The 56,267-nt window shown below is 68.4% G+C and carries 45 protein-coding genes and 13 pseudogenes (2 of these 58 only partly in view); 35 read left to right on the plus strand and 23 right to left on the minus strand.

From position 1 onward, the window contains the following. Nucleotides 1–748, minus strand: partial view of a hypothetical protein gene (locus tag ACFZCP_RS38510; protein WP_391438618.1) — the 5' portion only. It extends 50 nt beyond the left edge of the window; the window shows 748 of its 798 coding nt (coding positions 1–748); its start codon is at nucleotides 746–748; its stop codon lies beyond the left edge, outside the window. Between the two features lie 1,117 nt (nucleotides 749–1,865). On the opposite strand from ACFZCP_RS38510, the pseudogene ACFZCP_RS38515 reads away from it, so the two are divergent. From ACFZCP_RS38515 to ACFZCP_RS38525, 3 genes and pseudogenes are all read left to right on the plus strand, one after another. After that, nucleotides 1,866–2,011: pseudogene (locus ACFZCP_RS38515) on the plus strand (DNA helicase); the annotation flags it as partial. Nucleotides 2,012–2,394: 383 nt separating this feature from the next. After that, complete coding sequence (locus ACFZCP_RS38520) at nucleotides 2,395–3,714, plus strand: hypothetical protein (protein WP_391438620.1); 1,320 nt, start codon at nucleotides 2,395–2,397, stop codon at nucleotides 3,712–3,714. A 48-nt stretch (nucleotides 3,715–3,762) separates the two neighbouring features. Then, nucleotides 3,763–4,272: an NAD-dependent epimerase/dehydratase family protein gene (locus tag ACFZCP_RS38525; RefSeq protein ID WP_391438623.1), complete on the plus strand. Its 510-nt coding sequence runs from the start codon at nucleotides 3,763–3,765 to the stop codon at nucleotides 4,270–4,272. Between the two features lie 105 nt (nucleotides 4,273–4,377). On the opposite strand, the pseudogene ACFZCP_RS38530 reads toward ACFZCP_RS38525, so the two are convergent. Beyond that, a pseudogene (locus tag ACFZCP_RS38530) lies at nucleotides 4,378–4,653 on the minus strand (ATP-binding protein); the annotation flags it as partial. A 1,020-nt stretch (nucleotides 4,654–5,673) separates the two neighbouring features. Between ACFZCP_RS38530 and ACFZCP_RS38535 the strand changes: the two are divergent. Next, complete coding sequence (locus ACFZCP_RS38535) at nucleotides 5,674–6,150, plus strand: hypothetical protein (protein ID WP_391438625.1); 477 nt, start codon at nucleotides 5,674–5,676, stop codon at nucleotides 6,148–6,150. Between the two features lie 89 nt (nucleotides 6,151–6,239). On the opposite strand, the gene ACFZCP_RS38540 is transcribed toward ACFZCP_RS38535, so the two are convergent. Next, on the minus strand, nucleotides 6,240–11,117 hold the full coding sequence (locus tag ACFZCP_RS38540; RefSeq protein ID WP_391438627.1) for a trypsin-like peptidase domain-containing protein: 4,878 nt from the start codon (nucleotides 11,115–11,117) through the stop codon (nucleotides 6,240–6,242). Nucleotides 11,118–12,489: 1,372 nt separating this feature from the next. Here ACFZCP_RS38540 and ACFZCP_RS38545 point away from each other — a divergent pair. The 3 genes from ACFZCP_RS38545 (at nucleotide 12,490) to ACFZCP_RS38555 (ending at nucleotide 13,965) form a co-directional block, all read left to right on the plus strand. Continuing rightward, on the plus strand, nucleotides 12,490–13,041 hold the full coding sequence (locus ACFZCP_RS38545) for a hypothetical protein (protein WP_391438630.1): 552 nt from the start codon (nucleotides 12,490–12,492) through the stop codon (nucleotides 13,039–13,041). Continuing rightward, nucleotides 13,041–13,613: a DUF6529 family protein gene (locus ACFZCP_RS38550; protein ID WP_391438631.1), complete on the plus strand. Its 573-nt coding sequence runs from the start codon at nucleotides 13,041–13,043 to the stop codon at nucleotides 13,611–13,613. Before ACFZCP_RS38545 ends, ACFZCP_RS38550 begins: the two co-directional genes overlap by 1 nt. A gap of 118 nt (nucleotides 13,614–13,731) precedes the next feature. After that, entirely contained in the window at nucleotides 13,732–13,965 is a 234-nt protein-coding gene (locus ACFZCP_RS38555; RefSeq protein ID WP_391438633.1) for a hypothetical protein, read from the plus strand. A gap of 122 nt (nucleotides 13,966–14,087) precedes the next feature. Here the strand turns inward: ACFZCP_RS38555 and ACFZCP_RS38560 are convergent, their stop codons facing one another. The 4 genes from ACFZCP_RS38560 to ACFZCP_RS38575 form a co-directional block, all read right to left on the minus strand. Further along, nucleotides 14,088–14,408: a hypothetical protein gene (locus tag ACFZCP_RS38560; protein WP_391438636.1), complete on the minus strand. Its 321-nt coding sequence runs from the start codon at nucleotides 14,406–14,408 to the stop codon at nucleotides 14,088–14,090. A gap of 4 nt (nucleotides 14,409–14,412) precedes the next feature. Further along, the gene (locus tag ACFZCP_RS38565; protein WP_391438637.1) at nucleotides 14,413–14,688 is read right to left on the minus strand and encodes a hypothetical protein; all 276 of its coding nucleotides are present in this window, start codon (nucleotides 14,686–14,688) and stop codon (nucleotides 14,413–14,415) included. Nucleotides 14,689–15,239: 551 nt separating this feature from the next. Further along, on the minus strand, nucleotides 15,240–15,758 hold the full coding sequence (locus tag ACFZCP_RS38570; protein WP_391438640.1) for a hypothetical protein: 519 nt from the start codon (nucleotides 15,756–15,758) through the stop codon (nucleotides 15,240–15,242). A 469-nt stretch (nucleotides 15,759–16,227) separates the two neighbouring features. Next, nucleotides 16,228–16,758, minus strand: a complete 531-nt coding sequence (locus ACFZCP_RS38575; RefSeq protein WP_391438643.1) for a hypothetical protein — start codon at nucleotides 16,756–16,758, stop codon at nucleotides 16,228–16,230. A gap of 291 nt (nucleotides 16,759–17,049) precedes the next feature. Here ACFZCP_RS38575 and ACFZCP_RS38580 point away from each other — a divergent pair. Then, nucleotides 17,050–17,166 (plus strand): annotated as a pseudogene (locus ACFZCP_RS38580) (IS5/IS1182 family transposase); the annotation flags it as partial. Here ACFZCP_RS38580 and ACFZCP_RS38585 read toward each other — a convergent pair. Next, nucleotides 17,166–17,795 (minus strand): transposase, encoded by a 630-nt coding sequence (locus tag ACFZCP_RS38585; RefSeq protein WP_391438646.1) that lies wholly within the window; start codon nucleotides 17,793–17,795, stop codon nucleotides 17,166–17,168. The pseudogene ACFZCP_RS38580 and the gene ACFZCP_RS38585 overlap by 1 nt on opposite strands. A gap of 151 nt (nucleotides 17,796–17,946) precedes the next feature. Between ACFZCP_RS38585 and ACFZCP_RS38590 the strand changes: the two genes are divergently transcribed. Continuing rightward, on the plus strand, nucleotides 17,947–18,294 hold the full coding sequence (locus ACFZCP_RS38590; protein ID WP_391438648.1) for a hypothetical protein: 348 nt from the start codon (nucleotides 17,947–17,949) through the stop codon (nucleotides 18,292–18,294). A gap of 111 nt (nucleotides 18,295–18,405) precedes the next feature. Here ACFZCP_RS38590 and ACFZCP_RS38595 read toward each other — a convergent pair whose 3' ends face one another. Further along, the gene (locus tag ACFZCP_RS38595; RefSeq protein WP_391438650.1) at nucleotides 18,406–19,140 is read right to left on the minus strand and encodes a transposase family protein; all 735 of its coding nucleotides are present in this window, start codon (nucleotides 19,138–19,140) and stop codon (nucleotides 18,406–18,408) included. Between the two features lie 298 nt (nucleotides 19,141–19,438). Next, nucleotides 19,439–20,134: a CAP domain-containing protein gene (locus ACFZCP_RS38600; protein WP_391438653.1), complete on the minus strand. Its 696-nt coding sequence runs from the start codon at nucleotides 20,132–20,134 to the stop codon at nucleotides 19,439–19,441. Nucleotides 20,135–20,651: 517 nt separating this feature from the next. Here ACFZCP_RS38600 and ACFZCP_RS38605 point away from each other — a divergent pair. After that, the gene (locus tag ACFZCP_RS38605; RefSeq protein ID WP_391438656.1) at nucleotides 20,652–21,410 is read left to right on the plus strand and encodes a hypothetical protein; all 759 of its coding nucleotides are present in this window, start codon (nucleotides 20,652–20,654) and stop codon (nucleotides 21,408–21,410) included. Nucleotides 21,411–21,414: 4 nt separating this feature from the next. Here ACFZCP_RS38605 and ACFZCP_RS38610 read toward each other — a convergent pair. Then, a pseudogene (locus tag ACFZCP_RS38610) lies at nucleotides 21,415–21,837 on the minus strand (transposase); the annotation flags it as partial. 602 nt (nucleotides 21,838–22,439) lie between these two features. Here ACFZCP_RS38610 and ACFZCP_RS38615 point away from each other — a divergent pair. From ACFZCP_RS38615 to ACFZCP_RS38625, 3 genes are all read left to right on the plus strand, one after another. Beyond that, complete coding sequence (locus ACFZCP_RS38615) at nucleotides 22,440–22,871, plus strand: hypothetical protein (protein ID WP_391438658.1); 432 nt, start codon at nucleotides 22,440–22,442, stop codon at nucleotides 22,869–22,871. A 655-nt stretch (nucleotides 22,872–23,526) separates the two neighbouring features. Then, entirely contained in the window at nucleotides 23,527–24,018 is a 492-nt protein-coding gene (locus ACFZCP_RS38620; RefSeq protein ID WP_391438814.1) for a DUF2975 domain-containing protein, read from the plus strand. Continuing rightward, a complete protein-coding gene (locus tag ACFZCP_RS38625; protein WP_362699446.1) occupies nucleotides 24,018–24,236 on the plus strand; it encodes a helix-turn-helix transcriptional regulator in 219 nt (72 codons plus the stop codon). Before ACFZCP_RS38620 ends, ACFZCP_RS38625 begins: the two co-directional genes overlap by 1 nt. A gap of 141 nt (nucleotides 24,237–24,377) precedes the next feature. Here the strand turns inward: ACFZCP_RS38625 and ACFZCP_RS38630 are convergent, their stop codons facing one another. Then, complete coding sequence (locus ACFZCP_RS38630; RefSeq protein ID WP_391438661.1) at nucleotides 24,378–25,100, minus strand: SMI1/KNR4 family protein; 723 nt, start codon at nucleotides 25,098–25,100, stop codon at nucleotides 24,378–24,380. 561 nt (nucleotides 25,101–25,661) lie between these two features. Next, complete coding sequence (locus ACFZCP_RS38635) at nucleotides 25,662–25,853, minus strand: hypothetical protein (protein WP_391438664.1); 192 nt, start codon at nucleotides 25,851–25,853, stop codon at nucleotides 25,662–25,664. A gap of 436 nt (nucleotides 25,854–26,289) precedes the next feature. On the opposite strand from ACFZCP_RS38635, the gene ACFZCP_RS38640 reads away from it, so the two are divergent. The 3 genes and pseudogenes from ACFZCP_RS38640 to ACFZCP_RS38650 all read left to right on the plus strand — a co-directional run. After that, on the plus strand, nucleotides 26,290–27,057 hold the full coding sequence (locus tag ACFZCP_RS38640) for an SDR family oxidoreductase (protein WP_391438667.1): 768 nt from the start codon (nucleotides 26,290–26,292) through the stop codon (nucleotides 27,055–27,057). A 28-nt stretch (nucleotides 27,058–27,085) separates the two neighbouring features. Continuing rightward, a complete protein-coding gene (locus tag ACFZCP_RS38645) occupies nucleotides 27,086–30,016 on the plus strand; it encodes a BTAD domain-containing putative transcriptional regulator (RefSeq protein ID WP_391438672.1) in 2,931 nt (976 codons plus the stop codon). Nucleotides 30,017–30,031: 15 nt separating this feature from the next. Beyond that, nucleotides 30,032–30,590, plus strand: a pseudogene (locus tag ACFZCP_RS38650) (transposase); the annotation flags it as partial. Between the two features lie 253 nt (nucleotides 30,591–30,843). Here ACFZCP_RS38650 and ACFZCP_RS38655 read toward each other — a convergent pair. Continuing rightward, nucleotides 30,844–31,392 carry a TetR family transcriptional regulator gene (locus tag ACFZCP_RS38655; protein WP_391438675.1) on the minus strand — a complete coding sequence of 183 codons (549 nt, stop codon included), beginning with the start codon at nucleotides 31,390–31,392 and terminating at the stop codon, nucleotides 30,844–30,846. Nucleotides 31,393–31,713: 321 nt separating this feature from the next. Further along, a complete protein-coding gene (locus tag ACFZCP_RS38660; protein WP_391438678.1) occupies nucleotides 31,714–32,541 on the minus strand; it encodes a DUF1275 family protein in 828 nt (275 codons plus the stop codon). Between the two features lie 245 nt (nucleotides 32,542–32,786). Here ACFZCP_RS38660 and ACFZCP_RS38665 point away from each other — a divergent pair, with 245 nt between their 5' ends. The 4 genes and pseudogenes from ACFZCP_RS38665 to ACFZCP_RS38680 all read left to right on the plus strand — a co-directional run bounded on the left by ACFZCP_RS38665 (nucleotide 32,787) and on the right by ACFZCP_RS38680 (nucleotide 36,162). Continuing rightward, nucleotides 32,787–33,158 carry a VOC family protein gene (locus ACFZCP_RS38665; RefSeq protein WP_391438681.1) on the plus strand — a complete coding sequence of 124 codons (372 nt, stop codon included), beginning with the start codon at nucleotides 32,787–32,789 and terminating at the stop codon, nucleotides 33,156–33,158. 362 nt (nucleotides 33,159–33,520) lie between these two features. After that, nucleotides 33,521–33,856 (plus strand): DUF6896 domain-containing protein, encoded by a 336-nt coding sequence (locus ACFZCP_RS38670; protein ID WP_391438684.1) that lies wholly within the window; start codon nucleotides 33,521–33,523, stop codon nucleotides 33,854–33,856. A 5-nt stretch (nucleotides 33,857–33,861) separates the two neighbouring features. Then, nucleotides 33,862–34,442 (plus strand): annotated as a pseudogene (locus tag ACFZCP_RS38675) (transposase). 838 nt (nucleotides 34,443–35,280) lie between these two features. After that, nucleotides 35,281–36,162 carry an IS5 family transposase gene (locus ACFZCP_RS38680; RefSeq protein WP_391438687.1) on the plus strand — a complete coding sequence of 294 codons (882 nt, stop codon included), beginning with the start codon at nucleotides 35,281–35,283 and terminating at the stop codon, nucleotides 36,160–36,162. An 18-nt stretch (nucleotides 36,163–36,180) separates the two neighbouring features. Here ACFZCP_RS38680 and ACFZCP_RS38685 read toward each other — a convergent pair whose 3' ends face one another. Both ACFZCP_RS38685 and ACFZCP_RS38690 read right to left on the minus strand, forming a co-directional pair. Continuing rightward, nucleotides 36,181–36,462: a hypothetical protein gene (locus ACFZCP_RS38685; RefSeq protein ID WP_391438689.1), complete on the minus strand. Its 282-nt coding sequence runs from the start codon at nucleotides 36,460–36,462 to the stop codon at nucleotides 36,181–36,183. A gap of 155 nt (nucleotides 36,463–36,617) precedes the next feature. Further along, complete coding sequence (locus ACFZCP_RS38690; RefSeq protein WP_391438691.1) at nucleotides 36,618–37,220, minus strand: TetR family transcriptional regulator; 603 nt, start codon at nucleotides 37,218–37,220, stop codon at nucleotides 36,618–36,620. Between the two features lie 72 nt (nucleotides 37,221–37,292). Between ACFZCP_RS38690 and ACFZCP_RS38695 the strand changes: the two genes are divergently transcribed. The 5 genes and pseudogenes from ACFZCP_RS38695 to ACFZCP_RS38715 form a co-directional block, all read left to right on the plus strand. Continuing rightward, a complete protein-coding gene (locus tag ACFZCP_RS38695) occupies nucleotides 37,293–38,120 on the plus strand; it encodes a methyltransferase domain-containing protein (protein ID WP_391438693.1) in 828 nt (275 codons plus the stop codon). Nucleotides 38,121–38,710: 590 nt separating this feature from the next. Continuing rightward, entirely contained in the window at nucleotides 38,711–39,094 is a 384-nt protein-coding gene (locus ACFZCP_RS38700; RefSeq protein WP_391438696.1) for a hypothetical protein, read from the plus strand. 148 nt (nucleotides 39,095–39,242) lie between these two features. Beyond that, on the plus strand, nucleotides 39,243–40,055 hold the full coding sequence (locus ACFZCP_RS38705; protein WP_391438700.1) for a phytanoyl-CoA dioxygenase family protein: 813 nt from the start codon (nucleotides 39,243–39,245) through the stop codon (nucleotides 40,053–40,055). Nucleotides 40,056–40,117: 62 nt separating this feature from the next. Further along, a complete protein-coding gene (locus ACFZCP_RS38710; protein WP_391438703.1) occupies nucleotides 40,118–40,984 on the plus strand; it encodes a GyrI-like domain-containing protein in 867 nt (288 codons plus the stop codon). Nucleotides 40,985–41,356: 372 nt separating this feature from the next. Further along, nucleotides 41,357–41,536, plus strand: a pseudogene (locus ACFZCP_RS38715) (IS5/IS1182 family transposase); the annotation flags it as partial. A gap of 18 nt (nucleotides 41,537–41,554) precedes the next feature. Here the strand turns inward: ACFZCP_RS38715 and ACFZCP_RS38720 are convergent. Next, nucleotides 41,555–42,364 (minus strand): transposase family protein, encoded by an 810-nt coding sequence (locus ACFZCP_RS38720; protein ID WP_391438818.1) that lies wholly within the window; start codon nucleotides 42,362–42,364, stop codon nucleotides 41,555–41,557. Nucleotides 42,365–42,479: 115 nt separating this feature from the next. Continuing rightward, nucleotides 42,480–43,291: pseudogene (locus tag ACFZCP_RS38725) on the minus strand (class I SAM-dependent methyltransferase). 807 nt (nucleotides 43,292–44,098) lie between these two features. Between ACFZCP_RS38725 and ACFZCP_RS38730 the strand changes: the two are divergent. The 6 genes and pseudogenes from ACFZCP_RS38730 to ACFZCP_RS38755 all read left to right on the plus strand — a co-directional run. After that, a complete protein-coding gene (locus tag ACFZCP_RS38730) occupies nucleotides 44,099–44,473 on the plus strand; it encodes a hypothetical protein (RefSeq protein WP_362699486.1) in 375 nt (124 codons plus the stop codon). 196 nt (nucleotides 44,474–44,669) lie between these two features. Further along, entirely contained in the window at nucleotides 44,670–45,062 is a 393-nt protein-coding gene (locus tag ACFZCP_RS38735; RefSeq protein WP_362699488.1) for a metalloregulator ArsR/SmtB family transcription factor, read from the plus strand. Nucleotides 45,063–45,274: 212 nt separating this feature from the next. Next, a pseudogene (locus ACFZCP_RS38740) lies at nucleotides 45,275–45,627 on the plus strand (transposase); the annotation flags it as partial. Continuing rightward, nucleotides 45,627–45,944: pseudogene (locus ACFZCP_RS38745) on the plus strand (transposase); the annotation flags it as partial. The pseudogenes ACFZCP_RS38740 and ACFZCP_RS38745, both read left to right, overlap by 1 nt. 45 nt (nucleotides 45,945–45,989) lie before the next feature. Continuing rightward, nucleotides 45,990–46,528: pseudogene (locus ACFZCP_RS38750) on the plus strand (hypothetical protein). Between the two features lie 104 nt (nucleotides 46,529–46,632). Continuing rightward, a pseudogene (locus ACFZCP_RS38755) lies at nucleotides 46,633–46,998 on the plus strand (transposase); the annotation flags it as partial. 175 nt (nucleotides 46,999–47,173) lie between these two features. On the opposite strand, the pseudogene ACFZCP_RS38760 reads toward ACFZCP_RS38755, so the two are convergent. Continuing rightward, nucleotides 47,174–47,530, minus strand: a pseudogene (locus ACFZCP_RS38760) (NUDIX domain-containing protein); the annotation flags it as partial. Nucleotides 47,531–47,862: 332 nt separating this feature from the next. Here ACFZCP_RS38760 and ACFZCP_RS38765 point away from each other — a divergent pair. Continuing rightward, nucleotides 47,863–48,675, plus strand: a complete 813-nt coding sequence (locus ACFZCP_RS38765) for an SAM-dependent methyltransferase (protein ID WP_391438822.1) — start codon at nucleotides 47,863–47,865, stop codon at nucleotides 48,673–48,675. Between the two features lie 688 nt (nucleotides 48,676–49,363). Here the strand turns inward: ACFZCP_RS38765 and ACFZCP_RS38770 are convergent. After that, nucleotides 49,364–50,353: an MBL fold metallo-hydrolase gene (locus ACFZCP_RS38770; RefSeq protein WP_391438709.1), complete on the minus strand. Its 990-nt coding sequence runs from the start codon at nucleotides 50,351–50,353 to the stop codon at nucleotides 49,364–49,366. 192 nt (nucleotides 50,354–50,545) lie between these two features. Continuing rightward, on the minus strand, nucleotides 50,546–51,076 hold the full coding sequence (locus ACFZCP_RS38775) for a carbonic anhydrase (protein WP_391438711.1): 531 nt from the start codon (nucleotides 51,074–51,076) through the stop codon (nucleotides 50,546–50,548). Between the two features lie 539 nt (nucleotides 51,077–51,615). Here ACFZCP_RS38775 and ACFZCP_RS38780 point away from each other — a divergent pair. After that, nucleotides 51,616–53,067 (plus strand): amidase, encoded by a 1,452-nt coding sequence (locus tag ACFZCP_RS38780; RefSeq protein WP_391438714.1) that lies wholly within the window; start codon nucleotides 51,616–51,618, stop codon nucleotides 53,065–53,067. Nucleotides 53,068–53,799: 732 nt separating this feature from the next. Beyond that, on the plus strand, nucleotides 53,800–54,153 hold the full coding sequence (locus ACFZCP_RS38785) for a hypothetical protein (RefSeq protein WP_391438717.1): 354 nt from the start codon (nucleotides 53,800–53,802) through the stop codon (nucleotides 54,151–54,153). A gap of 687 nt (nucleotides 54,154–54,840) precedes the next feature. Here the strand turns inward: ACFZCP_RS38785 and ACFZCP_RS38790 are convergent. Continuing rightward, the gene (locus ACFZCP_RS38790; protein WP_391438719.1) at nucleotides 54,841–55,194 is read right to left on the minus strand and encodes a hypothetical protein; all 354 of its coding nucleotides are present in this window, start codon (nucleotides 55,192–55,194) and stop codon (nucleotides 54,841–54,843) included. An 873-nt stretch (nucleotides 55,195–56,067) separates the two neighbouring features. Here ACFZCP_RS38790 and ACFZCP_RS38795 point away from each other — a divergent pair. After that, nucleotides 56,068–56,267: the 5' portion of a hypothetical protein gene (locus ACFZCP_RS38795; protein ID WP_391438721.1), read on the plus strand. It continues 70 nt past the right edge of the window; 200 of the gene's 270 nt are visible here — the first part of the coding sequence; it begins with the start codon at nucleotides 56,068–56,070; its stop codon lies off the right edge, out of view.

Consider the following 56,267-nt stretch of genomic DNA (forward strand, 5'->3'; position numbering starts at 1 on the left):
CCAGCGGATGCCCGCTCACGATGAACGGTCCGTTCCACGGTGCGCTCAGTGCGAAGAGCAGTGCCAGGCTGAGTCCGACCACGCTCCCGACGCCTGTGATGAGCAGTGACGTTCGCAGGCTGCTGCGGAAGGTCAGTGCGCCCGCGTTCACGATCAGGGCCAGTCCGCTCACCACAAGCGTGACGACGTAGAGCGTGGGAACGTCCCGCGAGGCGGCCGCAACACGAGCGCGCCGACTACTGGTGACGCCGTCCAGGGAGACCAGCAGCTCCGTACTCGCCGGCGACCCCAGCTCGGGCCGCGCCGCCTCGGTGCGTACGCTCCGCTCCAGCCGTGCGATGGCGCGAGCGGTGGCCGGATCCTCACCGGACGCCGCTGCCGCGCCCTTCCACTCCCTGGCTCGCGTGGTCTGCAGGTAGTCCCGCAGCGCCCCATGAATCGGCTCCGACTGGACTTGCGGACTGGTCGCCGCCCACGCGAGACGAGACGCTGAGGCCGCCTCGTCGCTCACCAAGCCCTCCGCAGCGCGCAGATAGCCGGCCTCGCTGGCCAGCGAGAGGGCCGCAAAGATCGCGAAGGCTGCGCCGAGTGTGGGCATCAAGGGCATGGCGATCTGCGGTACCCGCTCCTGTTCCCCGGCCGGTACCAGCGCCCGGACCCCGACCCGCGCCAGGGCCGCGACCAGCAAAGCGAGCAGGAGCCAGCTCACGACCAGCACCAGGGCCGGCAGCGAGGTCAACCAGTTCACCACATCACCTACAACGCGTTAGGGCGAGCGCCGCTCGGCGGGTCCATACATCCCGCGGGCTGGAACTCCTCGTCGATCACCTGCAGCCAGAGCCGCATGATCACAGGCCGAAGCCTTCCCCGCGCGCGACACCCGGCACGTCACCTTGTTGCTTCGGCCGAACAGCCGAACAGCCGAACAGCCGAACAGCCGAACAGCCGAACAGCCGAACAGTCGGACTGCGGGACTGCGGGACTGCGGGACTGCGGGACTGCGGGACTGCGGGACTGCGGGGCAGCCGGACGGCGGGACAGTCGGACACGTCGCTGCGAGCGAGTCCGACCGGCATCGGCGACGGCCGTCCGATGCCACCCGCACTGCTTGGGCATCCCGGCGGTTGCGAAGCGGTCACTCTGATCGGCCGCGGTGACTCTCGGCGAAGCCTGCGACGGCCAAGGCGGCATCGCGCCGACGGGCGCCGTCGTCCCGCGCGACACGCGCCAGGGGGCGGCCGGCTCCCGTCACGCCGTGTGGCCCGACCGACGCGGTGGAGGCGGGGCGGTGCGGACGGCTTGGCGGACCACGGCGCCGCCGTCGGCTCGGTGCCGGCGGGGACGGCGCCGTGGATCGCGGCCAGGGCGCGGGCGACGTACAGGGCGGGGCATTGCCCTGACTGAAGTGAGGGACGGCTTCGCGGAAGGCGCGGGCCTCCTGGGGGCGTGAGATGTCCGCACGGCGTTCAGGGGAACCAGGACCGCTTCCCCCCAGGAGGGAGGAGGCGTGGGGTTCCGGGAGGCGTGTGCAGTCCGTCATGCCAGGCACCTCGTATCCGGTCGTGCCGCATCGGCGAGGAAGACGGTGCCACCGCCAAGGCTGGGCTCAACATTCGATCGCTGACGCTGGATGGAGGGGTGTTCCTCCAGATCCTCACCGCCAAGGCAGCATGGGCCGGGCGGGAAGTGATGGCTGTCAACCCCCGTGACCCCTCACGCCGGTGCCCCGCTTCGGCCACACCGCCGAGGACAACGGGCCCACACAGGAGAAGTTCCACGGCCTCTCGTGCGGCCACAACGTGCACGCTGACACCGTGGGTGCCCTGAACGTTCTACGGGCCGGGCTGGCCCGTTGCGAATCGCCCCGCGATCTCAAAGAAGACCGCCGAACCCACCACCCCGAACTGGTCCTCTTCCCCAACTGGGCGGCCTGCAGGACCACTCCGCCCATGACCCCGCCGGCCGAGACCTTCAGCCACCGGTCAACCCGGTCGCCCCCCCCGGCGTCGACTGGCACTGTCGGAGGAGCCCTTGAGGGCTTGGCCCCGGTGGCCCGACGCCGGGGACAAGTCCCCTGTGGTGCAGTCAAGGTCAGGTACCTGGTCCGGTGCCGTTGGCCTCGTCCACAACGGCTGTGGCGAAGGGGCGTTCGGCGGCGGAGCGGTGAAGTGCTGGGCGAGGGAGCGGCAGGCGCAGTGTCCGGCACTGGTGAGGGCAATGCACACTCGCCCCCCACGGACATGTGTTCATGGGATCAAGGACATCGGTAAAGTCTCGACGTCGTATGGGCTTTACGGGGGCAACAGTCGATCGACCAGGCCTGCCGTGTGACTGAGAGGCTGATCGTCAGTGAGACGTACAAGGGCATCGTTGGCTGTGGCAGGGCTGGCGGGGATGCTGGCGCTGACGGCCTGCGCCGCGAGCGGGGGCGGCGGCGGAGGCAAGGGTGTGGGCCCGAAGGCGACGAGCCCCGGCGAAGGTCAGCAGGCGTTGAAGGTGAACGTGCCGGTCCCGCGGGCGTTCGACAGCACCAAGGGCTGGCAGGAGGCTCTGCCGTGGGTCCCGGAGGATGCCACAGGCCGGCCCTATGCCGCGGCGCCCGGGGCCGGGGTCGTCGCTCTCCTCAAGAAGCAGGGGCGTTCGTACATCCTGGAGGCCCGCGACGAGGCAACTGGTGCGCTGCGGTTCGGTAGCAAGCCCTGGCAGCCGCCGAAGTCGCAGGAGATCACGGGCAAAGCCATCGAGGAGACCCCAGGGGTGGAGGCCGTCAGACAGGACGGCCGGGAGTACTTGGCGGTCTGGGCGCAGGGCACGGACAGCGGCGACGCGCTCAACAAGCCCCAGCAAGTGGTCGAGGTCGACATCTACCCCGTCGGCACTTCCGGTGCCACTGCTGCCCCCGCTCACGTGGTAAAGGTGCCGATCGGCGAATACTCGGGCGTGGCGCGGGCGCGTGACGGGGGAGCGGGGCTGCTGATCAGCGCGGACAACGGAGACGAGTCCGTCTCCGTGGACATGAGGACCGGGCAGTTGAAGCACTACCCCAGCACCACAAAACTCGGCGAGCCCACGTGCGGAGCGATCGGCTGCGTCACCAGTGAGGTCAAGGCGCTTACACCGCACGGTCCGGTGTTGGCCAACTCTGTCGGCGGGTTCGGTGTGCCTGGTGTCTGGAATTCGAGCAGAGTCGTTCCGCCCGGTGCCGAGACGCACGACTATGCGCAGTACAAGAGCACGGCCCACTTCGCCGTCTCCGGCCATCTCATCGCTTCATGGACCGCTGCGGACAACGGGGACGACATATGGGCCGTGCACAACGCCGAGACGGGCAAGGTCGAGGCTTCGACCAGGTGCTCAGCAACCGATCTGTCGGAATGGGACACCCCCAGCGCCTTGTCGATGAACGGCCGATACCTGCTGGCCGGACCGCTCGCGTTCGACCTCACATCGGGCAAGGGCTACTGCTTTGCGAGTAGCGGCACCAGTCGTCAGATCCAGATGCTGGCGGTTGACGACGACGGTCAGGCGTACGGCATCGCCCAGGGCGACGACACCGCGGCCGGTGCGTCCGTGTCGGTGCCGATGAGCACAGGGCATCCGGCGCCGTTGCCGCACGGACAGCAACCGCCCTTCCTTTCCCTGCATGCGGTCGGCGCTTTCTCCCCGTCGGCGGATGGCCCCGGCGTATTGTTCGTCTTCCTTCGGCGCCGCTGACATACGACCGGGAAGGGGAGGTGCATCGGTTGCGTGGCGGGGCCGCGTGTGTTGTCTCTGCGTTACTTCAACCCGGTCGGGGCCGACCCAGAGCTGCGTACTGGGCTCCAGCTCAAGCAGCCCAGTCATGCCCTGGGCGTGCTCATCCAGGCACACGAGGAAGGCCGTCCGTTCCCGGTCACGGGGACGGACTACCCGACACGCGATGGCTCGGGCATCCGGGACTACGTGCACGTCTGGGACCTTGCCGCGGCGCACATCGCGGCGATCGAGCGTTTCGACTCCATCCTCGTGGGGCCCAAGCGCTCGATCGCGATCAACCTGGGCTCCGGTTCGGGAACCACGGTTCGGGAGCTGTGCGCCGCGTTCAACAACGTCGTCAGCACGCCCCTGGTCGCCATCGACACCGATCGGCGGCCCGGTGACGTCGCCGGGAGCTACACGAAGAGCGACCGGGCGGCCGAGCTGCTGGGGTGGACACCGAAGCTGTCCCTGGAGGACGGCATCCGGTCCGCCCTGGACTGGATGCCGGTGCGCGATGAGCTGTTGAAGGACTGAAAGCCGGCACGGGGGGGGCGTTGAAGCCTGGGCTGCCGCTTCTCTGGTGGACCGGCTGTTGGGGCCGCATGCCTGGAGCCTGTCCGGATATCAGCTGGCCGCGGCCTACTCGGCCAGCGCCTTGCTGTGGGTGACACGGTATGACTCGGTGCCGGTCTGGATGATTGCGCCATTGAAGGTGAGCCGCTCGACAATGGCTGCGCAGAGCCGGGGATCGGTGAAGGTCTTCGTCCAGCCGGAGAACGACTCGTTGGAGGCGATGGCGACGCCGTTCTTCTCCTTGAGTTCGGTCAGGACCTGGAACAGCACCTCGGCGCCGCGCCGATCGAGTTCCATGTAGCCGAGTTCATCAATGCATAGAAGATCGACATGCGAACGGCGAGTCGGTCGATCAGATCGAGCAGATCCAGCCCGACCTGATCATCTCCACCGGCAAACGCAGGGGCCAGGCCCCAGCGTCGCGAGCATCCACCGCCACGCTGCACGCTCCCACGCGAACGAATTAGCGCCTACCGGCGTCGGTCTATTGTGAAGACTCACATACTTGAACGTCGTGTTGTGGCAGTGACCGTTGCGGCCTTGGCCGTGCTGACGGGATGTGCGGGATCGGGAGCCGCCGGGTCGAAAACCGTCACGAGGAACGAGGCGATCACTCGACCGGTCACGGTGAGCGGCGACGATCGCACCCTCACCGTCATGGCGGAGTCGGGTGGGTGCGACGGCCCTCCTCGCCTTCGGGTGTCCGAGACCTCCAAGGCAGTCTTCCTCACCGTGCGGGTCATCTCCCGGTCGGGACCGGACGTCGCTTGCCCGGCTGACGCCCGCATCGGCGCGGCACGCGCGACTCTGCACACGGTCCTCGGATCGAGGACCGTGATCGATGAGGCGACCGGCCGTCGGTTGGTGGTCCGAAAGGAGTGACCACGTCGGGATGACTCTTGCGTCACGAGGTCAGTGGTCGTGGGCCCGCGTGTGTGACGCCGGTGTGGCGTGCTCAGCACCGTTGTCGATACCCGGATCGGGAACGAAGGCCGCTTGCCCCGGACGATCCCGACGCGATCGAGGGCACCGGCGGGCAGCAGGGTGAAGGGCTCGGGGGCCGTACCGACCGTACACGGGACGGAGGGTGGAATGAGGGGAGCTTCGCGATCTGCTCACGCAAGTGCTGCCGAGCACGCTGGACCTGCGCGTGCGTGCCGAGGGCGCCGAAGACCTCCGTGGAACTCCTCCAGCCGCGTGAATCACTCCCTCCACCTCAGATAGCTTTGAACCATGCACCAAGCTGAAGTACCGTCAAATCTGGGGTAGTTGATGACAGACGGGGCGCAGCAGAGCGGGCAGCAGGGCAACAGCGGGGGTCCCCACGGGGGCGGGACACTCCGCTATGTGTTCGGTTCCGTCATGGTGTCCGTGGTCACCGGGCTGGTCTATCAGGTGCACGGCTGCAGCCCGGACACGCCGGACCCGGTTCCGGCATCCACGGTGACGGAGACGATGCCCGCGGAGACGTCGGCGCCCGACGACGGTGCGTCCTCGTCCCCGAGAGTGTCCGCGGATATCACCCGCATCCTGAACAGGGGGAGGAACGCCGGGAACCCTGCCTACTCGGACATCGAGGTCGACGTCGCCATCAGAGGGTTGCGAGGCCAGGAGTGCCTCATCAAGTGGTCCTCCTACTATCCGGGCAGCAACGGCCGGAGCGACACAAACACTGGCCTCAGCGGGCAGATCTCAACCGGTCTCATCGCTCGGGACAACGAGTCGCACTGGAACGTCTTCGCCGTTCGCAATGCTCAGTACTCCGGCTGGTTGGTTCACATCTTCGTTTATGCACCCGATGGCGAACTCCTGGATCAGGACGACGGCCCCACAGGGTGAACCGCCCCAGGGCGCCGCCGGTCGGTGTGCGAGGGCGACGGTCGGACGGCGCCGGGGGACAGGACCTTCGGCCGAAACTGCTGCGCCCGTCACCTCGGGCGGGGCACTCGGTCGCTTCTCCGCAGCAGCGCACAGGCCTCGGCGACCGCGTCGGGACGACGGGCCGCCACCAGGGGCAGCACCGTCGTCCACCGCTCGCCGGCCAGCGCCTGCCGCAGCGCCCACTCGGCGGCCTGACGGGTCAGAGGGTCCGCGTCAAGCCGGTCGGCGTCGGCCGCCAATCCGCTTGCGAGCCGGGCCCATGCGACGTCACGCTGCCAGGGGCTGGGCACCTGTTCCAGAAGGGCCTGGGCGCCGGGCCGGTCGTCCAGTGCGGCGAGCGCCCTCGCGGTCACGGTCAGGCTGTCGAGAACGGGATCCGTGCGGATGAACTCCTGGCGGCCCAGGGCCGGATGGGCGCCGAGCGGGCCTCGATAGTCCCCCAACAGGGCGGCCGCCGCATCGGCTTGAGCCGCCGCCCAGTCGGGGAGTGCGGTGACCGCGCCCGCGGCGGCTCCGGCGAGCAGCACCGGCAGGACGTCGCCGCGATCGTGCGGAACCCGGGACTCGGGTGCTGTCAGCGCGCTCGACAGATCGCCGACGCGGCACAGCAGGGCGGTGGCGTCGGCGACGGCCGAAGCCGGGGCCTCGCCGGGCCTCACCGGGTCGAGGGCTGCCGCAGCTTCCAGTGCCACGGCGGCGAAGCGGGCGGACGCCTCCTGATCCAGGTGCTCCAACGCCACGGCCGCACGCGTGGCGAGCGGGAGCACACGGGCGGGCGCCAGCCCGGAGTCGAGCAGGCCGGCCATGCCGCGGACCGCTGCGGAGACGGTTGCCCGGTCCGTGGCCGGGCAGTGCCGCAGTACCGCGGTGAGGGACTCCACCGTGTCCAGCGCGCCGAGCCGCGTGGCGGCCCAGCCCACGGCCTGCTGCCGTAGCTCGTCGGCCACGTCGGGACTGTGGAGGCCTGCCGTCGCGACGAGGGCCAGGCACTCGGGGACCGCGGTCGTGTCCTGTGATGCGAGTACGGCTGTCGCCAGGCGCCGGACCTCGTCCTGCTGCCCCGCCGCCACGGCGGCGGCGGTCAGCGCCACCCAGGTCCGGCACCGCCAACGACGGTCGTCGAGCTGCTTCAGCATGGCATCGGCGGCCGCGCCGTCGCCCGCGCGGGCCAGCACCACCGCACAGCGCCCCAGTGTCTCGTCCGCGTCCGCGAGGGCCCGGGCGGCGTGCGCCGCTTGTGCCGCATCGTCCGGCCGACAGGGTGCCAGCGCTTCGGCGAAGTCGATCAGGGCCCGCTCCGTGCCGACGCCGGCCTCGTACCGGCCGGGGTGCGCGATCGGCGGCGTACGCTCGGCCTCGTCCGCCAGGAGGGCCGCGTACCGGGGTTCCCGTTCGACGAGGGTGTCGGCCACTCGGGTCAGTGCCGTGCGCCGGGCAAGGGGTTCTGCGATGTTTCTGGCGATCGACGCGGCCGTGCGCCACTGGCCCTGCCGGGCGCAGGCCTGTGCCAGGGCCGAGCACCATACGTCGGCTCCGAAGACAGGGCGGAGCGCGCTCAGTGCCTCCGTCCTCCGTGCCGGCTGCCGGGCCAGCAGCTCGGCGACGGCCTCGGCGATGCCGGCGCCGTCGAGGGCCAGGTGCCGCAGTGATTCCGTCCAGGTGGAACAGTAGGCCGCCAGTGCCTGCCAGCGACCGGCTCCTGCGAGCACGGGGAGAGCCAGTGATTCCAGCCGGGCCATTTCTGTGCCGCTCAGCGGTTCCGGTGGCGCGGCCAGCAGCTCCTCCGCCAGTTCTGTGGCCTCGGGCCGACCGGCGTGGGAGCCTGCGTACACCATGGAGACCGCAGCGCCGATCCAGCCGTCCGGCTCGTCCTCGCTCCGATAGCGTGCCAGCAGCTCCAGGGCCTCTTGCCAGTCTCCGCGCAGGGCCAGCACGGTGAGGGCCTGACGGCGTACCTCCCGGCGGAACGGCGCGGGATGCGGCAGGGTGGCCAGCGCGAGCGCCTCCTCCCACCGGTCCAGGGTGCCCAGCGCCCGTAGGCGCATGGCTCCGCACGCCCCGCCACACGGCCAGTCGGCAGGGGCCGTGCCGGCGTCGTGGCCGTGCGGGCAGGCCTCTTCGATCAGGCGCAGCCCCTCCCGCGCGTCCGGTGCACGCACCGCAAGGTCCAGCAACGCCCGCCGTCGGGCCCCGGGTCCGGTGACAGAGCGCGCGGCGCGCAGGGCCTGGGCGAGATCTCCGGCCTCGCCGAAGGCCTCGCTCAGCGCACCGAGCGCCGGATCACGGTTCCCCGGTGAAACCCCGTCCACCGCATGCCAGGCCTCCGCTTCGGCGCCGGCCGCGGCAAGAGCGGTGGGCCATGCGGCGCGTGCGGTGGCCGTCCAATCGGGTGCGTCGGGCGTATGGTCCGAGGCGGCGTCCGGCAGACGGTCCAGTGCGAAGCGATGGCCGTGCCGCGCGTAGGCAGTGAGGGCGTGACGCCAGATCGCCTGCTGACAGCCCGGGTGACCGGCGGCGGACCAGACGGCCCGTACGCCGTCCAGATCGCCGGCGGCGCCGAAGGATTCGGCGGCCGAGACGAGAATCTCGTCCGTCCAACGGGAGCGCACGGAGCTCCGGGACCGCTTAGAACTGCGAGAGTCGTCGGAGCTTGTCTTCGGCTCCCACGGGCGGGAGGTGTGTTCCGCGGCGACCATGGCAAGCGCCGCGTGCACGACCGGTGGGCCTTCAGGGCTGCCCAGCCGCATCAGAACGCCGCCGGCGCGTACGGCGGCGAAGGCGGGAACCGACCGGTACGAGGATGGTGGTGCACCGTGCACGAGCGCCGCTGCCTTCTCCGCCAGGACGAGCGCACGTCGTGGTTCGGACTCGGCGAGCAGGTCGGCCAGACGGATCAGGGCGAAGCACCTCGCGCCGTCCTCGGGTATCGCCTCCACAAGTGCCTGCGCCCGCTCGGTCTGCCCGAGCCGAGCCCGCAGCAGCGCCAGCCCGCCGTCCTCCACGTCGACCGTATGACGTGCCGTCACCCGGGCGTGTGCCGCGGCCAGCAGGACGGCGGACCGCAGCCCGTCGTCGGTGTCGCCCTGTGCGACCGCGCCTCGGGCGGCTTGCAGTTCCGCCAGTGCGGGGCCGTCGCCGAGCAGCCGGGACGCCATCCGGTCGTGGCGTGCGGGGTCGGCGATCACGTGTGCGATGCGCCCCTGGTCTCCCGACGTCACGACCATGCGTCCGTAGCCGGTGAGCAGGAAGTGGGGGGTGTCCGTCGGCCAGCCCCGCTCCCGGAAGGTGTCGGCCCAGCGGTGAACGCGATCCTGGAACGAGGACAGTTCGTCACCGAGCAGCCGCAGTGCGGTGGCCGGCAGGGTGTCGTGCGCGAAGACGAGCGCGGTGCGGGCCCGGTCGCTGAAGTCGTGGAAGACGGGAAACCTGCGCTCGGCCAGACTGCGGCCGAGAGTACCGCCGGTCAGCGCGTCGATGCTGCTGAGCGGCATGCCGGTCAGCGCGCCCAGTTCGTCACGGCTCAGCCCCTCTCCCGCTGCGGCGAGCAGTCCGATGACCTGTCGCTCGGGCGAGTCCTCACAGACCAGCCCCTTGAGCTCGTACTCCGCCTCGTAGCGCAGGCGTGTGGCGTTCGGCGAGGCAGTGAGCACGAGTGGTTCGCAGTCCCGCAGCGGGTGGTCACCCGGAAGATCCGCAGGCAGTCCCGGCAGTGGGCGGCTGGTGACGAGGACGGAAACGCCGTCCGGGAGGTGACGGGGCAACAGTGACGCGATGCTGGGCCGGGGCGGGGACGCGGCCTGCGACACATCCTCGTCCAGGCCGTCCACGACGACCAGCAGCGGCCCGCGCTGCCGTTGTCGGCCGGCGGCGGCTTCGAGCAGTCGGAGCCACTCCCGGAGGTGTACGTCGGGTGCGGCTCCGTGCACGATGGGCTCCCCGGCCAGAGCCGCCAGTTGGGCGGCCATGGCCTGTGCGAAGGCGTCGCTGTCGCACTGGGTCGCATTGCGCCGTGTCACGAAGAACGAGGCCACGGCCACCCCGGCGGGGGGATGCGCGGCCAGCCAGGCGGTGAACGCGGTCTTGCCGTGCCAGGGCGGCGCCTGCCACCACTGATAGCCGGACGGGCCCGCGCAGAATCGGAGCACCGTGTCGCATTCCTCCTGGCGGCCGAGGAGTTCCGGTGGGGCGATGGAGCGGGCCTGCGCCCGGTAGCCCTCGGCCACCCGGATGTCTCCGGCCGCGGGCCCGATCCGCTGCGGAGGGATGTCGAGCCCGGCCCGCCGCAGCAGTTCGACGCCGGCGCCGTCGGACGTCCCGGTCCAGCGGTCGGCGCGGCTGACCGTGAGGGTCCCGGGTCCCTCTGTGTGGTGGTGCTCCACGACGATCCCGATGACCCGGCCTTCGGCCCACACAGCCGCCCCGGACATGCCCTCCCAGGGCGATCCCTGCGCGGTGGCCTCGGGAGGCGGAACCCTGAACTCCAGAGTGTCGCTGCGGAAGTTGGACAGCACGGGAAGATGCCCCCACGCGTGACAGGCGTCCCGGGCGAGCGACCCGTCGGGGCGCCGTCGCATCTTGAACAGCGGGAAGCCCAGCGCGCTGCAGGTCAGTACGGCGTTGTCGTTTCCCGGCGCGCCGAAGCGGACCGTATCCACCTGCCGGGAGAACGGGCCCGCCGCGGAATCGAGTTCCAGCAGGGCGGCATCAGTCCGGTCCGGGCCGAACCAGCCCGCCCGTGCCGGAGCACTCCACTCGTCGGCCCGGTCCGGGTTGAAGCGGACGGTGACCGTCTCCGCGGTCCTGACCACGTGCGCGGCCGTGAGTACCAGGCCGGTCGCCACCAGATAGCCAGACCCCCGCAACCGGGTGCCGTCAGGACACATGACGGCGACTTCGGCGACTCGGTCCCTCTCCAGGTCCGGCATCGGCGTGTCAGCGTTCCTCGGTAGCGCCCGCGTCGGAGGTCAACTCCCACGACTGCGCGTCGCCGTTCAGCACGGACGGCTCGGCAAGAACTGGCGGATCAACACGGACGACTCCACCACTGCTGTATCCCCCCTGCGACAGCGACCCCACCCGTGTCCACAGGCTAACACTCCGTCATATATAGGGCCCGGGCGCGAGGATGGGTTCTGCCCCAGGCGTCCGTCCTGCAGTGCGGCGGTCTGAGGCAGAGGCGCGGCAGACACGAGGCCCGAGCAGCTTCGAGGGGGGCACTGCGGTGTGTCAGCGCTCGAAGCGGCTTTGTGAGAGTGGCGGGCGGCGGCGCGACCTGCACCGGACGTGGGCTCACTCGAACGCGCGTACGTGTCGGTGGGGCATCGGTGGTAGGGCGTGGTGAGGTGATGCGGGTGGCGGGAACTGGGCCGGGACCGCTGGCTCGCCGTCCGCCTGTTCCTTCGTCTGTTCCTTGCCGAGATGGGGAGCGTTCATGTACGGCGTACGCAGATCCGTTGCCGTGGCGGCCGGCGCCTCCAGCGCGTTGCTGGGGCCGGCCATGGCCCCGGCCGACTCCGGGGCCGCGGCGATGGTCGCGCCTCACCCCGCGCGGGCGGCCGAGGGCGTACGAGGCGGGGGAGACGGCACCCTCATCACCCACCTGCACACACCCCCTACCGGCACGTCGATCGCCTCACCCGCGCGACACCCTCTTCGCCTGCAAAGGGAGAGCCTCACCCGGCCCGACCGCCCGTGGATCGACGCGCACGGTGTGATCGACGTACTCAAGCGCCCGTTCGTGTCGGGGACCATGAACTGGCACAAGGACCTGAAGGTGACGACGACCGCGACCGAGAGGCGCTTCAGGGGCAACGGGCTCCCGGACCATCCCACCGGGCGCCCTCCCGTTCAGAAGGGCACCCCGGCCTACAAGTACTACGCGGAGATTCCCGCGCACGGGTACCCCAGGACCCGGGGCAGGTGGGTGCCGCCGAGGACGGTGACCGTCGGTTCTTCGCCGCCGAGGGCCGAGACCGCGAGCCGCAGGGAGCCTGCCGTCCACGTCGTCTACTCCTCCGGCCAGACCGTGCGGTCGCCCTCGAAGACGGCCCCGTCCAGCATGTGCCGTTCGCGCGGTGTCTCGTCCTTTCGCAACAGGCCCAAGCCCTCGACGGCTCGATGTCACCCCGGCGAGCCGAAGTCAGGTGAACAGGGAGCTCACCAATGGAGCAGCGACTGCTCAAGCGGACCATTTGGAATGGACAGGACCCCTGCACCCGGAGCCCACTGGGAGAAGGGGTCCGCCGGGGTCGTTTCCCGCGGCCGTCTGGATGCGCCGTCCGACGTCATGGAGAACTCATGAAAGGAATGGCCGCGGCGACAGTGCCGGCGGCTTCCGCCGTGCCGCTTGCTGCTGCAAGCGGCTGCCCCAGTCGGAGGATCTCGTCCTTCTGCGCCAGGCCCGGATCCGGAGCGCTGCCGGCGGGCGTCGCCGTATGCATCCGCTCGACCGCCCGCGGCAGCAGCGCGGCGGTCGCCACTGGCACGGCCACGGTGCACCTCAGCAAGCTCGGCCTCATCCTGGACAACGCCAAGGGGCGGACGCACTGCCTCCCCGAGGCCGCCCAGTCGACTGCGCCGACCGGCGGCGGAGCATGCGCGTTCGCCTGGCCGCCGCTCACCTCCGGCACGCCCCAAGCGGCCCCGTTTGCCAGGAGCGAGGCGATCGGCACCTCGAAATGCTCCAACGGCACCCCTCAAGTGACCTTCACCGGGCACCGCCTGCACCGCTTCGCGGGTGACACGTCGGCCAGTGGCGCCAACGGCGAAAAGATCAGAGCGCCCGGCGCCACAGTGGCACGTCGCAGACGCATCGGGCAGCAAGGTCGAACCGGATCGATTGGGGACTGATGACTGGACACACGGGCGCGCGGATGCGGCGTCCCACACGAACGGTGGCGGGCCTTCTGGCTGTTCTGTTGCCGGTCGCGGTCGCGGTGGGGGTGTATGCGTTCGGCCGCATGCACACACCCGACTACACCAGTGGCCTGTTCGGGCTGCACGGCGTCCGCGTCATCGATCTCAAGGCGCGCCTGGGCAGCGCTATGATGGCCCTCGCGGTCGTCCAACTGCTGCTCGGGCTGTGGATGTACCGGCGCCTGCCGGGAGCGGGGGCCGCGCCGCACCGCGTGCACCCGGCACACCGGATCATCGGCCTCCTTGCCTTTCTGCTGTCGCTGCCCATCGCCTACCAGTGCATCAATGCCTACGGAGTTGATCTCACGAACAGCCGAAAGGCGGTGCACTCCATCACGGGCTGCGTCCTGTACGGCGTGTTCGTCGCCAAGGTGCTGGTGGTACGTAGCCGCCAACTGCCTGGGTGGGCGCTCCCGGCCGCTGGCGGTGCCCTGGTCGCTGCCATCGCACTCATGTGGTACACAGCCGCCTTGTGGTTCTTCGCCGGCTCCGCCCCCGGCTTCTGACCGTGCCATCTCCGCCGCCCGCCAAAGCCTGCACGGCAGCCCTGTTGCCGATGCGAGCGTGCGGATGTGGGCGAAGCGGCTGGCGGCGTCGGACTCGGATACCCCGGTGTGTTCGAAGATGGCGATCGACCGGCTGATCGCTCGCCGTGATGTCCGCCTGCGGGAGATGACGGTGTGGCAGATGCCCCACGAGACCTGCGCCTGCTCCGAGCCGGTCCTGGACATCAACATCGAGGACCTGGACCTGGCCGGCCGCCGCCCGGCGGACTCCAAGGGCGTCCAGCGCAAGGTCCGCCGCTGCGGCGGGGCCCGTGAAGAGCTTCGTTCCGCCACTGGATTGCCGCAGCCTTGAACTGCTGCACCTGACCGAGTCCTCCTTGCTGACACCGGTGTGCCGGGCCCGGTCTCCTCGGTCCGTGAGCATCCTCTTGGTGTGCCGGGCCAGGCGGGACACCGACCACCTCTGAAACGCGCTCACATCCTGTGAGGGGCGCCCGGGGGCGCAGTAGCCGGTGGGCCCGGCACGGTGTCCAGCACGGCCAGGCGTGCCAGCTCGTGCCGGAAGGCAATCGCCGACCCGTCGGCGTGCAGCATGTCCCCTGCTACGGCCTCCTCAAGCGCGGCATCCGCCTTCGGCATCACGGCGCCGACCAGCCGCAGGGGCGCGGGCGGGCCGATCACCGCCACCGCCTCAACCGCCTTCCGCGCCGGGGCCGACAGCCGGGCCAGCCGGGCCAGCCGGCCGAGTACGGCCTCGCGGACCGTGGCCGGGAGGCCCCCGGCCGGTGCCGTCAACGCCTCAGTTCACGAAGAACGAGTTGCCGCCAGTGACGCGATGCAGTTCCTCGGCATCCACCGGGCGGCCCGTCGCCAGAGCAGCCACGCCGGCCAGGCTCAGCGGGGCGACCTCGCATCGGTGCACCACCGGGCAGCCCGCCAGGTCTCCCAGCATCACCCGCAGCGGGTGTGCCTTGCCGATCTCATCGTCGCGGTAGGTGGCTATCAACAGCGCAGAGGCGGTCTCCATCCGCCGGCCGAGGTAGCCACAAGGGTGCGGCGGGATGACCGCGCCCATCGTAGGCGGCGCTTCAATGCCGAGATGAGGGAGGAGTCTCAGCCGACTGGTGACACGTCGGTGTCTGCGTCAGCGAGGTCACCGGCCGAGGCAACATGCGCGGCACGGTGGGGGGCCCGGCTCGCCCAGCCGTAGTCCGCGTTCACGTCGTCGCAGCTCCGGCCCGCTGCGCGAGTGGCCGGCATCTGGACAGCCTGCCGATCGTCATCGCGCACTCCCGCGTTCGGTGCCGTCGCCCCGCCCGTTCGATTCGAATGCCCGGCTGGGGTGTTCATGGGAGCGCTTGAGCTCGGGCACCACGACGCAGCGTCCCGGGGACGGAACTGCCTGATCTGGGGCCAGCGCCAGCTCCAGCTCCAGTACTGCCAGAGACCAGCTGCGGCCTTTGCGCCGTCAGTGCTGTAGAACCGGAGGCGACGGGGAAGCCGTTGATCTTGCGCCAGGGCGAGCCAGAGCGTGACTCACCGAGAAGCTGTCACTCATGCCACGAACCTGCCGGCAGGTTCGACCTGCATCGCCAAGAGACCATCAGGCCGCCAGAGAGAGCCGCCTCAAGATTCGAGTTCTGCAGGGACGCCGGCACCGAGGGCAGTCAGCAACGCCGCGACGTAGCCGTCCAGTTCAGGACCCACCCCGGTGATCTCGGGGTCCCTCCGTGACGCGAACAGGGTGCTGGGCTGGTCGAGTTCGAAGCGTGCGCTGCCCGTTCGGTCCTCATGGATCACGACCCGCAGCGGTGCATAGAGCATCGCCACCGGATCGCGGCGGTACATGCGCTCGGCGATCACGTGATTCCCCATGAGATAGGAGGTGCACTTCCAGGCGGAGCCGGACCCCGTCATCGCGGCCGTGACGTCGCCCTCCCAGTACCGCATGAAGTGGTGCGGCGCGTTGATCCGTACCTGTTCGACGACTGCTTCCCCGGATTTGAGTTGCTCGAAGCGAGCTTGGTCGAGGACGGGCACGAGTTCATTGAAATGGGCACGCGCCTGGTTGTACGGCTGGTGGAGCGGAACTGATAGGTGCCGCACCTCGAAATTGGCGGCGAGCGACGACGGCAGGGTACTCATGGAGGCAACACCCTTCGAGCGACAGGAAGATATCCGGAACGTGCGAGGTCCTCTGCGAGCAGTGGCTCCTGCCTGTAAGGACCCCTGGCCGTAAGAAGAAGTACACATCACGGAGATCGATACGGACTATAAGGTGTTCGTGGAGGGGATGCCCGTCGGAATCGCGTCGGCAGCCGATTAGTTTGGTGGGGAACTTGATCCCGCACGCTTCGCTGATGTCGTACACGTACCGGGCGGTCGGGAACGCGTCACCGAGGAGGGGGTCGGCTCCGAAGTGGAAACTGTCCCTTCTCAAATGGTCCGGCCCCAAGCCGTGTTCGTGATCTGCGGCGACCAGAACAGCTGAGAAGCCGTCTCTCAACCGATCTTGGAACGTGCAGGTCGAACAGGGGTGCTGGTTGAGTGATCTTCCGGCGGTGAGCAAGGCCGTCCTCACCCTGGAGAACCACCGATGAAGAGACTCATTGTGCTATTCAGCCTCGCCGGCGCCGTCGCCTTGGTCCACGAAGGCGACGCCACGCCAGGGCGACGGACCGCCGAGTGTCTGGGTGAGACGTTCCTGCGAGGGATGGAGTGAGCGTCGGGCCGCATTGACGAACTTCAAGTGCCCCTGGTCCAAGGCGGTGTGGATCGGTCGGAGCTCCTCAAGATCCGCTGGCTGACGATCGTGGAAGAGGATGGTGAAATCCTCGATGACATCGCAGAGCTGGAGAGCTGCTGCGGCCGCCTCGGGATTCGCCACCAAGCTCAGCGACTGGATCGAGGCATTGAACGGTCCCCATGCGACTGCAGGTCTGCGCCGTTCGAGGAACGCCTCACGCAGCTCCATCTCGACGGCGCCGAAAGCCTGCAGGAACCTCTCGTAGGCGGACGTCTGTGTCTCCTGAAGCCACTTTCGATTCTCGCTGCGCCGCCCAACGGCCCCGCCTGCAACGACGCCCACGATGGTGGCGGCGACACCGCCTACGGTGGATATCAAGAGCTCCCATGGAACAGCCATTTCAAACCCCCTGGGTGGTTGTCAGAAGCCGTCTCAACCGGCCTTGGAACGTGTGGGTCGAACAGGGTCTTGGTTGAGTGAACCTCCGCCGGTAGGTGCATGGAGGCAGGGCCTCCTGGTAGCTCGGGGGTGCGACCCCGTTCCGAGCGGTTCCCGGAGGCCCTGTTGTCGTTGTTGTACGCGCCCGATCCCGTCCGCTTCAACTCGCCTGCCGTGTCGTGCGATTGTCTCGCGCACCGGTACGGCAACGCGGCAGATCACCCCGATCGGGTGCGCCGGAATCCGTCGGACATGACGGATGCGGAGTGGGCGGCCATCCGGCCGTTGCTGCCGGTGCCGGCATGGCTCCAGGGGCGGGGCGAACAGCCCGAGGGCTACTGCCACCGCCGGATGCTGGACGCGATCCGCTACCTGGTCGCGGGCGGGATCTCCTGGCGGGCGATGCCCGCGGACTTCCCCGATTGGAGCCGGCCGGGCACCAGCCAGTCGGCAAGGGCGAGACCGATCGCGGCGAGAGCCGAACGCAACCGCCGGTCCATCTGCTGTGCCTCCGGGGCAGCCCCGGCATCTGCTCGGCAAACGTCTGCCGTTCGCTCGAAGCAGCGGGCCGTGTCCTCGGTCCACGAACGCGGGACATACAGCTCCCGGTCCATCGCCGCGTGTCCGAGTGGAGTCGAGTAGGCAAGGGAGGCGGCGACCTGGGAGTTCGCGATGTGCCCGGCAGTGCCGGTGTACTGGCGCTGTACCCCCACCGTCCCCGTACCCTTCTTCAGGTCGCCGGTTGCATCCACGACCAGTACCGCATCCTCGTGGTACAGGTGCTCGACGACGAAGCCGCGGATGTCATCGCGTACCCCGTCGGTATCCCACCTGGCCCTCGACAGCAGGTGTTGCAGACCGTACGGGTTCGCGTCCCCTGCCTGCTCGGCGAGTGTCCAGCAGTTGTTGCGCGGCAGGTCCGAAAGCAATCCGAGCACGAACGCCCGTGCCCGGCGCCGGGGCTCCATCCGGACGAACCGTCCCGCGATACGGCCCATCAGGACCTAGAACGCTTCCTGCCAGTGGGCAGGATCTATGCTCTGACCTGCGGCCATCGTCTGATCTCCTGCCTTCACACACCGATGATCACCGGTGGCTGTACCCGTTCCCGGGCCGGACCCGACCGACACGATCAGGATCTGGGCCCGAGTGCCAGCTCTGGAGTTGAATCGGCTGATGGACATGTGCTCCCGCGAGATCCGCATGCCCCTCAATGAGGTCGTCGCAGTACTGCAGGACCTGAACGAGTTCGTCGTTTCCCTCGACCGACTCGGATCCCGCCAGGCATCCGGAACCGCCGACGAGTTCACCGTCGGCAAGTTCATCGCCGACTGGGATGTCGCTCGGCGATTGGCCCGTGCCCGACGCGTCATCAGCGTGGCACTGGATGCACAACTGAGTGAGGAGGACAACGCCGAGATCGATGCCCTGTGCGACAAGGGCCGCTTCTACGGCGCGGACAGCGCCATCGGCCCCTCGACTGACCAGTCCCGCTGAGACAGCATGCGCATCGGACCGGTCAATTGAGACGGGTATCAGTACTGCTGGAGACCTGGTACCCGACCAGCAAGATCACGACCTACAACTGGAGTACTACAGTGAGCGTTTTCAGTGTTGCCTCTCCAGAGTGAGGACCGCTTTGGTGATGACGGTCATGCGGTTGGGGCTGATGCGGGATCTGCGGAAGATCTGCCGGGACTTCAGCCGTGCCATGGCGCGCTCGACCGGAGCCCGGGCGGGGGCCCGGTTGACTGCGCGCTGGGTCGGGGTGAGCTCTCCGCCTGGCGGCCGCTTGAGGCCGGTGGTGACCCAGGTGCCGGCGCCCGTGTAGGCGCGGTCGGCGAGGACGGGGACACCCTGACGTTCGCAGATCCGGATGATCCGGTGTGCGCGGGCCGCGGTGAGGTCGTGGGTGCGGCCCGGCAGGGCGGGCGAGATCCACAGCAGCTCGCCGGTTGGATCGGTGAGGACCTGGACGTTCACGCCGTGCTGGCGGTGCTTGGCCGAGTAGTTCGCGGAACCCTCGCCGACGCGGTCGCACTCAGTGAGGGTTCCGTCGAGGAGGACGAAGTCCGGGTCATTCTCGCGCAGGGTCTTGAGCAGACCCGGGTCCTGGGCGGCGAGCAGGTTCGTCACGGTGGTGACGTAGGCGTGCGCAGTGCCGACGGATATGCCGAAGCCGGCCGCGATCCTCGCGAGGCCGTCGTGGCGGCGCAGGTACACCGGAGCGACGAGTGCGCGCTGGTGCGGCGGGAGCTTGCACCTCCGGTCACCCTCGCGGGTGACGATGAGCATGGTGACCCACTCGACCAGAGCATGCGGGAGGTCGAGTGCGGGGTACATGCGGCCCACTGTCACTCTTTCGGTGGTATTGGAGCCTCGCCAGCTTTATTCGTTCGAACCCGAACGCACGGTTTCACAGCTTCTCAGCAACCAATCCATGGCGACCTCTGGGGTCGCCATGGTCAATCTGGTTTCGTGTACTGGGGTCAACGCGCTCCGAACATCAAGGTGAATGTCGCAGCGGGGTTGCCGTAGTGATCTGTGTAGTGACCGGCACCCGGACCCGCATCCTTGAATTGAGAGTTGAGAATGGCGGCGCGGTGCCCGTTGCTGGCGTAGTTGTTCTCGGGGTTATGGTTCATCCACCAATAGACTGCGGCCTTAGGGGTACCCCAGGTCCATCCAGCGGCACGACATTCGTGCCGTCGCTCAGTCCGCCACCATTCTGAGTGTTCTCCACCGGCACGGTGGGACCGTAGCCCGACTTGGTGAAGCGATCCTCCGGCCAGGAGTATCCCGCTCGGGAGTCCCAGTGGGCGCATACTAGCGGGGGGTTGTGCTGTGGACAGGTTCGATCCGGGTTGGTCGCCCAGTCTTTGGAGTGCGCCCGCGCCTCGGGGGCGAGCTGACCGTTGTAGCAGAGCGCTGCCAGACCACGCTGGGTACGCTCCACGTTCACGAGGTAGAGCAGCGCGTGCTCGGCGTTGACGACGTCGGCGTCCGTCTGGGGAACCGTGTCGACATAGCCAGAGTATGGCTCTTCCGCTTTCTGGCAATCCCCAGCTGGTGTGCCACTGTTGTTCCAGGATGCGGCGATGTCGGTCTTTCCGTCGCCGTTGAAGTCCCCGGAGACCCACTTCGCTGAGTCAATCCAGCCGCCATCGCGGTCGCTCCACTGGGACCACCCCGGGAACTGAGAGCCATCGGACAGGTAGACCGCGGTGGACAGGAGGTCGCCTGGAGCGGCCAGCGTACGGCCTGAAACGGGAGTCAAAGCGATTGCCACTGCCAAGAGCAAGCGCCCGGCGGTGTCCCATGTCCGGCTCCTGGACATAAGCCCTCCTTCAGCGGTCGCTAGCGAGCTGCTGTGCAGTAGTGCGCGAGCTGAGCCATCTGGTGGTCGCTGGAATAGCCGATGTGATTACGGAGCTGGAGCAGCTAGGATCAGGTCGTCGGTGGAGTTGCTTGTTCGCTCGGGCTCGAACCGTCGGATGCGCCTTCCGTGCAGGTCAGTTGATTGACCAGCGCGCTGGCTTAGCGCTGGCAATTGCCTGTACGTCTACAAGGAAAAGACAGGCCAGTCCACCCTGCAACCGCTGTGACAGGGAAGCATCTGCGCCCAAGGCGATCAAGCCTCTACCCCCCGGCGTCAGGGCTGATACGTTCTCAAGCCGCAAGACCGAGTAGCGCGGCTGCGCGGTCGGGATGTGACCGACAGTGGTCGACTGTGGCGGCGATTTTGGTCCAGCCGACCTGGCGCATCAGGCCGATGGCGAGTACTACCTATGAACTCGTAACACGATCTTGGTGGCGAGATTCCTGAGACGGATGCGGCTGGGATGATTGTGGGCATGACCCTGGACTGGTCCCGTCTGAAGCACGCCTACGGATCCGCATCCGACCTACCACGGCTCTTTGACGAGGTTAGTGATCCTGAGCTGGCTGACGTGGCGTGGGAGGAGCTGTGGGCTTCTCTCTACCACCAGGGCTCGGTGTACACGGCCAGCTTTGCCGCCCTGCCCGTTTTGGCAGACATCGCCACCGGTCGCAAGCCGGGCGGTCGTTGGCAGGCCCTTGGGCTGGCCGGCCGCATCGTCGTCGAGGAGCAGCAGCTTCACGAGCCCGGTTACGTCCAGGGTCGCTACCCGTCTGCGATCAACGAGCTGCACCAGCTGACACAGAACCAGGTGATGGCAAGGCCCTTCGAGGGCGATGAAGACGACTTTCTGTACTGGCTGGAGCACCTTCTGGCTTTCGAGGGGGTGCCCATATGGAGGCGCAACTTGCGCCGCGATGCGTACCCCGTGGTGTGCCCCTTCTGCGCAGGGAGCTTGGAGATCGACCTCTCCTACAAGCTCCGAGGCACTTGCCGTCGGGACCCGAACGCGCGTTTTCGGGTTGTCGGCCGCGAGGGACCCATACTCACCGGGGTCCGCCCGGCGGCCCCCGCGAACCTGCCGCCGACGGCGTCCCGGCTGCACGGTCTGGCCGTCAGGGCCGGGCAGTCAGCCGCCGCAGACCATCTGACCCATCTGTTCGGCCGCACGACGTGTCCGGACTGTGCTTCAGAATTCTCGGTACCGGACCAGATCGCGGCCTTCCAGGCATAACAGCTCATGGGCGAACTGGACAAGACCTCTTGAAGCGTCTCCAGCAGATGAGGCTGCAGGCAAGGGATAGGAGGGCGTCATGCAGGTCGAGGCGTCGCTCCCAGCGGACGGCCAGCCGTTTGAAGTGATGCAGGAGCGAGAAGGTCTGCTCAACGACGTAACGGAGCTTTCCGAGGTCCTTGATGTTCGGGGCACCCTTGCGGGAGATCACCGGAAGGATCCGACGTCTGCGCAGCTCGCGGCGGTTGGGGTTGCTGTCGTAGCCTTTGTCGCCGAGTAGGGCATCGGGCCGATGGCGTGGACGGCCAGGCTTGCCAGCCACGGGCGGGATGCCGTCGACCAGGGCCTGGGTCTGGGTAACGTCGTTGACGTTGGCGGCGGTAGTGATGACCTTGAACGGGGTGCCCTTCCCATCGCAGATCAGATGGTGCTTACTGCCTGTCTTCCCGCGGTCGACCGGTGACGGACCGGTGCCTTCGCCCCCTTTTTTTTAGCGCGGATGTGGGAGGCGTCCACGCAGGCCCGCGACCAGTCCAGCTCGCCCGCCGCGTGCAGTTCGGCGAGCAGAAGGCGGTGCAACCTGTCGAAGACACCGGTCTCATGCCACCGGCCGAGTCGGCGCCAGCAGGTCTGACCGGAGCCGAACCCCAACTCCAGCGGCAGCCTCGCTGATGCAAGAGGCCAGTCGGGAGGCGGACCGCAGGCCGGCCGTGCCTGTACACCGTCGAAGCCACCCACGTCCAGGTCAACGCCTACAAGGTCAGTGTTCTGAACGCCCTCGGCACACCGGACTAAGGCGTCGGCATCGCAGCCCGGCTCGACATCGACCACATGCAGACGGCCACATGCAGACCCCAAGGACGGCGCGAAGGTGGACGCCGGCACCCCCATCGACGGTATCGCCCTCAGCGCCGAGACCGTCGAGCTCGCGGAGGGATCCACACGGCTCGGCTCCGTCCCGGTGATCGGCGACAGGTGGACGTTCACCCCCAAGGACGGCTGGACGGTGGGAAGTCACAGCGTCCAGCCGTGGCGGTCAAGGGAGCGCAGAAGTCCCAGGAGGCCAAGGTCGGCTTCACGGTGGAGAAGAAGAACCTGACCGTCACCTACGAGCTCGTCCAGGACCCTTGGCAGGACTGGGAGACCATGGGGTGGATCTACCCCTACGACATCACCCTGAAGGCCGGGGCGACCGATGTGACGCGGTGGCGCGTCGGCTTCGGCCAGTTGCCCGCCGGGACGGCGCCGTTCAAGGAGTTCGCCACGAACTTCTGGGGCGTGATCATCGAGGACGGCTCCAACGGAAGGTTCCGACTCGGCTCGCCTCCGCCCGAGAAAGGCAAGCACATCGTGCCCAAGGGGGAGACCCTGACCATTCGGGTCCAGGTGCTGTACCCGGCCAAGGAGGACGCGTACAAGAAGCTCTACGGGCTGTACGCCGAGGACTGGAGCAGCAAGTAGGCGGCATTTCTCGCACCGCTGTACGTCCGCACGTCCGGGCCGTCGACTCCCGCTCCCCGATCCGTGGCTGCACCCCTGCAGGGGGACGGCCGGCAGCACCCTGGAATGCCACTCTGCAGGCCCTTCGGAGTGGAAGACGGCAGGTGGGGGCAGCTGTCGGTCATGGTTCACACGCCGGACGCAGGGTGTCGCTGACCAGCAGATCCATGCTCCTGGTCCGCAGGACCGAGGTCCACGCCTGGCCCGCACGCGCTGAACCACGACGTGACGCGGCCGGTTCAAGATGAGACAGGCTCCACGTAGAAGGGGTGCCCCTCCATGAGGGGGCCCCTTCTGGCCTGCGAGGCTCATAAGTGTGTACCCACCTCTTGGTGCAGACGAGCCGCTCCACCCGGGGGATAGCAGCTGACCAGCGGATACGTCACTTCAAGGTGAGGCAGCCCTGCGCAGGGCTTCGGTGTAGTTGGCGTCCGAGTCGTGCTCCAACGAGGCTGACTTCGACAAGATCGAGATGGTTCGCGCGAACGCCACGGCAGGGGAGGGGGCCGGTGCGCGCCCCGTCACCGTGCGATGCCGCCCTTGCCTCTGTCTCGACCCTTGCGTCATCTATCGACATTCGATAGATTTCCATCGCTATTCGATGGAAGGGTGGGTCATGGGAAAGCTGACAGTGCGTGCGCTGCGCTCCGTGCTCGTGGTGGTGTTCGCCGGCACCGTGTTCGTGCAAGTGTTGATGGTGTGGGTGCTGGTCAGCGGGAGGGACCCGGAGGGCGGGTCACTTCCGCTGACCCCGCTGCGTGTGATCACGACCCTGGGCATGGTGGCGGCCCAGGTTGCCCTGGTCTGCGTATGGCGGCTCGTGGCGATGGTGCGCCGCGGAACCGTTTTCTCCCATGCAGCCTTCCGGTACGTGGACGGGGTGATCGGCGCGATCGTGGCGGCCGCCCTTCTGTGGTTCGCGGTCACAGCCCTCAACGCGCCGGGCCAGCGGGACGACCCGGGGGTCACCGTGATCATGGGCGGGGTTGGCGTGGCCATCCTTGGGGTTGCCCTCATCGTGCTCGTGCTGCGGATGCTGCTCGCCCAGGCCGTCGCGCGCGACGTCGAAGCAGCGCAGATGCAGGCCGAGTTGGACGAGGTGATCTGATGCCGATCGCCGTCGACATCGACGTGATGCTGGCCAGGCGGAAGATGTCCGTGGGCGAGCTCGCGGACCGGGTAGGGATCACTCCCGCCAATCTGGCGGTACTCAAGAACGGCCGTGCCAAGGCGGTGCGCTTCGCGACGCTCGCCGCGCTCTGCGAGGTGCTCGAGTGCCAGCCGGGCGACCTGCTGCGCTGGGAGGCCGAGGGCGCGGGCGGATGACCTGCCCCCGGGCGGGCGTGAACACGCTCGGCACCACCGGACTGACACAGCACGTGGACCGCATGCACGTGGATCGCCGATCACCCGCAGCACCGTCCCGACCCCGTTCGGCAGTCAGGCCGGCAGGAGTCTGGAACGTGATCATCGATGGTCGTTGAGCCAGTCGCCCGGGATCAGGTCACGAACGCGATCGAGGTCATCTGCTGTCCGGCCGCGGGCCAGGATGGCCGCGCCGTCGTCATCGCGCAGAAGGACGTCGTGGCCCAGGAACCACCGGGTCTCCTCGCCGACGGGGTACACCGGGAAGGGCAGTCTGACGGAGTGCGTCTCCAGCAGTTCAAGACTGTCGCCATCCGGGTCGAGGTAGTCGCAGAGCTCTTCATCGGCCTGAAGGGACTCCGACAAGATGATCTCGACGAAGCAAAGGGAAAGACGCTCCAGCCAGTCCTCCCACCGCTCGGCGCTCTTGTCGGCAAGGTCGAGCCGGATGAACACCGCAGGATCTTCACCCTGGAGGGTGTCGAGGAGGATGCCCCAGGATGTGGCTCCCTGGTTCTCGTGACGGAAGACCAGGGCCTCCTTGGCATCGTCGACATACAGCTCTGCAGGACCGAGCAGCACATCGTGGTTGCTGGTGAGATCCTGTCGGCGCCCGAACAGCAGATACGCCTCGCGCAGCGCCGTCGGCAGCCGAAGGCCCAGTCGCTCCTCGGCAGCGTCGAGTTCGGCTTCGGCCCATCCGTCATTGCTTCCCAGGGCGGCACCGACCCAGTGGGCGGCGAAGCCCTGGATGAAGGTCCATGCACCACTGCGGTCTTCGACGCCTCTGGCAAGCGACGCGGAAAGATCGAACCCTTGTGTCATGCCAGGACGATATCCGTCCCGCTCATCAGGCGTCTGCGCACCCCGACACGCCGACCAGGTGTTCCTGGAGTCCAGCGACATTCCGGACCGGCTTGAGCAACATCCGTTGCCCGAAGCCGGCGTCAGCCGCTCTCATCTCACACCGACGAAGCCAGCCGCCCTGTGCACACCCGGGCACGGCGCACCGAGGGCATCCGATACGCATCCCTCCCGCCACCGGCCAGGTGCACGTTGCGTATCGCCTCCAGGCTGTCGGCAGGTTCCGCGTGGTCGGGGTCCGGGATGACGTTCACCGTGAACCGAATGATGCTGCGTGCGATGCCCGAGAACTTCGATGCTCATAAACGGGCTGGCTCCGAGGCCACGTCATGGCGGGACAGACCGGACCCGCGGCCGGCGCGGTCGCGGCCGTCGCCACCGCGGTGGGCCTGTTCGCCCGGCTGGAGGACTGCCGCAGCGCGCCGGCGGCCGCATCTACGGTGTTTTCGGAGTCCCGATCCAGACGGTATGGGCCTCCCTGCCGGCACGGTGCCTTCTGATCGCCGACGAGGAACGGAGGCCTCAGCGAGCGCGGAGCCAGACGCCGCCGTACGCGACGATGGCACCGCCGACGGCGCTCGCCGCGCCCCGGAGCAGACACAGGCCGACCTCGTTGCGCATGCGCCATGCTCGCCGGGCCCATTGAGCTCTCGTCGATGACGGGCCGTGGGGTTCCGGGATCGCCGCGTTGCCCTTGCTTTCGGCCTTGGACATGAGTCCCTCCCCGGCAGGGGACGGTCTGGATCTCTGCGGACGGCTCCCGGCCCACCGGAGGCCGCCGCCGTTGACCGTGGCATCCGCGCCGATGGCCGCACATGGAGAACGTAAGACATCTCGCGGGGCACGATCTCTGACGTTGTCAACGGCAAGTTCTTGCCCGCCGAGGACGCGCTCAAGGGCATCCTCGTCGGCCCCCACATGGCCAACGGTGCCCCCGAGGACCACCAATGGCTCGTAGCCGGCCGCGTTCGGTGATCTACGGGATCCGGCATCGCACCGCTTGCGCACTGCTGCCACACCACGCCGGGCCGGCCGCGGGACCGTGCGACGTACCCCGGTGAGTCCGCGGTGAGCTTCCGGTGAGCCCTTGCCGCGACGGTTGGGTCATCGCCGGATCCGCCACGGACCGGCCACCCAACAGGGAGCGACGATGAACGTTCTGACTGGCAAGACGGCACTGGTGACCGGCGGCTCGCGGGGAATCGGCCGGGCGGTCGCGCTGCGGCTGGCGGCCGAGGGCGCGCTGGTCGCCGTCCACTACGGCGCCGACGACCAGGCGGCCAAGGAGGTTGTGGCGCGGATTGAGGCAGCGGGCGGCCGAGCGTTCGTGATTCGGGCCCGGTTCGGCGAGGACGGCGCGGTGGACCGGCTGTTCGAGGAGCTGACCGTGGGGCTGGCGGGGGCCGGGCTGGACATCCTGGTCAACAATGCGGGCATCGGCTCGGGCAACCCGATCTCGCAGGTCTCCGAGGAGGAGTTCGGCAGGCTGATGGAGATCAACGTCGCCACCCCGTTCTTCGTGATCCAGCGGGCGATGGCGCTGCTGAACGACGGCGGACGCATCGTCAACATGGGTTCCACGGCCAGCCGTTTCGCGGTCTCCACCCAGATCGGCTACACGATCAGCAAGGCGGCGCTGGAGTCGATGGCACCGTCGCTGGCCAACGAGCTCGGCCGCCGCGGCATCACGGTGAACACGGTCGCGCCGGGCGCTGTGCGGACCGACATGACCGCGGGCTACACCTCCATCCCCGAGGTGGTGGCCGGGCTGGAGTCGATCACCGCGCTGGGGCGGTTGGGCGAGCCCGAAGACATCGCGGACGTCGTCGCGTTCCTGGCCGGCCCACAGGGTCGCTGGGTGACCGGTCAGACCGTCGACGTCTCGGGCGGGACCTTCCTCGGCCCGATCGCCCCATGATCTTTTGCGTCGATGAATAATCGCCTGCATGCAGTTTGGAATCCTCGGCGAGACCCGAGCATGGCACGGTGACGGCAACAAGGTCCCGTTGGGCGGACCGGCCCGGCGGGCGCTGCTGGCCCTGCTGCTGGTGCGCCCCGGAGAGGTCGTCTCGACGGACCGGCTGGCTGACGAGATCGACCCCGCCGGGGCGCTGTCGGCACATTCGCTGCAGTCCCAGGTGTCCAGGCTCCGTAGCGCACTGGGCGCCGGGGCCGCGATCGAACGGGTCGGCGCGGGGTACCGGATCGTGGTCGATTCGGACGACGTGGACACCTCCCGGTTCGAGCGCTTGGCCGGGGAGGGCCGTGCGGCGCTCGCCGACGGCGACGCCGGACGGGCGGCCGTGCTGCTGCGCGAGGCGCTGGAGCTGTGGCGGGGACCTGCGCTGGCCGACCTGCCCGAGAGCGAGATGGCCCGGGCCGCCGCCGTGCGGCTGGAGGAACGCCGACTCGGGGCACTCGAAGACCGCATAGAAGCGGGGCTGAGGCTTGGCGAGCACAGGGCGGTCGTACCTGAGCTGCGCGAACTGGTCGGCTCCTATCCACTCCGGGAACGGCTGGCGGGGCTGCTGATGCGGGCGCTGTTCGCCGAGGGCGGGCAGGCCGAGGCGCTGGTGGTGTTCGAGGAGACCCGGCGGCACCTGGCCGACGAGCTGGGCGCCGATCCCTCGGCCGAACTGACGGCGCTGCACCGGGAACTGCTGAGCACCGATCCGATGCCGTCGCCCGCCGCGCCGCCCGCCCAGCTGACGAGCTTCGTGGGCCGCGCCGATGAGGTGACCGAGGTCGCCGAGGTGTTGCGGGTGGCCCGGTTGGTCACCCTCATCGGGCCCGGTGGCGTCGGCAAGACCCGGCTGTCGGTCGAGGTCGCGGGCGTCGGGGGCGCCGCGGACCAGGTGTGCTTCGTGGAGCTGGCCCCGCTGCGCGACGGCGGCGGCCTGCCGCATGCCCTGCTGGGCGCGCTCGGCCTGCGCGAGAACGGGCTCCAGATGGACGGCGGCGCGAAGACGCCGGTCGATCGTCTGATCGCGGCGCTGTCCGACCAAGTGCTGCTGCTCGTCCTGGACAACTGCGAGCACCTTGTCGACGAGGTCGCCAGGCTGGCGGCGCGGCTGCTGGCGACCTGCCCGCGGCTGCGTGTGCTGGCGACGAGCCGGGAGCCGCTCGGCATCATCGGCGAGCACCTCTTCCCCGTGCGGCCGCTCGACGAGGACGCGGCAGTACGGCTGTTCACCGAGCGGGCCGGTGCCGTACAGCGTGGCTTCACCGCCGACCCCGAGGTCGTGCGGCGGATCTGCGCGGCACTCGACGACCTGCCGCTGGCGATCGAGCTCGCGGCGGCGCGGTCGCGCACCCTGGACATCGACGACCTGGCGGGGCGGCTGGACGACCTGCTCGCTGTCGGCGCCCGCGGCAACCGCACGGCGGACGAGCGGCACCGCACGCTGCGTTCGGTGGTCGCGTGGAGCTGGGACCTGCTCAGCGAGCCCGAGCAGCGGGCCGCGCGGCGGTTCACGGTCTTCGCCGGGGGCGCGACGGCTCCCTCCGCGCTTCGGGTGTGCGGCACCGACGGTGAGACGCTGGAGGCTCTGGCCGACAAGTCGCTGCTGGAGATGGCGGGCGGCCGCTACCGGATGCTGGAGACGATCCGCGCGTACGGTGCCGAACGGCTCGATGCGGCGGGCGAAGGCGAGTCCGTTCGGCGCGCCCACGCCGAGCGCCTGCTGGAGCTGGTGCGCACGGCCGACCCGCATCTGCGGCGGGCCGAGCAGGTGGAGTGGCTGCCCGTGGTCGCCGCCGAGCACGGTGACCTCCTGGCCGCTCTGCGCTGGGCCGTCGAGGAGCGGGCAGTGGAGACGGCTTTCGAGCTGCTTGCCGCGGCGTTCAACTACCTGTGGATCCGGGGCGCTTCCGCGTCGGTTGCGCCCCTGGCGATCGCGCTGCTCGCAGCGGTGGGCGAGGCGGTCCCCGACGGGCTCGGCGAGGAGTACGCGACGTGCGTGCTGATCGCCGGCGCGGCGTCGGCGACGGGCGAAGCCGGGGCGCAGGCCTGGCAGCGGCACCGTGCGACGGCCGGAAAGGCGCTGGCGGACGCATGGCCCGGCGACCGGTCGGGCCGGTACCCGGTCGTCCTGCTGCTGTGGATGATGCGGAACGCGGGCGGGCCGGACCCGCAGGGCGCATTCGCGCTCGTCTCGTCCCAGCGCGACTGCCCCGAGCCGTGGGCGCGGGCCGCCGCCCACTATGTGTCGGGATTCGGGCACCTCGGTCGGCGGGATCCCGCGGCGGCCGAGGACACCTTCGGCCAGGCCCTGGAGGGATTCCGTTCGCTCGGTGACCGGTGGGGTACCGCGCTGGCCCTGGACACGATGGCCGGCGTGGCAGGCGCGCTCGGCGACCGGACGCGAGCCCTCGCTCTGACCGACGAGGCGCTGGTGCTCACCGAACGGCTCGGCGCCCTGGAGGACAGCGCCGACCTGCTGGTCAATCGGGGCGATCACCTCGCCGGGGACGACACGGCCGGGGCTCGTAACGCCTATGCGGACGCCGCCGATCTCGCCCGCCGCGCCGGCAGTTCCACCTACCTGGCGGCTGCGCTGCGCGGGCTCGGCGACATCGCCCTGGAGGAGGGCGACCTGGCAGAGGCGGAACGGCTCTACAGCGAGGCGCTGGAGCGGATCGACCCGCACTGGATCAAGAGTCTGGGGCCCCGGGTGCGCACGCTCATCGGCCTCGGCCGCATCGCCACCGCCCGAAGCCACCACGCGGAGGCACGCAAGCACTACCGGCAGGCCGCCGAGGTCGCCGACACGGCCGGGGCGCACGCCTCGGAGGTCCTGCGCATGCTGGGATTGTCCGAGAAGGTCGTGGAGTCCGTCCTCGAAGCCATGACTGTGGCCGTGGCCGCGGACCGGTGAGGGCGGTCATCCGGGGGCCGGCTGCACCAGGGGGTTCTCCTACGCCTGGACGATAAGGGTCTGGTGGACTTGTCCTGCGCGGTCCTCGACTCGGCTCACGTTCGCGCGAAAAGGGGGGCGAACTTGCAGGTCCGAGCCCCGTGGACCGAGGCAGGCCCGGTGCCAAGGTGCACGTCCTGTCCGATGCGGACGTAGGCCCCGACGCGTAGGACTCTCCGCGGCCAACACCCGCGACAGCCTCGCCCTGAAGCCGATGCTGTCCCCTTTCCGCATTGGACATGAACCCCATACAGCCGATTCCAAGCCCGTGCGTCTTCATGCCGACAAGGCCTGCGACATCCCTCACCTGCGGCGATGGCTCTGGGCCAAGCGCATCGGCGTCCGCATCGCCTGCGAGGGCATCGACGCGAGAGAGCGACTCGGGCGCCGCCGGTGGGTCATCGAACGGACCAGGTCCCGGCTGACCGGCTACCGCCGTCTCGACCGCCGCTACGAGCGTAAACCCGGCAACTACCTGGCCTTTCTCGGGCTGGCAGCCGCACTCTGCTGCTACCAACGGCTCCTCAAACCGACCAGGAAGGACACGCTCTTGGCTGCCGTCGAGGTGGTTGCTGTACTTCGCTGTCGTACAGCAACACCGCCGCATTCGAGCGGAGCTGCCGGTCGGCCGCAGCTACAGCCCGCTGTCGCCTCGGTGGGCTGGCTGGTGCATCAGCCGTCGCCGGTGCCATCACGGGCGGCGCTCTTGTCGCGGGTGTCGGGGTCGGCCTCCACGGCGTAGACCTCCCGGGGCTTCTGGCCGGGGCCGTGCACCCAGCCGGCCCCGGTCAGTCCGTGCGCCGCTGCGGTTCGGGCTGGGCGCTCTCGGTGAGAGCCGTGCGCGCGGCCTGCAGCAGTTCTTCGGAGAGCGGGTTGCCCCGGGTGGCGCGGGCGAGGGCGAGGGCGAGGGCGAGGGCGAGGGCGAGGGCACCGACCATGGTGCAGAGCTGGGCCATGCCGTCGTCGTCGCCGGTGGCCAGCCGAGCGGCACGGTTCCGTACCCCGTTGATGTAGACGTGCTGGGCGCGGGCGGCCTGCTCGGGCTCGCGCCCCAGGTCAGCGGCGAATCCGGGGACAGGGCAGCCGTCCGCGGGGTGATCACGGTGCCAGACCGAGAGGTAGTCCTCGATCACCCTCCGACGGACGGTCTCGTGCTCCCCGGACTTCTCCTCGAAGGCCACCGCCGAGTGTGCCGCCTGCTCGGCGAAGGCGTGCGCGACAGCCTCGTCGACCAGATCCTCCTTGGAGGCGAACTGCTTGTAGAACCCGCCATGGGTGAGCCCGGCGGCCTTCATCAGATCGGCGACGCTGACCGCGGTGCCTTTCTCGCGAAACATCCGGGAGGCGGTGGCTACGACGCGTTGCCGGTTCTCCTGTGCTCGGCTTGCGCCCGGGACACGCGGCCCATGCAATCACTCTCCTCACATAGATGCCACTTGCCATCTATCCTGAGACAGTCCTTGACCCCGGCTTCCCGCACTCCGGCGCCAACGCCGCGTGGCCGTGACGCTGTCGGCGGGCCGGCCGGTGTGCCTGCCGGTTCTTCTGACGATGGTCGGCGGCCTTACTGCGTGGACCTTCCCCGTCCCGGCCGAATCGGGTATGCGGCTCGGCCGACGCTGTTGTACGGGCGAGGGTCGCGCTGCGAGGTTCGAAGGTCAGTCCGTGGCCGCGGGCGGGGGCGCCGGCGGTCGTTTGTCGGTCGTGCCCTGTTCCAGCTGCCGCGCCTGCCGGATCAGCGCCGTCAGGACGGCGGCGAGCAGGCAGGCAGCCACTCCGACGGCGGGGGTCCCGACCACGCGGGTGAGGATCGCGCCGGCAGTCGCACCGACCGCAAAGGCGACCACGACCGCGGCGTACCGACCCGCCCGCCGTGCGGCCGCCGGCTCTCTGGCCATCCACCACTGGTGCGCGGCGACGATGCCCTTGAGCAGGTTCCCGCTCTCCGCAAGTGTGGTGTAGGGGCTGTCGCGCAGGGTCGTGAACGTCGAGAACTGCAGCGCGGCAACGAAGGAGACCGTCACCGTCGTCACCTGCTCCGGCATGCCGGCGGGCTGCGCTGCGATCGCTGTCAGCAAGACGATCTGAATCGTCACCACGAGTCGCAGCGGTCGGCGAACAAGGCGTTGCACACGAGACAGGCCGAGCACTTCCACCAGGATGACACCGACGCTGAAGGCCGCGATCGGGGCCAGCAGCAGGAGGGCTCTGTGCCAGTGCCCGGCCGTGGCTTCCACGCAGAACAGCAGGACGTTGCCCGATTGCAGGTTGGCGAACACCTGGTGCCGCACGAAGGTGTAGGCGTCCAGAAAACCGCCCACTGTTGCCAGAAGCACCCCGACGGTCAGGGTGTCGGGACGGCGGTGGATCGTGGCCATGCACCACAGCATGCACGACATGACCCGCCCCGCAGCGGTGGACATCTGAGTGGACTGCGGTGGACTTCTGCACAGCACACGGGAGGAGGTCGGGCGCGGGCCGATCACGCCTGCTGGTGTGACGGCTCCTTCGCGAGGCCCGCAAGCCCAAGCAGCCACACACCGCTGCCCGCCTGATCACGTGTCCGTCCGCTGGCTGACGTGGTGTCCTGTCCTAGATGACTCTTGGGCAGGGCGAGTCTCTGACCTGCGGCGCCTGAGCGGACGGGCCGGCGGTCGGTTCCCCGCTCAGCCGCAGGCAGCCGCGTCTAGGGTGTTCATCGCGGAAGCCCATTGGCCGAGTCGGAGGCGTCATGTCCCTGCAGATGAAGCTGGTTGCGATAACGCTCGATTGTCCTGATCCGCTTGCTCTGGCTGCGTTCTATCAGCAGGCCACTGGCTTCGAACCTCACCCGAAGTCGGACGCGGACTTCGCTGGTCTCAACCGTGAGGACGGACTCTTCATCGGTTTTCAACGGGTCGACGACTTCCGGGCTCCGCGCTGGCCCGACCAGACCGTTCCCCAGCAACTGCACCTTTGCTTCGACGTCGTCGATCTGGACGAGGCCGAGGACCGGCTGCTGGAACTGGGCGCGGGAAAGCCGGATCATCAGCCTCATGAGGCCACCAGGGCGCGGGTTCTCACCGATCCAGCCGGACATCCCTTCTGTATCTGCCGAGGCTGACTGGAGGGTGTAGCCGGGCTTCGATGTGTCAGGCCGCGGGCCGTCCGCTTATGACACGGCAGCTCACCGGGAAGCGCTGGAGGGTTCCGAAGTCCCACCAGAGCGACTGCTGCCTGTATGACGCGGTGACGGAAAGCGCGGTGCCACTGATCGTTTCAGAATGCCGCTCGTGGGAGATGCCGGAAGCCCCTGTGTGACCATCGCTACGAGCCTGGACGGGGAGCCCGCTTGGAACGGAGCTCGGCTGCGACCGAACCGCACGAGGTGACAGCGCGTGTCCTTGTGATCGGTTACATCGATGCCCTCAACGCGGTTGGTGTGGCCATGAGAGCTGCGATCCCCCGCTTGAACGGCTGGGGGACATGCTCAGTCTGGTACGTGCATGCCGGATCATCAGTCGGAGCGACGAAATCGACACCTACTCCTACCAGGTCCACGGGGCCGGCTGCCTCTTCATCAAGGACAACGGCACCCGGATCGACATGGACTCCGCGTCAGACGGCACGGAGATCTTCGATTTCTGGCGGCTGCGCTGCTACGGACTGAGTTTGCCCGAGCCTCACGACCCCACGGAGCAGGACTTGCGGTCCGCAGTGGAGTCGCTGAAGCCCCTACTGATCGAGGTGCGGCCGGGGTGGTTCAGCGTGGCTGAGTCCAAGGCTTCAGCTGACACCGGTGTGTCGGCCGGCAGTTGGTGATCTCCATCGGCAGGGTCTGCGAGGTGTCCGATGATCTCGTCGCTGAAGACCTGTGGAAGCGCATAGCCCCACTGCTGCCACCGCAGCCCGAGCGGGTGCCAGACCGGGCTGCATTGGCGGGCATCGTCTACGTGCTGCGCAAGGGTGTGGCCGGCGGGACGTTCCTGCAGCGGTGGTGGGCTACTCGGGCGTGACCGCCTGGCGACGCCTACGGGAGAACCGAAGCCGGTGTCCGGCCCCGGCTGCACACGGAACGCCTTGCCGAACTACGCAAGCAGGGCCTGCTGGAGATGGACGACTGTGCGGTCGACGGCTCCCACGTCAGAGCCTTCAAAGGGGGGACCACGTCGGACCGTCGCCGGTCGACCGCGGTCGCCCCGGCTCCAACCATCACCTGATCGTCGACCGGCACGGAAGCACACTGGCCGTGTCCGCGGCTGGCGGTAACCGGCATGACGTGACGCAGTGACTCCACCAGTTCACACGACTCCGGACCCGCTGCGAACACCGCGCCGACCTTCACCAGGGCCTGCTCGAACTGGCTTGCAGCATCACCTGCCTGAGACGGCTCCGCACGTCATTCTGAAACGATCAGTACAGTAGCCTTCCGGGTCAGGAATCTTGACCTGAGTCAGCCGTGCTGGTGCTGGACGATCGCGGGCGGTCGCGGCACGGCCCTGTTCGAACAGCTGCGTGGGCAGCGAGACCAGGGCGGCTACTCCACCCTCACCCGCTACCTCCGCACCGTCCGCGCCGGCACCGCACCCCCGGCCCCCGCCGAGTTACCCAGGCCCCGCCGGATCACCGGCTGGATCATGCAGACCCGCGCGAGCCTGTCACCTCGAGATGCCGCCGGACCGGACGAGCTACGGCTCGCCTGCCCGGACATCGCCGCAGCCTGCGACTTTCCCCGCACGTTCACCGACCTGTTGCGTCACCGCCGCGGCTACCTCCAACACGACTGGATACGTCAGGCCGAGCAGACCACGCCCGCCCCGGTGAAGAGCTTCGCCGGATTCCCGCGTCAGGACATCGACGCCATGCTGGCGGGGTTGACCTCGGACTACAGTTCCGGCGTGGTCGAGGGACACGTCAACAGACTCACAACGCTGAAGGGGCAGATGTTCAACCGGGCCGGACTCCTCTTGCTCCGCAAGCGGGTCCTCCTCGCGGCTTCGTTCACTTCAAGAAATGACGTCAGCGCCCTCGCCACATCATGGCGGGAGGCTGCAGCGCAGTTCCGCGCGCCGAGAGCGGGGATGGCTGCTCCTGGCCCTCGGCGGCTGGGGCCAGGAGGCGGGCCAGGCCCTGAGGGTGGGTGGCCGGACCGCGGTCGGTGTACGTGCGTTTGCCGACACCCAGGGGTCCCTAGGGCCTGTCTGATGGGTCTGTGACGAACCAGGTGCGGACTCGTTCCGGGACATGTGGGGCGGGGTGATCTAAGTGATGCGGAGTGGGCCAGGCTGAAGCCTCACTTGCCGAAGAATGTGGGGCGGGGAGGCCGCTGGAAGTGTCACCGCCGAGTGATCAACGGAATTCTGTTCCGGCTGCGGACCGGTATCCCGTGGCGGGATCTGCCATCCCAGTTCGGTAAGTGGCAGACGGCATACGACCGACATCGCCGCTGGTCAGCGGACGGTACGTGGGAGAAGATCCTGCGGGCCGTCCAAGCCGGCGCAGATGCGCAGGGGCGCATCGACTGGTCGATGGCGGGCATCGACTCGACGGTCTGCCGGGCCCACCAGCACGCTGCTGGCGCCCGGCACCAAGCTCCGAAGGTGCCGGGCAGGCGAGTCCGCCCTGCTCACCACCGGGACGACGAGGGGCTCGGCCGCTCCCGCGGCGGGCTCACCACGAAGGTCCACTTGGTTGGTGAAGGCGGCCTGCGGCCGCTGGCCCTGCTGATCACTCCCGGGCAGTGGGGCGACGCGCCTCAGATGATTCCTGTCCTGGATCGCATCCGCGTCCCCCGGACCAACGGCGGGCACCCGCGCACCCGTCCAGACCATCTCGCAGGCGATCGTGCCTACAGCTCTCGACGTAATCGCCGCTACCTGCGGCGCCGGCAGATCAAGCACACCATCCCTGAGCCGAGCAATCAGCGGGCCAACCGCCTGCGGCGTGGCAGCCGAGGCGGTCGACCCACCAGCTTCGACGAGACCCGCTACGTCCGCAGGAACGAAGTGGAACGGCTGATCGGGAAGTTGAAGATCAACCGGGCAGTCGCCATGCGATTCGACAAGCGGGCGTTCGTCTTCCACGGCACGGTCACCCTCGCGGCGATCCGGCTCTGGCTCCGGTCCTAGAAAACGCCGTTGCTGTCATTACATTGAGTCGACCGCGACGTTAATCTCAGCCACGATATCGACGACGATGGGTTTGAGCCTCTTGCCGGTAGGCGGGTCAACGGTGTAGGTGGCGACGGTGGCACCGGTGGCGTTCGTGACAGTGAGCCGGGCCGGGAGGTGGGTCCCATTGGTGATAACCAGGACCGGGGCGCCGTCCTGGTGGTACACGGACAGTGTGGCCTGCTCCTCTGGGGTCGTCTTCTCGGCCGGGATAAGGACCAAGCCGGTTTCTTCGGTCGAAGGCAACTTCTCGGACACGTCAAACTCCCTGTGTAGTCGGCGAGTTACACACGGCGATCTTGGCATGTCGCACCCCAGCTGACCACCCCGCTTGACCATCACCATCCCTTTGGGCCAGGGAGCGCGGCGCATGAGGCCGCACAGCCTCCGTCGCATGACCCATCGGACAGGCCCTAGGCCGGTCGTCGTTGCACGGCATCGGCGACAACCGCTGTCACGAGCTTGTTGACGGCTGTCAGGTCCGGCGGGCCGGGGGCGCGGTCAGCGAACAGGAGATGCCCGCCACCGACCAGAGAGAGGGTGAGCGAGTCGATGTCGGCGTCGGCCGCGATGCGGCCCAGTTCACGCTCGACGGCCAGATAAGCGGAGATCGCGGCCGCGGCCTCGGCGAGGATTGCGATGCCGCCTCCGGGCCTGGCCTGCCGCAGCCGTGCGCGCAGCTCATCCCGGAAGGTGATGAGCGGGATGATTGCCACCGGAATCGGTTGGAACAGGGTGTTCAGCGCGCTGGTGAGGTTGTCGGCCACCGAACCGGTGCCGGCGGACTCGCGCAGCGCACTTGCCTGCGTCTCAAGCTGCGCGGCCCGGTCGAGCACGAGGTCGGTGAGGAAGGCGTCGAAGTCGGTGAAGTGCCGGTGCAGGACGCCTTTGGCGCAGCCCGCCTCGTCGGTAACGGCCCGGCTGGTCAGCCCGTTCGGCCCGTCCCGCAGAAGCACGCGTTCTGCAGCGTCGAACAGCTGCTGCCGTGCGTCGCGAAGGTGCACCCCAGTTGGCATTCACAGATCCTCTCGTGCGTCACCCCGCCGGCAACCGTTGCCCAGTGGGCGCACGCCCACTAAGGTGGGCGCATGCCCATTTTACCGCGAGAGCAGCCAGAATCATCCCCGGCGGGGCCGCATGAGGCCCGGGGGATGGCCGAGTCGTTCGGCGTGGACGCGCAACGCTACGACCAGGGCCGGCCCGGCTACCCCGATACGCTGGTGACGCGGATCGTCACCGGAAGCCCCGGCCCTGACGTGCTCGACGTCGGCTGCGGTACCGGCATCGCAGCCCGCCAGTTCCAGGCCGCCGGCTGCACCGTGCTCGGCATCGAGCCCGATGTGCGGATGGCCGACTTCGCGCGAGCCCGGGGCCTGCAGGTCGAGGTGGCGACCTTCGAAGCCTGGCAGTCGGCCGGCCGAACATTCGACGCGGTCGTCGCCGCTCAGTCGTGGCACTGGGTGGAACCGGTCGCCGGCGTCGCAAAGGCGGCACGTGTGCTGCGGCCAGGGGGACGGCTGGCGATCTTCGGGCACGTGTACGAGCCGCCAACCGAGGTGGCCGAACCGTTCTTTGCTGCCTACCGGCGGGCGGCGCCCGACTCCCCGCTCAACGGCCAACCGGCCCGACGTCCGCTCGACCTCTACCAGGCGGCATACGCGAAGTTCGCCGACAACATCCGCGAGACCGAACAGTTCAACGCTCCCGAACAGTGGCGATTCGACTGGGAGCAGTCCTACACGCGCGACCACTGGCTGGACCTGCTGCCCACCACCGGCGGCCTCACTCAACTCCGTCCCGATCAGCTGGCCGAGATACTGGACGCGGTTGGGGGCGCCATCGACTCTCTGGGTGGACGCTTCACGATGAACTACACCACCCTGGCAGCGACCGCCCGTCGCGTCGGCTCCCCCTGAGTCCATCGGCCAAGTCGCCGCCGACCCACGAATCCGTGCGGCTGCTCGACGCTCTGCCGGGCGTCGGCGGTGCGGCCCGCGCGTGGGCGACCATCTCGACCGGGAGTTGCCAGCCTGGCGGGTGCCAGTGACGACTGGAATGCAGACGGGGCCGGGTGCTTCATCGGCGCGGTGCGCGTAGGCAGGGCACCCTGGACAGGAGTCATCCTCGCGTGATCCGGATTACTGTCCGTCACTCATCACAAAAATCTTGCCTGAACCCTGGGAGTCCCCAAGTACCTGTCGCCGTCACGCACACCCGCCCTCATGCGGTACTGACCGGTGCGGCACAATCGGGGTCAACTGGGCGGGCGACGGTAGGGGTGGGAACGTGGGGCTTTGGCTCACGAAGACGACGCAAGGGCATACCGAACGAGCCGGCGCTCGTGTCTGCGGCTGCTGAGAATCCCGGTGGCAGCGTCGCCGAGATCGACCCGACGTATATCGACGACCCGAACGGCTACGTTCCTCCCGAGGCAATCCGCGGCGCGTGGTTGGTGGACAGCAGCGGGAAACTGACAGGGGAGTAGCAGGAGAATCTCCGTCACGGGGTGCCGCAGGACGACTTCAGCAAGCTCACTGATCCTGATCACTGGCTTGGCTGGCTCGGCGATGATCCCGCGGCCGCCTTCCGGAAGGGCATCGAGGAGTCCTTGCGCGCCCAGGTGGCAGACGCAGTGGTCGAGTGGGTCAAGATCCTTGAAACGCCCCGTTTCTTCACGGGTAGGCGTCGACATTCTCAGGACCAGCAGGTCATGTTGGTCACCCGCGCGGCACCCTTCGACGAGTATGTCGCCAAGTTCACGATGGCCTATCGAACCGTTCCCCGTCACTCCTGCGACTTCATTGCCCGGAGCCCACCTGCCACGGCGCAGTGGTCCGCCGAACAGGCCCTGAAGCGTGGGTCCGTGGGGGCATTTGCTGCCGCACGGTGACGTGGGCCGTCGTCCGCCATGTGGGGTCCTGTGACGCGGAGCGGTCGCTTTCTCTCCCGTAGGGGCGGGGAGGGGATTGGTGATCACCCGACAAAGGCGGTGCGGAAATGTCGGGCGATCGGGGCCGGTGTCGCCGCACGATGGGGGCATGGATGACACGACCTTGGTATCACGCTTCCTCAGCGACGGCTTTGTGAAGCTGGAGGGCGCCGTCGCGCCGCGCGTGGCCGCGGACTGCGCGCGGCTGCTGTGGCGGGAGACGGGCTGCGACCCGGACGACCCCTCGACATGGACGCAGCCCGTGCACCGGGTGGGCGGCATGGCGCAGGGACCGTTCGCCGCCGCACCAAACTCCCCGTCCCTGCACAGCGCGTACGACCTGCTCGTGGGCGCCGGCCGCTGGGAGCCGCGCTACTCGCTGGGCACGTTCCCGCTGCGCTTCCCGCACGAGGAGGAGCCGGACGACGCGGGCTGGCACATCGAGGGGAGCTATCTGCCGGAGGGCGAAAGCTGGTACTTCACGAATCTGCGCTCCCGAGGCCGGGCGTTGCTGATGCTGTTCCTGTTCAGCGAGGTCGGGGAGGAGGATGCCCCGACCCGGATCCGGGTCGGCTCACACCTCGACGTGCCGAAGGTGCTGGAGCAGTACGGGGAGGACGGGGCGAGCGGGCTCGCCCTCGCGCCCGATCTGGTGGCGGCGTCCGATCACCGGCCACTCGCCCTCGCCACCGGGTCCCCGGGCGACGTCTTCCTGTGCCATCCGTTCCTGGTGCACGCGGCGCAACCGCACCATGGGGTCCGGCCGCGCTTCATGGCCCAGCCGCCGCTGATGCCGGCCGTGCCGTACGAACTGATACGGGCCGACGGTGCGTACTCACCTGTGGAGATTGCGATCCGCCGGGGCCTGGGACAGGACACCCCCGGCCCGGACGGGGACAGCACCGACCGCAGCGCTCGGTAGACAGGCTTCACGACCATCGTCGGCAAGGTGGTCGTGAAGAGGGAAGAGGAAGGAGGCCGGGCATGCTGGAGCGGCTGAACCAGGCCATGGAACACATCGAGTGCCATCTCGACCAGGCTGTTGACGTGGAGGAGGTGGCACGCATCGCGGCCACCTCGGAGCACCACCTGCGCCGAATGTTTTCCGCGCTCGCGGGCATGCCGCTGTCGGAGTACGTCCGGCGCCGCCGGCTCACCCTCGCGGGCGCCGAAGTACTCGCGGGGCGTGAGACGCTGCTGGAGATCGCGGTGCGCTACGGCTACAGCTCCGGCGAGGCGTTCGCGCGGGCGTTCCGTGCCATGCACGGCATCGGACCGGGCGAGGCCCGGCGTACCGGCGCCGCGCTCAACTCCCAGTCCCGGATGGCCTTCCGCCTCACCATCGAAGGGAGCAGCAGTATTCGATACCGCGTCGTGGACAAGGAGGACTTCACCGTCGTCGGGCTCGAGACCCGGGTACCGCTGGTGCATGCGGGGCCGAACCAGGCGATCATGGACTTCGTCCGTGGGATCGACCCGCAGATCCTGCAGCGCCTGGAGAAGCTGTCGGACCAGGAGCCGCACGGCATGGTCGCGGTATGCGACGGCATGGAGCCCAGCCGCGCCGAGGGCACTGAACTCGACTACCACCACGGTGTGATCACCTCCGCGGCCGCTCTGGAGGGCATGACCACGTTGGCCGTCCCGGCCGGCACCTGGGCGGTCTTCACCACCTCCGGGCCGGTGCCGCAGGCCATCCAGGAGCTGTGGCGGGACGTGTTCACCGAGTGGTTCCCGTCGAACCCGTATCGCACCCGCACCGGCCCCGAGATCCTGCGCACGCGCCTGAAGTCGGAGAAGACCGAGGCCGACGCCGAACTGTGGCTCCCGGTGGAGCCCGAGCACGGCTGAACACAGCGGCAAGCTGCCGGGCATGAGTGTGCGAGCGCTTCGGTGGGCTCTGCCTTCGACTCGACCTCGACAGCCACGTCCGGTCACGTCCCGGAAATTCGTACTTTGACGAGGGCAACGAATTGCCGTCCACGACGACCAGTCCGGGTCTGTTGCGCAGGCCATCCCTCGGCTCGGACACGGCAAATATCTCCGCGGGCCTGCATCCGCACTGCCACCCGGCGCTGGCGTGCCGCTGGTGGCAACCCGTCCCTGTCCGGTACGCCAGACACCACGAACTGCCGCCAACGCCTCACCCGCATCAGGAAGTTCAGCACCTGGCTTTGTTCATGAGAACCCTGGTAAACGATGCCAGCGCAGCAATCGCGACCTCTGATTCCGTTGGTGTGCGGGATACCGCCCATTTGCTGGGGGCGCGGGCAACGACGCCGCAGACCCGGCAATCTCCACGGTGACAAGGGCTATGACTACGACCACACGTGATGATGGTTGCGAGCTCGCGGAATCACACCGCGGATCGCCCGCAAGGGCATGGACTCAAGCCAGCGACTGACGTTTTCTCAGCGTTGATCATTTCCAGACGCCGTTGAGAACGATGGCGGCTCGGGCGATGTCGCCGATCCGCCTGGGGCTGAGCGTGACGTGCTGCAGGGTTCGCCACCGCTGCTTGAGCTCGGCTGCGGCGCGTTCCCCGAGGGCGCGGACGCCTCTGATCAGGCTGTTGGTGGCGCGCGTGTCCGCGTGCAGGGTCTGTTCGGAGCGGCCCTTCGGGCGCCGGACCGGGACAACGATGCCGATCCCCGCGCCAATGTAGCCCTTGTCGGCGAGGGTGGGCAGGCCGTCGGCGGCGGCCTTGTACAGCGCGGGCAATGCGTGGATGCGTGCGGCGGTGATGTCGGGGGTGGAGCCGGGCTCGGCGTCGGAGACCCACAGCGGGGTGCCGTCCGGGGCGGACAAGAACTGCACGTTGCCGCCGAAGGCCTTGTGTTTCTGGCTGAACCACAGGTCGTTGCCGTTGTCGCAGACTCCCGCGGCGCGGTCGGAATCGATCAGCGTGCCGTCGAGGATCACGTGGGTCATGCCCTCGCGTCGGCAGCGGTCCAGGACCTGGTGGAGGTCCGGGGCCTGGGCGGCGAGGCCATCGATGCCTTCGTGCAGGTAGCGGTAGCCGATGGCCTGGGAGACGCCGGCGTCGCGGGCCAGGCAGTGGACGCATCCGCGCTCGCGGAACCAGCGCAGCACCAGCACGGCTTGGCGGAACGGGCCGAGCGCGCGGCTGCCGCGCGGAGTGCCAATTCGCCGCCGGTGCACGGCCAGCAGACGGGACAGGTACTCCACGCCATGGCGCGGGACGTCGAGCGTGGCAACATAGGTGACCAACGTGAGGCCTCTGGTGGTTACGGACATGATCTTGTGATGAGACCTGTCCTACCAGGGGCTTTACGTCTGTTCGAGCCCGGGGCCCGCATACCCGATCCGCGCTGGATCGAGTGGCTCAAGCCTTCTCGGCGCGGATCGAGTAGGTGAGGGGAGTGCGCGGAGCGCCCTCGGTATGCCGGTAGATGTCGCCGTCGTGGCGCTCAAGCGACTGGCATTGGAGGTAGAAGGTGTGGTCGTGCTCGTGAAGAAACTGGATCCGTAGCCCAGCTCCGGCGATCGCCGAGACAACGGTCGACAGACTGTGCCGCCACTCGACGGTCTCGTTGGCCTCGGTCGTTGCCGCCTCATCGGCGTACGTACCGGGGCCTCCCGAGGCTTCCGGACCTTCATCGAAGTAGTCGTGTGTGACCGTGCTTCCGGTCTCGTCATCGAGGACGAAGCTGAAGGGATGGAACTCCGCGAGGTACAGGTGTCCACCTGGGGCGAGCAGTTCGGCGACCACCGACGCCCAGCGACTGATGTCGGGAAGCCAGTTCAGCGCCCCGAAGCTGACGTAGACAATGTCGAAGGTCTCCCCCTCGACCGCCGAGACCGCATCGTAGACGTCCGCGGTCACGAAGCGTGCGTCGATGCCGAGATCGGCTGCGAATCGTGAAGCCGCCTCGATCGCGGGTGGAGAGAAGTCCAACCCGGTGACCTGGGCTCCTCGTGCCGCCCACGACAGCGTGTCCCGGCCGAAGTGGCACTGCAGATGGATCAGGCGCTTGTCCCGACATCCCCCACCTCGGCTGTCTCGAAGTCCTTCAGCGAATCGGGCCGGGCCCGGAACCCCTCCATGTCGTAGAAGTCCGCGCCCAGATGGATGGGCACCCGCTCGTCCCCATACGCCTTGTTCAACTCCCGCCAGCGCCCTGCCAGGTCACCCATGAGTCCGGACGATACACGGAGGCGGACTGGCCCACTACGCTGCCGGACTCGCCAACCAACCTGTGGCCAGCACCAGGTCGATCGGCTCTCGAAATCCAACTCCGGATGCGCGTACGGGGACAGCTCCGCCAAGGCACAGTTGATCTTCTGCGCCCGCTGGGCGGCACGTGCGCGCTAGGCGAGCGACTGCCGCCGAGCTCAAGCAGCGATGACGCACCCGCCGCACGTGACCGCCAGGTCATGGCTGTAGTGGACAGCGAGATTCTTGGGCGTTTGCCCGTCAGGATCTGGGAGGTGTGGGTCAGCACCAAAGGCCAAGAGCACTGCGGTGGTGAGCACGGTTAGCGTGCTGCGCACGGGGGAGTGGGGCAGGGGGGACGGATCGTGGCGTATTCGACAGGCTGGCTTGCTGTCCCGGTGCGATGGCGGTGTGGCCGGGTGGGGCAGATCCTCGGCGGGGACCGCGGCGGGGCCGGGAAGGACCACGTGCCCGGTCTGTGTGCCCGGTATTGCGGGGTGCCCGGTATCACCGGTGTGTTCGGGGGACAGGGTCATGTTGTCGGGGTGTTGGTGTGGGTTGTTCGGGTGGGCGCGAGGGTGGTCGGCCTGGTCCTGCCGGTGGTGTTGCAGGTGTCGGGTGATCTGTCGGTTCTGTTCATTGGGCGATTGCGTCGGTGGGTTTTCCGGTCATGTTCTGCCGATTGTGGGCGGGATGTCTAGCGGTGGGGGTGGTGCATTTACGGTGCGGTTGCGGGCGGGTGAGGGGTCTGGTGCCCGCCGCTGCCGAACAATCAAGGGGAGGCGCCGATGGCGAGTGTGGAAGTGGCTCTGAAGGAAATGATGACCGGGGTCGAGGGGGCGTTGGGGGCGGCTGTCGTCGACTACACGAGCGGCATGGCTCTTGGGACCCTGGGTGGGGGCAGGGATCTGGACCTGGCGGTTGCCGCGGCGGGGAACACGGATGTGATTCGTGCCAAGGTGCGCACCATGGAGCTTCTGGGTCTCGGGAGCCGGATCGAGGACATCTTGATCACGCTGGAGGGGCAGTACCACCTCATCCGGCTGGTGGCCGGCCGGACGGGTAACGGTCTGTTCGTGTATCTCGTCATTGACAAGGTCCGTTCGAACCTGGCCATGGCCCGTCATCAGCTGAAGCGGATCGAGGAGCAACTCGAGGTCTAGGACGTTCCCGAGAGCCGGGCCGACATGCGCCCATGAATTGAAGACTTCTTCAAGTCATCACATGGAGAGGACGGCAATTCATGAACGAGAGGTGCCTGGACCGAGGAGAATGAGCAGGCAGGACTTTGTGTCGCGGTGGCGTCCTCGGGACGCCACCGCGACTTGGAAGGCCACCCCGACAGGCAGGAAGAGCGCTATGCAGGTCCCTCTCTACCAAGCCAAGGCGGAGTTCTTCCGCATGCTCGGGCACCCGGCGCGCATCAGGGTCCTGGAGTTGCTGCAGCATGGTCCGGTCCCGGTGCGGGACTTGCTCGCCGATATCGAGATCGAGCCTTCGAGCCTTTCGCAGCAGCTGGCGGTCCTGCGCCGCGCGGGCATCGTCGTGTCCACGCGTGAGGGCTCCACCGTCAGGTATGAACTCGCCGGCGGTGATGTGGCTGAACTCCTGCGCTCGGCGCGCCGCATCCTGACCGAGCTTCTGGCCGGACGCAACCAGCTCCTGGCCGAGCTTCAGCAGACCGACATCTCCCCACCGCAGGCGGCAGCGGCAGTCAGCCCTTCAGCCGGTTCCGCACAAAGAACGGTGTAGATCCGGTCGGGGAAGCCGCATCTGGTGACAGACGTGACCATGCCGGTGGAGGCGGTGGAGGCGGTGGAGGCGTAAGCCTGTCGTTTAGGGTCTGCCCTCGAACGCGTCCCGAACTTATGCAAGATTTCCGCAGTTCAGCGGGCGTGAAGGTTGCCCCCGTCTGATCATGTGCTCCGTCCCAGAGGTACTTGACCAGCACGAAGGCCGTAACGATGAGTTTGGTGTACCAAGGTGTCCCGCGGGACGCGCTCGCGGAAGTGTCACGCTTCCCGACGGAGTTGTACGCCTGCTTGACCGCTCGGGGCGACGCGTTGTTCGAGTTGTGCAATGCCCTGTTGCGCTCGGACGGGCCGGTGAAGACACTGGTCGACCTCGCGCTCGCGGCTGAACATCGCCGTGGCCACGGAGCTCTTTACGGCGGCCACAATCAAGGCCGAATCGATGTCGGCCGACTGCGTCGGGCAGTGACAGAAATGCCGTCGCTCGGGTGCTGGACTGTCGGCTGGTCTTGGCGGTGGACGTCTCGCCGTGGCTGCGACCGGATGCCGCCACATGTCCGGACCGGTCCGCGGCATCCCGCCGATCCGTTCCCGCCGCGGACCACGTAGGCGTCGGCCGGCGAAGCTCCATGCCGACAAGGGCTACGACTGCGACCAACTCCGCCGATGGCTCCGCAAGCGTGGCATCCGCCATCGCATCACCCGCAGGGGCATCGAGTCCCCCACTCGACTGGGCCGACCTCGCTGGGTGGTCGAGCGAACCGTGTCCTGGTTGGCGGGCTCTCGACGCCTACATCGTCGCTACGAACGCAAGGCCGAGCACTTCCTCGCGTTCGTCGGCATCGCCGCAGTTCTCATCGGCTACCGAAGACTCGTGAATTGAAACACCATCAAGTCGCAGCACGCCACGGCGATATACCGTGTGGCCATGTCGGTGTTCATACAACCGCTCCCCGCACTGATCGGCGTGTTAATCGGCGCCCTTGGATCGTACTTGGCGAAGCACGCGCGGCGACCAAGCCCGATTTCGTCGCGAGCAGGCAGCCCGTTGGGAAGAGCGGCGGCTGACGGCCTACGCCGACTACGCCAGGTCGCTGAAGAAGAGTGTCACCCTGGCGTACCGGATCGCGGCGCACCTTGGAAACGACCCTCACCCGCACCCCTTGTCACCCGAGGAAGCTGCGCCTCACCTGGCCGATGCCACTGAATGCCCGGGACCCAGCCGGGGAGGCACTACTGATGCTCGGCAGCCCGGACGTGGTGGAGAAAGCCCGCGAATGGGTCGTCGTGGTGATGGAGATGGAAGGGTTTCTGCGAGACCAGACTCATAGCCCGGAATCCTGGTCAACCATGCTCAAGCGCCAACGCGCCGCACGTGAGGCGTACTACGCGGCTGTCCGCCGCGACCTGGCGCTCCCGCCTGGCCATTCCGGGGAATGGCGACTTGCGCCGCCCCAAACGCCCTGAGTACCCACTACCAGGGCGGCCTGCGGCTGTCGCGCGCGGGGCGTCTAACTTGAGCATTGTCGGCCTTCGCCACCCAATGGTTCGCCGTGCTCAGCGGCACCTCCACCTCACCAAAAGAGACCCGTTCCTTGGCCGTGGAGCGGTGGACGTGGCTGGTGATCGCGGCCCACACCCAGCTCCGTCTCGCCCGACCGTTGGTTGCCGACCTGCGTCGGCCCTGGGAGAAGCCGGCTTCAGCGAACAAGCTCGCCCCGGCCCGGGTCCGGCGGGGGTTGATAAACCTGTGCGCGAAGGAGCCATCACCAGCACGTGTACGAAAACCTTCCCGTCCCGGCCCCGGCCGCCCACCTGGTTCGAAGATCCGCCGCCCGTCACCACGTCATGACGTGGGACGAGTCCTTGCGACGGGCGAGGCATACGCGCGTCCCGCGCATCACACGAAGGGCACCAAACCCCGTCGAACCGGCTGACCGTCAACTTCAGGGCAGGTCGCCGAGGTAAACGGAGCCGTTCGCGGCCTGTTCCGTGCCAAGTGCGGCGAGGGATGCCGTCAGCCCGAAAGGAAGCAGCACCAGTTCGCTTACCGTGAACCAGGGGGTGCCAGATGACGGCTGATTGCGTGCGATCTGGCGCTGTCGCTGGCGACGTGGTGTCGGAGGCCAGTTGGGCTTTGAAGTACAACTGAAGTTGATGCATTTGGGTGCGGTGATACGGGTTGGCTGGGTGCCGTTCCGGCAGGTACTCGCGGATCCAGAGCAGATCACCGATGCTGACCTGCAGTCCGGTCTCTTCTTTCACCTCCCGGCAGGCGGCCTCGGCAGCCGTCTCACCGGGCTCTACACGTCCGCCAGGCAGAACATGGAACTCTCGGTCATTATCGAGATGCCGGATGAGGAGGACTCGGCCCTCCTGGTTCACGACGACTGCGCGAGCACTGACCCGCAGCTCGGCCTCGCGTCTACGTAGTTCGGCACCGGGCCCTGAGAGGGCACGATCGTTCATCCAGGCAGCCTATGGCCCTTGGGACTGCGTGAGACGTCGGCGGACGTCGTGTTCGAGGATCCCGCCAACCCTCAAGGGGTAAACGACAAGGTAAGTGCGGTTTCTGATCTGGGACCGATGGTGGGCTGGTGGGCGACTCGGTGAGCCGACGTGATCGATGGTGTGACGGATTGAGATTATCGATTCCAAGGGGTTGAGTGGTCGTAGGCGGTCAGTGCGCGCATGACTGGCTGGCCGCGCATGAACCTGGCGCCACTCATCGGGCCCCCTTGGAATCGATCATCTAGGCTGGCGCGGTGACTGATGAGCAGGAGCGGGTGCAGCCGTCGGGAGTGTGGGCCACGGCGGTCGGGGTGGCCAGGGTGCGGGCACTGGAGACCGAGCGGGAGGACGCGCTGTTCCGCGACCCACTGGCACAGGCCTTCGCCGCCGCCGGCGGCCTGTGGCCCTCCTCGCCGCCGCCCGATGACGAGGCCGCGCGACGTCGCCGGCTGGCCGTGTCGTTCTCCATCGTCATCAGGACGAAGTTCCTCGACGACCTGTTGCAGCAGGCCTCCGCGTCCGGGGTCCGGCAGGTCGTGCTGCTCGGCGCCGGCATGGACAGCCGGGCCTTCCGGATGGACTGGCCCGAGGGCACCCGGCTGTTCGAGGTCGACACCGCCGCGCCACTGGACTTCAAAACTTCGGTGCTGCGCCAGGAACGGGCCGTCGCGCGCTGCGAGCGGATCACCGTCGCGGTGGATCTGCGTGAGGACTGGCCAGCCGCGCTGGCCGCCGCAGGGCACGACCCGGCCTTGCCGACCGTGTGGATCGCCGAAGGACTGCTGATCTATCTGCCCGAGGACGCGGTGGAGTTGCTGTTGGCCCGGATGGGCGCGCAGTCGGCGGCAGGCAGTCGGATGGGGCTGACGTTGGGCTCGCGCGGCGTGATCGAGCGCTTCGGCGCGGACGCCGTGCCGGGATCGGCAGCGTCCTTGTGGGTCTCGGAGATGCCCGACGACCCGGTGGGCTGGCTGGCCGGGCAAGGCTGGGAGGCCGACAGCCACACCCTGCGCGAGTGCGCTGCCGCCTATGGCCGCCCGATCAGCACCCCGCCGCAGCGCGAGGAGCGGCCCGGCGGACTGATCTCGGCGGTCCGCCGGTAGTGCGCCTCATGGTTCCTTGGATGATCGATTCCAAGGGTGCCTGATGAGGGGAGCCAGGTCCATGCGCGGCCAGTTCGATGCCTGGAGTTCGACGGTGCCGGTGCAGAAGCGGTAGCCGTTCTTCTTCGTCCAGATCCCCCCAACGACCGCGCGGGCCGGCCGCAGGCCGGGCGGGTCGGGATCCTGGGGCGCCCGCGCGATGAAGGGCAGCCGCCGTGCGGTGCGGCCACAGTCGTGACAGCCCCGGCCCGGTCAGTATCCCGGTGACCGTCCGTCTGTCCGTCTGCCTGTCTGCCTGTCTGCCTGTCTGTGCGACCATCCCGGCCACCGGGTGGCAGAACGTCTCGAACGAGTCCTTGGTGAACCTTGGCCGGGTGGCCTGCAGGACCGGCACAAACGACGCCGGTGGCGTCATCCCCGGAACCGTCAGCGGCTGTTCCTCACATCGAGGCCGTGGATCAGCACCGCCGATGGTTCTTCACATCCGGCCCGGCCGTTCACTCGTCAGCCCGGACTCACCCGGACGAGAGCCTGCCGACCTCGTCCCTGATCCCGGTTCTCGGCAGGCTCGGGGGCCGACGGGCTTCCGCCGCCCCGGGGGGCCGTCCGGGGCGACGGAAGCCCGTTCACGTACCGCCGATGCTGCGCTTCCTGGTGCACCGGTCGAGCCGGGACTGCTGAGCGGGGATCAGGCTTCGCCCGCCTGTGGGGCGCTGAGTGTGTAGGTGGTTCCGACGCTGGTCTGCACCCACGCGTCCGGGAGGGCTGCGGCGAGGGTGTGCTGGGCGCGCCAGCCGGTGCAGTGACCGGGGACGATCAGCTCGGGTGCGAGTTCGGTGAGCGCGGCTACCGTCGGGCCGATGACCGGCTCGAAAGCGGGGCCGCTCAGGTGGAAGCCGCCGATGAGGGCCAGCAGTCTGCTGACGCCGGTCAGCCTCATGGCGTGCCGGATGATGTTGACCACTCCGGCGTGGCCGCAGCCGGTGATGATGACGAGTCCGCGGCCACGCACGTTGATGACGAGTGCCTGGTCGTCGATGACGGTGGGGTCGTGTCGCCAGCTGTTCCCGTCCCAGGCCTGGTGTGCCTGCGGCATGCCGTGCTCGAACTCGGTGACGCGGTCCACCTCGCCGGTGATCAGGATGCCGCCGGCCAGCAGCGACGGCTGCCGGCGCTCGATTACCTCGAACCCTTCGCGTTCCAGGGCGCCTCGTGACAGCGTGGGCATCTCCAGGCCCTGGCCTGAGGGCAGTTCCAGGCGGCGGCGGGTCCAGACTGCGGGGTGGACGGTCAGCGGCAGGCCGGAGCGTCCGCGCAGCCGGGCCAGGCCGTCGAAACCGCCGGCGTGGTCGAAGTGTCCGTGGCTGAGCACGACGCCCTGCAGGTCGCTGGCGTCGATGCCAAGACGCTCGGCGTTCACCGCTAGCCCGTCCGGCGATGCGCCGGTGTCGAACAGCAGCGTGCTGCTCGCGTTCCCGCTGTGGACGGTGACCAGGGCGGAGAAGCCGTGCTCGGCACGCAGCCCCGCGAGGGCCTCGCCGCCGGTGAACTGCCGCGCGGCGGTCCGCCCGGCGCCCAACGACGCCCGGGTGACGCCTTCGGCAGAGGCCAGCAGGGCGTCGTAGGTGTTGTCGACCATCGTCGTGACCCTGACCTCGTCGACCTCGGGAAGTGTCACCGGGTCAACAGCCGGTCCCTGCACGACGCGAGGCGCTGACCACGCCGCCTCGGCCGACGAGTGCCCGTGATCGTCGCACATGCTAGAAATCGCCTCCCCGCCGATACGGCCGGCCAGGGAAGCAGGTCCCGGCACAAGCCGCAGGCCCACGGCGGTTGCGTCGGCCGGACCGGCCGCAGGCGCCGCGCGGTGTCATGCTTGCTCTCGCGCGGGCGGGACGACGACGTCGATGAGCCCGGTGGCCACGTCGTACACGAGCCCTGAGACGAAGACTTGGGCCGGAAGCTTCCGCTTGAGGATTTCGACGTCGATGCGGACGGCGGCGACCGGGTCGGTGACCGCCTTGGCGTCCAGGTCTCCGGCCGGGACTTCGAAGTAATCGGCCAGCAGCTCGGGGAATGCGGCCAGGTCCGTGATCCCGCAGTCGGTGTGGTGCAGGACCGCATAGTGGACGTCGCCCGGGCGAGGGCCGCCCGTGCGGGCCTGCACGACCTTCGAGAGCATCTCCAGCGTGCGGAGTGTCGCGGGCGTGACCCGCCCTCCGACGTTGCGGATCACCGCTGCCTCGCCGAGCCTGAGCCCGAGCACATCGGACGGGTCGACACGAGGGTCGACGCATCCGATGACCGTCAGACTGCCGCTGGGCATAAGCTTGAGGGTGGCGAATGATCCGCCGTCGGCGAACCCGGCGTTCCGCTTGGCCAGCTCGTCCGTGTCGATCACTGTGACCGTAACCCCTTGTTGCTCTGAGACTGGACCACCGGTGACGCCGACGGCGACCTCCAGTTGCCGCCCATCTTGGCCCGCCACTGCCTCGCATGCCACTCGACTTTGCGGCAAATCGTGATCATGCAGGTCAACGCCCTGTATGACCGACACGGCGAGTCGGCGCCGAGGTGCGAGCCGCACCCGAGTAACCCGACTTGCACCTTGTGAGATGAGCCGATAGCGATTCGAGATTGCGACTCGCCGCAAAGTTGAGGTTGCTTGGCGGTTTCGGGAATGGGGTGGGTGTGGATGTGGGTGTCCGGCGGGGCCCTTGTGTATTCGTGGGTAGGCGCTGATTGTGGTCCCGGGCCGGCCGGTGGCGGTCTTGCTGTGTGTTGCTGTCGCGGGCGGCCGGGTGGCCTGTGTGTCGCTGTCGTCAGTGGCTGGGTGGACTGTTGGGGGCGTTGAGGAATGTCACGGGTGCGGAAGGCATCCGCCCTGTTGCGTGAACCGGTTTTTCATGGCTTGTTGGGCGGGCCGTTACGGTCGGATTCATGGAGTGGATTTTCGAGACGGCCGGGCAACTTGTGGCTGCTTTGCGTGCCCGTGAAGTGTCGTCGGTGGAACTGACGGCCGAGGCGATCGCCCGTATCGAGCGGGTCGACGAGGCGGTGAACGCGGTCTGTGTGCCGGATTTCGAGCGTGCGCGCGCGGCCGCGCGTGATGCTGACCGGGCGCGGGCGCGTGGTGGGGACGGGCCGCTGCTAGGGATACCGGTTACGGTCAAGGAGTCCTTCGACATGGCCGGTTTGCCGACGACCTGGGGTTTGCCGGCGTACCGGGACTATGTCCCGGTCCGGGATGCGGTGCAGGTGTCGCGGCTCCGGGCGGCGGGCGCGGTGGTTCTGGGCAAAACGAATGTGCCGGTGGGGCTGCAGGATGTGCAGAGTTTCAACGAGGTCTACGGCACGACGAACAATCCGTGGGATCGCGGCCGTACACCGGGCGGGTCCTCCGGGGGATCGGCGGCCGCTCTGGCGTCGGGATTCGGTGCGCTGTCCATCGGCTCCGACATTGCCGGTTCGTTGCGCACCCCGGCGCATTTCTGCGGTGTCTACGCGCACAAGCCGACCCTGGGGCTGGCGGCGAGCCGTGGCATGGTGCCGCCGCGGGTGCCGGCGTTGCCTGGCGAGCCGGACCTTGCCGTTGTCGGCCCGATGGCGCGCTCTGCCCGTGACCTTGTACTCCTGCTCGACGTCATGGCGGGGCCGGATCCGCTGACGCTCGGTGTGGCGCACGAGGTGAGGCTGCCGCCCTCGCGCCATGAGCGGCTCTGCGATTTCCGGGTCCTGGTCCTGGAGGAGCATCCGCTCATTGCGACCGGGTCCGCCGTGCGGGCCGGTGTGAACCGGGTGGCCGACGCGCTTGCCGGCGCCGGTGCCCGCGTCGAGCGGCACAGTCCGCTGCTGCCCGATCTGACCGAAGCCGCAATGCTCTACACGCAGTTGCTGTGCTCGGGCTTCAGTGCGCGTATTCCCGCCGAAGTGTACGAGCAGCTGCGGACGCGCGCCGCCGGGCTGGGTGCAGACGACCGGAGTCTGGCGGCTGCGCGGCTGCGCGGCACGGTGTTCAGCCACCGCGACTGGCTCGAGGCGAATGGCCGGCGTGAGCTCCACCGCCACGGATGGCGGCAGCTCTTTTCCCGGTTCGACGCCGTGGTGTGCCCGGTCACGCCCACTCCTGCGTTCCCACACGACCACAACCCCGATGCGGAAGAGCGACGGATCGACATCGACGGCGTGGGGTACCCGTACTTCGACCAGCTGGTCTGGGCCGGTGTGGCCACCATGCCCGGCCTACCCGCCACCGCTGTTCCAGCGGGCCGGTCGCCCGGGGGTCTGCCGGTGGGGGTACAGCTCATCGGTCCGATGTTCGAGGACCGCACCCCGCTGCGCCTGGCCGAACTCCTCGAGCAGCAGATCGGCGGCTTCCGGGCACCGAAGTAGAGCGCACCACCGGGTGCCGGCCGAGGGCGGGGCGCGGATCACGACGAGCTCCCGACGGCCGTATCCGTGACAGCTGGTGGGCGGTGACGGAAGTGCATGCTTCCGTCGCCGTCCGCCGGCCTGTTTCGCTCTGTGTTACTGGCCGCTGCTGGTCGCTACTGGCTGTTGAGGGAGCCGTTGCCCGTGATGTTCTGGTCGTGGGGGTGGAACTTGTGGCGTCCCTTGGTGGTGGTCGTCTGGGTGGTGGTGGTCGTGATGGTGGTGCCGTGTCGGGACTTGGTGGTGGTGGTCGTCTCGGTGGACTTGGTGGTTGTGGTGCTGTGGCGGTTCTTGGTGGTGGTTTCGGTCGTGGTGGTGGTGCTGATGGTGGAGGCGCCGTGGCCGCGCGGACCGTGGAACGCTGCCTGGACGTGGCGTGGGCGGGCGGGGAGGCGGCGAAGGCGCTGGCCGGGACGCCGCTCTCCACCAGCCCTTACGGGTCATCAGACATTCAGGACCGCACCCGGCTGGCTCCCGCAGTCCACGATGACCGTGTGGCCGGCCGCCGGACACACCACGAGCCCTGCGGGATCGGAAGCTGTTTCGGATCGACTCATCTGTGACGTTCTGTGACAGGTGGCCGTGTCGCTCGGTTGTGTGCCTGGGCCGGCAAGCGGTGGCTAAACGGAGCGCGGCCCGGCGCAGAACCGTCTTCGACTCCGACAGAGCTCGACCCGACCGGAAGGACCTCCCGTGCCCGTCATCCGCGTTCCCCGCAGGCCGACCGCGCTGCAGCTCAAGGCTGCGACCGCCGTGGCCCTGCTCGGCCTTGTCGGCTGGTACCTGTTCTCGGGCCCAGGCGCAGGGCTGCTCCCGCAGGACAGCTGGGGGCCGTGGAGAGAAAAGCGGGTGCCCTACTGGTCGGTGTGGGTGCGGGTCAACTCCTGGAGCAACGCCGCCGAGGCGGACGGGCACTACGGCAAGGCGGACGACTTCACACTGAAGGCCTACGGCACCTCGGCCACCACGACGACCGTGATGGAGGGCGTTTGGTTCACCCTGGCACCCGACGGCGAGCTCACCGTTGACGGGCCGCACGCGGGCTGAGGCGCGACGCGCCGACGCCGATGTGCATTCGTCCCCGGCCGCGGTCCTGAGCGACAGCGCCGCGCCTATGACCGAGCAGATGTCCAGGGAGGACCGCGAGGGTCATGCGTGATGACCTCAGCGCCTTCAGAAGGACCACGCCGTGAAGCGGGCCCACGCGGACGAGTACGTCGCCCGAGGCTTCCCGGACCTTCAGGACCTCCAGGACGCCTGACAGAAGGGCTCGGGCGCCGGGAGACGACTCCTTGGCGCCCGGACGGTACGAGCGCCCTCCTGCGCCGCCCGTTCCGGTCCGAGGCCGGCGACCCTGTCGCTGGTGAGCCTTGCCCGCCTGCTCTTGCTGCTTGCTCAGGAACACCCCGGGCTCGACCTCTGTGCCAGGGATTCCACCGGTTCCTCCAGTCCCACAAGGCCGCCGAGATCCAGGCTCGGACTCGTCGGCCGTGACGGCGGAGAACTTCGTTACGGTCGACCGTCCCGGACCGTGACGAGCAGGTGGTGTTCTTTCACCGCCGGACCGGGCACCGGCGCCTGCCAGAACCTGCAATTTTCCAAGGCCATCGGTGTCGAGCGGGTGGATGCGCCTGCCTGAGCCCGGACGTGGAACAGGGGCGGGCGTTCTGATGAACGCCCGCCCCTGGATTTCCGGCAATGCACCGGGTCGGTCGGTGTGTCCTTTCTGCGGTATCAGAGGGGGAAGGGGAGGGGGAGGGGGAACGACAGCGGAATCTTCGGCAGCGGCGGCAGCGGGATCGGCAGCGGAATCTTCGGCAGCGGGATCGGCAGCGGCGCAGGCGCCGGCGCCGGGGACGGGGCCGGCGGCGGATGCGATCCGCCGCCCGAGCCGCGGCCGCCGCCCCAGCCGCCGTCACCGTGCGAGCCGCGTCCGCCCCAGCCGCCGCCCGAGCTGTGACCGCCGCCCCAGCCGCCGGAGCCGTGGCCGCCGCCCCAGCTACCACCACCGGAGTCATGGTTGCCGCCCCCACCATGGTGGTCGTCGGCAGGTGCGGCGTGACGGACAGTCGCTGAGCTGGTCGCCACGGTGTGCGGTGCAGCAGCGAATGCACTCGCAGGTACCAGTGCTCCGCCTACAGCGAGGGCGGTCGAGGCGGCCAGCATCGTAAGGCGTCGGGTGCGAGTCGTGTGAGACATGGGAATACTCCTTTTTGTGGAATGGGATTGATGGATTCCGTACGACCCGCCATTTCCATGGGTCTTCGGACGCGGGAAATGTCCCGCAAATCGCGCCACCCAGACCGTTTCCTGCCGGTTTCTCTGGGTCTTATCGGTGCGATCCCATGCCTCAAGTAAGCCCTGGCAGATGATTCGCGTCACGACCCGGCATCTCGTAGCTTGACATGCCGCGGCATGTTCGGTAAAAGCCCCCGCATTCCGCAGCCCGATGCACCGCTCGGACACGTGTCCGCCGTCCGGGGCTACGGCCAGGACGGCCGGTCACCGAACGACCCGGATGCACCGGTCACCGGACAAGAGGCCGGGGAATCGATACCCCACATCCACACGAGTGGCGCCGGACATGCCTGCGCGCAGGGTCCCTGCGCTCTCGCTGGGGGCTCCGTGGAAGTCTGGCGGTCATTGACGACCGGCCCGGGCGACATCCCGACGGCCTGACCGCGATCGGAGCCGCCCTCGGCCGCATGGTGTACCGCGCTGGAAGCCTTGAGGCGGTGGTGAGGTACACAGGCGGTTGGCTGGCCACCACAAACAAGCAGCGCGAAGCCCTCAACGGCGTACGGGCGGGCGTGCTCGTGGACGAGGTCAGGAAGCTCGCTCAAGAGTCTGCTGCCATCGGCCGTATCTCGGGGTAGCGCCGAGGCAAGTCCCCAAGCCGCAAGTTCTTGATCTTGGTGTCCGGCCCGTTGGGGCCGTCACCCATTCGGCCAGGAGTCGTTGGTGGTGATCCTGACTGGTATCTGGGCCTGGGGCGGGATTGTGACCTCGATCGAGTGGACCGCGTACCCGCGCTTCAAGCAGCTGATCACCGTGCATGAGCTGCACTTGTTCTTCGCGCCGACGCGGCAGGAAGCAGCGTGGGCCGCCGAGCGGATGGACTGCGACGGCCATCAACTGGTGTTGCTGCCGGCGCTGAAGGC

Origin of the sequence: Streptomyces sp. NPDC007971 (assembly GCF_042958635.1) — a bacterium.
In the GTDB taxonomy this organism is placed as follows: Bacteria; Actinomycetota; Actinomycetes; order Streptomycetales; family Streptomycetaceae; genus Streptomyces.

What these genes read in the sequence shown, in the direction of transcription:
- ACFZCP_RS38640 (WP_391438667.1), top strand. Translation starts at nt 26,290, where the DNA reads ATGAACGTTCTGACTGGCAAGACGGCACTGGTGACCGGCGGCTCGCGG.
- ACFZCP_RS38645 (WP_391438672.1), top strand. Translation starts at nt 27,086, where the DNA reads ATGCAGTTTGGAATCCTCGGCGAGACCCGAGCATGGCACGGTGACGGC.
- ACFZCP_RS38705 (WP_391438700.1), top strand. Translation starts at nt 39,243, where the DNA reads ATGGATGACACGACCTTGGTATCACGCTTCCTCAGCGACGGCTTTGTG.
- ACFZCP_RS38570 (WP_391438640.1), bottom strand. Translation starts at nt 15,758, where the DNA reads ATGAGTACCCTGCCGTCGTCGCTCGCCGCCAATTTCGAGGTGCGGCAC.
- ACFZCP_RS38585 (WP_391438646.1), bottom strand. Translation starts at nt 17,795, where the DNA reads ATGGGCCGTATCGCGGGACGGTTCGTCCGGATGGAGCCCCGGCGCCGG.
- ACFZCP_RS38780 (WP_391438714.1), top strand. Translation starts at nt 51,616, where the DNA reads ATGGAGTGGATTTTCGAGACGGCCGGGCAACTTGTGGCTGCTTTGCGT.
- ACFZCP_RS38620 (WP_391438814.1), top strand. Translation starts at nt 23,527, where the DNA reads ATGGGAAAGCTGACAGTGCGTGCGCTGCGCTCCGTGCTCGTGGTGGTG.
- ACFZCP_RS38695 (WP_391438693.1), top strand. Translation starts at nt 37,293, where the DNA reads ATGCCCATTTTACCGCGAGAGCAGCCAGAATCATCCCCGGCGGGGCCG.
- ACFZCP_RS38670 (WP_391438684.1), top strand. Translation starts at nt 33,521, where the DNA reads ATGCTCAGTCTGGTACGTGCATGCCGGATCATCAGTCGGAGCGACGAA.
- ACFZCP_RS38710 (WP_391438703.1), top strand. Translation starts at nt 40,118, where the DNA reads ATGCTGGAGCGGCTGAACCAGGCCATGGAACACATCGAGTGCCATCTC.
- ACFZCP_RS38630 (WP_391438661.1), bottom strand. Translation starts at nt 25,100, where the DNA reads ATGACACAAGGGTTCGATCTTTCCGCGTCGCTTGCCAGAGGCGTCGAA.
- ACFZCP_RS38635 (WP_391438664.1), bottom strand. Translation starts at nt 25,853, where the DNA reads ATGTCCAAGGCCGAAAGCAAGGGCAACGCGGCGATCCCGGAACCCCAC.
- ACFZCP_RS38540 (WP_391438627.1), bottom strand. Translation starts at nt 11,117, where the DNA reads ATGCCGGACCTGGAGAGGGACCGAGTCGCCGAAGTCGCCGTCATGTGT.
- ACFZCP_RS38735 (WP_362699488.1), top strand. Translation starts at nt 44,670, where the DNA reads ATGCAGGTCCCTCTCTACCAAGCCAAGGCGGAGTTCTTCCGCATGCTC.
- ACFZCP_RS38690 (WP_391438691.1), bottom strand. Translation starts at nt 37,220, where the DNA reads ATGCCAACTGGGGTGCACCTTCGCGACGCACGGCAGCAGCTGTTCGAC.
- ACFZCP_RS38575 (WP_391438643.1), bottom strand. Translation starts at nt 16,758, where the DNA reads ATGGCTGTTCCATGGGAGCTCTTGATATCCACCGTAGGCGGTGTCGCC.
- ACFZCP_RS38550 (WP_391438631.1), top strand. Translation starts at nt 13,041, where the DNA reads ATGACTGGACACACGGGCGCGCGGATGCGGCGTCCCACACGAACGGTG.
- ACFZCP_RS38605 (WP_391438656.1), top strand. Translation starts at nt 20,652, where the DNA reads ATGACCCTGGACTGGTCCCGTCTGAAGCACGCCTACGGATCCGCATCC.
- ACFZCP_RS38730 (WP_362699486.1), top strand. Translation starts at nt 44,099, where the DNA reads ATGGCGAGTGTGGAAGTGGCTCTGAAGGAAATGATGACCGGGGTCGAG.
- ACFZCP_RS38625 (WP_362699446.1), top strand. Translation starts at nt 24,018, where the DNA reads ATGCCGATCGCCGTCGACATCGACGTGATGCTGGCCAGGCGGAAGATG.
- ACFZCP_RS38565 (WP_391438637.1), bottom strand. Translation starts at nt 14,688, where the DNA reads ATGGGCGCGGTCATCCCGCCGCACCCTTGTGGCTACCTCGGCCGGCGG.
- ACFZCP_RS38600 (WP_391438653.1), bottom strand. Translation starts at nt 20,134, where the DNA reads ATGTCCAGGAGCCGGACATGGGACACCGCCGGGCGCTTGCTCTTGGCA.
- ACFZCP_RS38520 (WP_391438620.1), top strand. Translation starts at nt 2,395, where the DNA reads ATGCTGGCGCTGACGGCCTGCGCCGCGAGCGGGGGCGGCGGCGGAGGC.
- ACFZCP_RS38665 (WP_391438681.1), top strand. Translation starts at nt 32,787, where the DNA reads ATGTCCCTGCAGATGAAGCTGGTTGCGATAACGCTCGATTGTCCTGAT.
- ACFZCP_RS38535 (WP_391438625.1), top strand. Translation starts at nt 5,674, where the DNA reads ATGGTGTCCGTGGTCACCGGGCTGGTCTATCAGGTGCACGGCTGCAGC.
- ACFZCP_RS38545 (WP_391438630.1), top strand. Translation starts at nt 12,490, where the DNA reads ATGAAAGGAATGGCCGCGGCGACAGTGCCGGCGGCTTCCGCCGTGCCG.
- ACFZCP_RS38595 (WP_391438650.1), bottom strand. Translation starts at nt 19,140, where the DNA reads ATGTACCCCGCACTCGACCTCCCGCATGCTCTGGTCGAGTGGGTCACC.
- ACFZCP_RS38655 (WP_391438675.1), bottom strand. Translation starts at nt 31,392, where the DNA reads ATGTTTCGCGAGAAAGGCACCGCGGTCAGCGTCGCCGATCTGATGAAG.
- ACFZCP_RS38555 (WP_391438633.1), top strand. Translation starts at nt 13,732, where the DNA reads ATGGCGATCGACCGGCTGATCGCTCGCCGTGATGTCCGCCTGCGGGAG.